General features: G+C 73.5%; 55 protein-coding genes (1 of these 55 running past the window's edge). 49 read left to right on the top strand and 6 right to left on the bottom strand.

Annotated features, from left to right (window positions below):
- The 15 genes from CHB94_RS19105 to nusB form a co-directional block, all read left to right on the top strand.
- Positions 1-987, top strand: a 987-nt coding sequence (locus tag CHB94_RS19105; protein ID WP_254920774.1) for an AAA family ATPase, incomplete at its 5' end; no start/stop codon positions are given.
- A gap of 222 nt (positions 988-1,209) precedes the next feature.
- Positions 1,210-1,647, top strand: a complete 438-nt coding sequence (locus CHB94_RS19110; RefSeq protein WP_089338154.1) for a DUF948 domain-containing protein — start codon at positions 1,210-1,212, stop codon at positions 1,645-1,647.
- The gene (locus CHB94_RS19115; protein WP_089338155.1) at positions 1,647-1,928 is read left to right on the top strand and encodes a hypothetical protein; all 282 of its coding nucleotides are present in this window, start codon (positions 1,647-1,649) and stop codon (positions 1,926-1,928) included. Before CHB94_RS19110 ends, CHB94_RS19115 begins: the two co-directional genes overlap by 1 nt.
- Positions 1,929-2,010: 82 nt before the next feature.
- A complete protein-coding gene (gene alaS, locus CHB94_RS19120; protein WP_089338156.1) occupies positions 2,011-4,689 on the top strand; it encodes an alanine--tRNA ligase in 2,679 nt (892 codons plus the stop codon).
- 5 nt (positions 4,690-4,694) lie between these two features.
- Positions 4,695-5,372, top strand: a complete 678-nt coding sequence (ruvX, locus tag CHB94_RS19125; protein WP_089338217.1) for a Holliday junction resolvase RuvX — start codon at positions 4,695-4,697, stop codon at positions 5,370-5,372.
- A complete protein-coding gene (mltG, locus tag CHB94_RS19130; protein WP_089338157.1) occupies positions 5,369-7,204 on the top strand; it encodes an endolytic transglycosylase MltG in 1,836 nt (611 codons plus the stop codon). The genes ruvX and mltG overlap by 4 nt, the downstream gene beginning before the upstream one ends.
- Positions 7,197-8,033 (top strand): shikimate dehydrogenase, encoded by an 837-nt coding sequence (locus tag CHB94_RS19135; protein WP_089338218.1) that lies wholly within the window; start codon positions 7,197-7,199, stop codon positions 8,031-8,033. The genes mltG and CHB94_RS19135 overlap by 8 nt, the downstream gene beginning before the upstream one ends.
- Before the next feature lie 4 nt (positions 8,034-8,037).
- Positions 8,038-8,703 (top strand): prepilin peptidase, encoded by a 666-nt coding sequence (locus CHB94_RS19140; RefSeq protein WP_089338158.1) that lies wholly within the window; start codon positions 8,038-8,040, stop codon positions 8,701-8,703.
- Between the two features lie 46 nt (positions 8,704-8,749).
- Entirely contained in the window at positions 8,750-9,928 is a 1,179-nt protein-coding gene (aroC, locus tag CHB94_RS19145) for a chorismate synthase (RefSeq protein ID WP_089338159.1), read from the top strand.
- A 74-nt stretch (positions 9,929-10,002) separates the two neighbouring features.
- Positions 10,003-10,539 carry a shikimate kinase gene (locus CHB94_RS19150; RefSeq protein ID WP_089338160.1) on the top strand — a complete coding sequence of 179 codons (537 nt, stop codon included), beginning with the start codon at positions 10,003-10,005 and terminating at the stop codon, positions 10,537-10,539.
- 44 nt (positions 10,540-10,583) lie between these two features.
- Positions 10,584-11,657, top strand: coding sequence for a 3-dehydroquinate synthase (gene aroB, locus CHB94_RS19155; protein WP_254920775.1), 1,074 nt, complete (start codon positions 10,584-10,586; stop codon positions 11,655-11,657).
- Entirely contained in the window at positions 11,654-12,088 is a 435-nt protein-coding gene (aroQ, locus tag CHB94_RS19160; protein WP_089338162.1) for a type II 3-dehydroquinate dehydratase, read from the top strand. The genes aroB and aroQ overlap by 4 nt, the downstream gene beginning before the upstream one ends.
- Positions 12,085-13,188, top strand: a complete 1,104-nt coding sequence (locus CHB94_RS19165; RefSeq protein ID WP_089338163.1) for a M24 family metallopeptidase — start codon at positions 12,085-12,087, stop codon at positions 13,186-13,188. Before aroQ ends, CHB94_RS19165 begins: the two co-directional genes overlap by 4 nt.
- Positions 13,188-13,748, top strand: coding sequence for an elongation factor P (efp, locus tag CHB94_RS19170; protein ID WP_089338164.1), 561 nt, complete (start codon positions 13,188-13,190; stop codon positions 13,746-13,748). Before CHB94_RS19165 ends, efp begins: the two co-directional genes overlap by 1 nt.
- 14 nt (positions 13,749-13,762) lie before the next feature.
- Entirely contained in the window at positions 13,763-14,167 is a 405-nt protein-coding gene (nusB, locus tag CHB94_RS19175) for a transcription antitermination factor NusB (protein ID WP_089338165.1), read from the top strand.
- A gap of 134 nt (positions 14,168-14,301) precedes the next feature.
- Here the strand turns inward: nusB and CHB94_RS19180 are convergent, their stop codons facing one another.
- Positions 14,302-14,496, bottom strand: coding sequence for a hypothetical protein (locus tag CHB94_RS19180; RefSeq protein WP_089338166.1), 195 nt, complete (start codon positions 14,494-14,496; stop codon positions 14,302-14,304).
- Between the two features lies 1 nt (position 14,497).
- On the opposite strand from CHB94_RS19180, the gene CHB94_RS19185 reads away from it, so the two are divergent.
- The 4 genes from CHB94_RS19185 (at position 14,498) to CHB94_RS19200 (ending at position 21,722) form a co-directional block, all read left to right on the top strand.
- Entirely contained in the window at positions 14,498-14,713 is a 216-nt protein-coding gene (locus tag CHB94_RS19185; protein ID WP_089338167.1) for a hypothetical protein, read from the top strand.
- Between the two features lie 434 nt (positions 14,714-15,147).
- Entirely contained in the window at positions 15,148-15,342 is a 195-nt protein-coding gene (locus tag CHB94_RS19190) for a hypothetical protein (RefSeq protein ID WP_089338168.1), read from the top strand.
- Between the two features lie 259 nt (positions 15,343-15,601).
- Positions 15,602-18,379: a hypothetical protein gene (locus CHB94_RS19195; protein ID WP_089338169.1), complete on the top strand. Its 2,778-nt coding sequence runs from the start codon at positions 15,602-15,604 to the stop codon at positions 18,377-18,379.
- 700 nt (positions 18,380-19,079) lie between these two features.
- Positions 19,080-21,722: a helix-turn-helix transcriptional regulator gene (locus tag CHB94_RS19200; protein ID WP_089338170.1), complete on the top strand. Its 2,643-nt coding sequence runs from the start codon at positions 19,080-19,082 to the stop codon at positions 21,720-21,722.
- 64 nt (positions 21,723-21,786) lie between these two features.
- Here CHB94_RS19200 and bldD read toward each other — a convergent pair whose 3' ends face one another.
- Entirely contained in the window at positions 21,787-22,341 is a 555-nt protein-coding gene (gene bldD, locus CHB94_RS19205; RefSeq protein ID WP_089338171.1) for a transcriptional regulator BldD, read from the bottom strand.
- Between the two features lie 251 nt (positions 22,342-22,592).
- On the opposite strand from bldD, the gene pyrR reads away from it, so the two are divergent.
- The 26 genes from pyrR (at position 22,593) to CHB94_RS19335 (ending at position 48,664) form a co-directional block, all read left to right on the top strand.
- Positions 22,593-23,258: a bifunctional pyr operon transcriptional regulator/uracil phosphoribosyltransferase PyrR gene (pyrR, locus tag CHB94_RS19210; RefSeq protein ID WP_089338172.1), complete on the top strand. Its 666-nt coding sequence runs from the start codon at positions 22,593-22,595 to the stop codon at positions 23,256-23,258.
- A complete protein-coding gene (locus tag CHB94_RS19215) occupies positions 23,255-24,175 on the top strand; it encodes an aspartate carbamoyltransferase catalytic subunit (RefSeq protein WP_089338173.1) in 921 nt (306 codons plus the stop codon). The genes pyrR and CHB94_RS19215 overlap by 4 nt, the downstream gene beginning before the upstream one ends.
- Before the next feature lie 70 nt (positions 24,176-24,245).
- Positions 24,246-25,535 (top strand): dihydroorotase, encoded by a 1,290-nt coding sequence (locus tag CHB94_RS19220; RefSeq protein ID WP_089338174.1) that lies wholly within the window; start codon positions 24,246-24,248, stop codon positions 25,533-25,535.
- 73 nt (positions 25,536-25,608) lie between these two features.
- Positions 25,609-26,796 carry a glutamine-hydrolyzing carbamoyl-phosphate synthase small subunit gene (gene carA, locus CHB94_RS19225; protein WP_089338175.1) on the top strand — a complete coding sequence of 396 codons (1,188 nt, stop codon included), beginning with the start codon at positions 25,609-25,611 and terminating at the stop codon, positions 26,794-26,796.
- A gap of 1 nt (position 26,797) precedes the next feature.
- Entirely contained in the window at positions 26,798-30,094 is a 3,297-nt protein-coding gene (gene carB, locus CHB94_RS19230) for a carbamoyl-phosphate synthase large subunit (RefSeq protein ID WP_089338176.1), read from the top strand.
- Complete coding sequence (locus tag CHB94_RS19235; protein ID WP_217899383.1) at positions 30,091-30,993, top strand: iron-sulfur cluster-binding protein; 903 nt, start codon at positions 30,091-30,093, stop codon at positions 30,991-30,993. The genes carB and CHB94_RS19235 overlap by 4 nt, the downstream gene beginning before the upstream one ends.
- 97 nt (positions 30,994-31,090) lie before the next feature.
- The gene (locus CHB94_RS19240) at positions 31,091-32,041 is read left to right on the top strand and encodes a dihydroorotate dehydrogenase (protein ID WP_089338177.1); all 951 of its coding nucleotides are present in this window, start codon (positions 31,091-31,093) and stop codon (positions 32,039-32,041) included.
- Positions 32,038-32,913: an orotidine-5'-phosphate decarboxylase gene (pyrF, locus tag CHB94_RS19245; RefSeq protein ID WP_089338178.1), complete on the top strand. Its 876-nt coding sequence runs from the start codon at positions 32,038-32,040 to the stop codon at positions 32,911-32,913. The genes CHB94_RS19240 and pyrF overlap by 4 nt, the downstream gene beginning before the upstream one ends.
- 333 nt (positions 32,914-33,246) lie before the next feature.
- Positions 33,247-33,573 (top strand): integration host factor, actinobacterial type, encoded by a 327-nt coding sequence (gene mihF, locus CHB94_RS19250; RefSeq protein WP_026855236.1) that lies wholly within the window; start codon positions 33,247-33,249, stop codon positions 33,571-33,573.
- Positions 33,574-33,618: 45 nt separating this feature from the next.
- Entirely contained in the window at positions 33,619-34,206 is a 588-nt protein-coding gene (gene gmk, locus CHB94_RS19255) for a guanylate kinase (RefSeq protein ID WP_089338179.1), read from the top strand.
- Between the two features lie 77 nt (positions 34,207-34,283).
- Complete coding sequence (gene rpoZ, locus CHB94_RS19260; protein ID WP_089305624.1) at positions 34,284-34,547, top strand: DNA-directed RNA polymerase subunit omega; 264 nt, start codon at positions 34,284-34,286, stop codon at positions 34,545-34,547.
- A gap of 138 nt (positions 34,548-34,685) precedes the next feature.
- On the top strand, positions 34,686-35,909 hold the full coding sequence (gene coaBC, locus CHB94_RS19265) for a bifunctional phosphopantothenoylcysteine decarboxylase/phosphopantothenate--cysteine ligase CoaBC (RefSeq protein ID WP_217899384.1): 1,224 nt from the start codon (positions 34,686-34,688) through the stop codon (positions 35,907-35,909).
- 108 nt (positions 35,910-36,017) lie between these two features.
- Positions 36,018-37,214, top strand: coding sequence for a methionine adenosyltransferase (gene metK / locus CHB94_RS19270; protein WP_089338181.1), 1,197 nt, complete (start codon positions 36,018-36,020; stop codon positions 37,212-37,214).
- A gap of 85 nt (positions 37,215-37,299) precedes the next feature.
- Entirely contained in the window at positions 37,300-39,279 is a 1,980-nt protein-coding gene (locus tag CHB94_RS19275) for a primosomal protein N' (RefSeq protein ID WP_176445650.1), read from the top strand.
- Between the two features lie 96 nt (positions 39,280-39,375).
- A complete protein-coding gene (locus tag CHB94_RS19280; RefSeq protein WP_089338182.1) occupies positions 39,376-39,594 on the top strand; it encodes a hypothetical protein in 219 nt (72 codons plus the stop codon).
- Positions 39,595-39,670: 76 nt separating this feature from the next.
- Positions 39,671-40,216, top strand: a complete 546-nt coding sequence (gene def, locus CHB94_RS19285) for a peptide deformylase (RefSeq protein WP_089338183.1) — start codon at positions 39,671-39,673, stop codon at positions 40,214-40,216.
- On the top strand, positions 40,153-41,142 hold the full coding sequence (locus CHB94_RS19290; protein WP_254920776.1) for a methionyl-tRNA formyltransferase: 990 nt from the start codon (positions 40,153-40,155) through the stop codon (positions 41,140-41,142). The genes def and CHB94_RS19290 overlap by 64 nt, the downstream gene beginning before the upstream one ends.
- A complete protein-coding gene (locus CHB94_RS19295; protein WP_089338184.1) occupies positions 41,139-42,527 on the top strand; it encodes an RsmB/NOP family class I SAM-dependent RNA methyltransferase in 1,389 nt (462 codons plus the stop codon). Before CHB94_RS19290 ends, CHB94_RS19295 begins: the two co-directional genes overlap by 4 nt.
- A 165-nt stretch (positions 42,528-42,692) precedes the next feature.
- Complete coding sequence (rpe, locus tag CHB94_RS19300) at positions 42,693-43,364, top strand: ribulose-phosphate 3-epimerase (protein WP_217899385.1); 672 nt, start codon at positions 42,693-42,695, stop codon at positions 43,362-43,364.
- The gene (ribD, locus tag CHB94_RS19305) at positions 43,361-44,422 is read left to right on the top strand and encodes a bifunctional diaminohydroxyphosphoribosylaminopyrimidine deaminase/5-amino-6-(5-phosphoribosylamino)uracil reductase RibD (protein WP_254920777.1); all 1,062 of its coding nucleotides are present in this window, start codon (positions 43,361-43,363) and stop codon (positions 44,420-44,422) included. The genes rpe and ribD overlap by 4 nt, the downstream gene beginning before the upstream one ends.
- Before the next feature lies 1 nt (position 44,423).
- Positions 44,424-45,110, top strand: a complete 687-nt coding sequence (locus tag CHB94_RS19310; RefSeq protein ID WP_089338185.1) for a riboflavin synthase — start codon at positions 44,424-44,426, stop codon at positions 45,108-45,110.
- Entirely contained in the window at positions 45,107-46,438 is a 1,332-nt protein-coding gene (locus tag CHB94_RS19315; protein ID WP_217899386.1) for a bifunctional 3,4-dihydroxy-2-butanone-4-phosphate synthase/GTP cyclohydrolase II, read from the top strand. The genes CHB94_RS19310 and CHB94_RS19315 overlap by 4 nt, the downstream gene beginning before the upstream one ends.
- Positions 46,435-46,965 (top strand): 6,7-dimethyl-8-ribityllumazine synthase, encoded by a 531-nt coding sequence (ribH, locus tag CHB94_RS19320; RefSeq protein WP_089338186.1) that lies wholly within the window; start codon positions 46,435-46,437, stop codon positions 46,963-46,965. The genes CHB94_RS19315 and ribH overlap by 4 nt, the downstream gene beginning before the upstream one ends.
- Entirely contained in the window at positions 46,965-47,228 is a 264-nt protein-coding gene (locus tag CHB94_RS19325) for a phosphoribosyl-ATP diphosphatase (protein ID WP_089338187.1), read from the top strand. The genes ribH and CHB94_RS19325 overlap by 1 nt, the downstream gene beginning before the upstream one ends.
- Positions 47,229-47,315: 87 nt before the next feature.
- A complete protein-coding gene (gene hisG / locus CHB94_RS19330; RefSeq protein WP_089338188.1) occupies positions 47,316-48,182 on the top strand; it encodes an ATP phosphoribosyltransferase in 867 nt (288 codons plus the stop codon).
- A gap of 11 nt (positions 48,183-48,193) precedes the next feature.
- On the top strand, positions 48,194-48,664 hold the full coding sequence (locus tag CHB94_RS19335; RefSeq protein WP_089338189.1) for an SSI family serine proteinase inhibitor: 471 nt from the start codon (positions 48,194-48,196) through the stop codon (positions 48,662-48,664).
- Between the two features lie 18 nt (positions 48,665-48,682).
- On the opposite strand, the gene CHB94_RS19340 is transcribed toward CHB94_RS19335, so the two are convergent.
- Positions 48,683-49,690, bottom strand: a complete 1,008-nt coding sequence (locus tag CHB94_RS19340; RefSeq protein WP_089338190.1) for an oxamate carbamoyltransferase subunit AllH family protein — start codon at positions 49,688-49,690, stop codon at positions 48,683-48,685.
- Positions 49,691-49,986: 296 nt separating this feature from the next.
- Here CHB94_RS19340 and CHB94_RS19345 point away from each other — a divergent pair, with 296 nt between their 5' ends.
- Positions 49,987-51,909: a PucR family transcriptional regulator gene (locus tag CHB94_RS19345; RefSeq protein WP_089338191.1), complete on the top strand. Its 1,923-nt coding sequence runs from the start codon at positions 49,987-49,989 to the stop codon at positions 51,907-51,909.
- A gap of 85 nt (positions 51,910-51,994) precedes the next feature.
- Positions 51,995-52,753, top strand: coding sequence for an SDR family NAD(P)-dependent oxidoreductase (locus tag CHB94_RS19350; protein ID WP_089338192.1), 759 nt, complete (start codon positions 51,995-51,997; stop codon positions 52,751-52,753).
- A gap of 90 nt (positions 52,754-52,843) precedes the next feature.
- Here the strand turns inward: CHB94_RS19350 and CHB94_RS19355 are convergent, their stop codons facing one another.
- On the bottom strand, positions 52,844-54,385 hold the full coding sequence (locus tag CHB94_RS19355; protein ID WP_089338193.1) for a helix-turn-helix domain-containing protein: 1,542 nt from the start codon (positions 54,383-54,385) through the stop codon (positions 52,844-52,846).
- Between the two features lie 211 nt (positions 54,386-54,596).
- On the opposite strand from CHB94_RS19355, the gene CHB94_RS19360 reads away from it, so the two are divergent.
- Entirely contained in the window at positions 54,597-55,343 is a 747-nt protein-coding gene (locus CHB94_RS19360; protein ID WP_089338194.1) for an SDR family oxidoreductase, read from the top strand.
- A gap of 104 nt (positions 55,344-55,447) precedes the next feature.
- Entirely contained in the window at positions 55,448-56,392 is a 945-nt protein-coding gene (locus CHB94_RS19365) for a DMT family transporter (protein ID WP_254920778.1), read from the top strand.
- Positions 56,393-56,523: 131 nt separating this feature from the next.
- Here CHB94_RS19365 and CHB94_RS19370 read toward each other — a convergent pair whose 3' ends face one another.
- The gene (locus CHB94_RS19370; RefSeq protein WP_089338195.1) at positions 56,524-57,309 is read right to left on the bottom strand and encodes a DUF998 domain-containing protein; all 786 of its coding nucleotides are present in this window, start codon (positions 57,307-57,309) and stop codon (positions 56,524-56,526) included.
- A protein-coding gene (locus CHB94_RS19375; protein ID WP_089338196.1) for a hypothetical protein crosses the window boundary here: on the bottom strand, positions 57,297-57,671 show its 3' portion. Its footprint extends 57 nt past the window's final position; only the last 375 of its 432 coding nucleotides appear in the window; its start codon lies off the right edge, out of view; the stop codon is at positions 57,297-57,299. Before CHB94_RS19375 ends, CHB94_RS19370 begins: the two co-directional genes overlap by 13 nt.

Genomic DNA, 57,671 nt, shown 5'->3' on the forward strand with positions numbered 1-57,671 from the left:
TTCTTCTCGGTGGTCAGCCCGCTGCTCTCGCGCAGCCTGGTCCTCGCGCTGCAGCCGCTCACCGACGACGACATCCGGGCGGTGCTGCGGCGGGCGCTCACCAGCGAGCGGGGTCTCGACGGCGCGGTCACCCTCACCGAGGAAGCCGAGCAGCACCTCGTCCGGGTGGCGGGGGGAGACGCGCGCAAGGCGCTGACGGCGCTGGAGTCCGGGGCCGGGGCGGCCAGGGCGGCGGGCGCCGACGTCCTGGACCTGGCGACGCTGGAGACCGCGGTCGCCCAGGCCGCGGTCCGCTACGACCGGCAGGGTGACCAGCACTACGACGTCGCCAGCGCCCTGATCAAGAGCATCCGTGGCAGCGACGTCGACGCTGCGCTGCACTACCTGGCGCGGATGGTGTCGGCGGGGGAGGACCCGCGCTTCATCGCCCGCCGGCTGGTCATCTCCGCCAGCGAGGACATCGGCATGGCCGACCCCTCCGCGCTGCTCACCGCGGTCGCCGCCGCCGACGCGGTCGCCTTCATCGGCATGCCCGAGGGGCACTTCCCCCTCGCCCAGGCCGTCGTCCACCTGGCCACGGCGCCGAAGTCCAACGCCGTCACGGTCGGCATCAGCGAGTCCATGGCCGATGTGCAGGCCGGGCTGGCCGGCCCGGTGCCACCCGGGCTGCGCGACGCCCACTACGCCGCGGCCAAGAAGCTCGGTCACGGCAAGACCTACGACTACCCGCACGCCCATCCCGACGGCGTCGTGCCGCAGCAGTACCCACCGGACGCGCTGGTCGGGAAGGACTACTACCGGCCGACCGCCCGGGGGGCGGAGGCGAGGTTGGTGGAGCGGCTGGCGAAGCTCCGGGCGATCGTCAGGCGACAGCCGCGGGAGCATCGCAGCGACGAACGAGGGACAGGTGGCCGCGCTGCAGGGTCCCGCCGCGAGCCTGCGAGTGGTGGGGGGCAGGGGGGTCCTTCCGCGGGGCACGGAGCCTGACCGGGGGGATCGTCAGGCGACGGCCGCGGGAGCATCGCAGTGAGGAACGAGCGAGGAGCGGATTGGGGCAGGGAGTCTGACGGAGAGGGTCGTGCGACGTCACCGCCGAGTCGCCTGCCGATACAGATCGGGGGAGGGACGGCTGCGCGACTAGTGTGGCCACGCCGGGCCGAACCCTCACGAACGAGCCGGGCGAACCAGAGACCCAGAACAGGAGCGCGCGTGTCCGCAGGAGAGATCGCCGGGCTGATCGCAGCCGGTGCCTTCGTACTACTGGTGGTGCTGGTGGCGGTGCCGCTGCTCAAGCTCGGGCGCACGCTGGACGAGACCACGCTGACCATCCGGCAGGTCCGTGAGCAGAGCGCCCCCATCCTGGGCCAGGCCAGCACCACGGTCGCCCACGTCAACAGCAACCTCGAGCGCGTGGACGACATCACCGGCAACGCCGCCAACGTCTCCAGCAACGTGGCCGCGCTGAGCAGCGTGGTCGCGGCCACCCTCGGCAGTCCGCTGATCAAGGTCGCCGCCTTCAGCTACGGCGTCCGCACCGCGGCCAAGAAGAAGCGTGAGGGTGCCGCCCTCGCTGACGCGGCACGCCGTGACAGGGAGGCGCGCAGGGCCTCTCGCGATGCTCGCCGCGCCGCCCGGCGGGCCGCCTGATGCGCCGGCTGTTCTGGCTGGCGATGGGCATCACCATCGGCGCCCTCGTGGTGCGCAGGCTCAGCCGCGCCGCCGAGAAGATGACCCCCACCGGCATCGCGGGTTCCATCGCCGAGGGCCTGCGCGACCTCGCCGACGCGATCGGTGACTTCGGCGCCGACATCCGGGCCGCGGCCGCCGAGCGCGAGGCCGAGCTGCGCGCGGGCACCGGCCTGGACGCGCCACTGCCGACCGGCGATCAGGTGCAGCTGCCCGGCCGGCACACCGGGCAGTCCGCCTGACCGGTGTAGCCCACCACCACCCCCGGCCGGGTCCAGGAGCGACCGGCTCCGACCCGGCCCCGCAGAACTGAGTAGACCTGAGATGCAGACCGCCGAGATCCGCCGCCGTTTCCTCGAGCACTTCGCCCAGCGCGGGCACACCGTCGTCCCCAGCGCCTCGCTGATCTCCCCGGACCCGTCGCTGCTTTTCACCGTCGCCGGCATGGTGCCGTTCATCCCGTACCTGACCGGCCGTGAGCCCGCGCCCTACCCGCGGGCGACCAGCGTCCAGAAGTGCGTTCGCACCCTCGACATCGAGGAGGTGGGCAAGACCACCCGGCACGGCACGTTCTTCCAGATGAACGGCAACTTCTCCTTCGGCGACTACTTCAAGGACGGGGCGATCCAGCACGCCTGGGAGCTGATCACCGGGCGCGTCGAGGACGGCGGCCTGGGCTTCGACCCGGAGCAGATCTGGGCCACGGTCTACCTGGACGACGACGAGGCCGCCGACGCCTGGCACCGGATCGCCGGGCTGCCCAAGGAGCGGATCCAGCGCCTGGGCAAGGCCGACAACTACTGGCACACCGGGGCACCCGGGCCGGCCGGCCCCTGCTCGGAGATCTACATCGACCGCGGCCCCGAGTTCGGCCCGGACGGCGGGCCGGCGGTGGACACGGCCGGTGACCGGTTCCTCGAGATCTGGAACCTCGTCTTCATGCAGTACGAGATCGACGAGGTCCGTGGCAAGGAGGAGTTCCGCATCCTCGGGGAACTGCCGAAGAAGAACATCGACACCGGCATGGGCCTGGAGCGGGTGGCCTACCTGCTCCAGGGCGTCGACAACATGTACGAGATCGACGAGGTCGCCCCGGTCCTGCGGCGCGCCGCCGAGCTCGCCGGGGTGACCTACGGCCGCGACCACGAGGTCGACGTCCGGCTCCGGGTCGTCGCCGACCACGTGCGCAGCGGACTGATGCTGATCGGCGACGGGATCACGCCGGGCAACGAGGGCCGCGGCTACATCCTGCGCCGGTTGCTGCGCCGCGCCGTCCGCTCGATGAAGCTGCTCGGCATCGACGAGGCCACCCTGCCCGAGCTGCTGCCGGTGTCCCGTGACGCGATGAGCGCCAGCTATCCCGAGCTCGCCACCGACTTCGCCCGGATCTCCGCGATCGCCTACGCGGAGGAGGAGGCGTTCCGGCGCACCCTCTCGGCCGGGACGACGCTGTTCGACACCGCGGTGAAGCAGGCCAGGGCAGCCGGGAAGCCGGCGCTCTCCGGCGACCAGGCGTTCTCGCTGCACGACACCTACGGGTTCCCCATCGACGTCACCCTCGAGATGGCCGCCGAGCAGGGCGTGACCGTCGACGAGGAGGGCTTTCGCGCGCTCATGAAGGAGCAGCGTGACCGCGCCCGTGCCGACGCCCGCGCCAAGCGGACCGGGTCGGTCGACGTCGCCGCCTACCGCCGGCTGCTCGCCGAGCACGGACCGACCGACTGGCAGGCCTACGACACCCTGCGCACCGACTCCCGGGTCCTTGCGCTGGTGTCCGAGAGCGAAGAGGACGCGGCCACCACCGGCCCGGGCGAGATCGTCCGTGTCGTCCTGGACCGGACGCCGTTCTACGCGGAGTCCGGTGGTCAGGTCGCCGACGCCGGCGTGCTGGCCTGGGACGGCGGCCGGGCCGAGGTCATCGACGTCCAGCGGCCGGTCAAGGGCCTGGTCGCCCACCAGGTGCGCGTGCTCGAGGGCGAGCTGCGCGAGGGGGCGGAGCTGACCGCCGAGGTCGACTACGAGTGGCGCCTCTCGGCCTGCCAGGCGCACTCGGGCACCCACGTCGTGCACGCCGCGCTGCGCCAGGTCCTCGGCCCCCAGGCCCTGCAGTCCGGTTCGTACAACCGCCCGGGCTACCTGCGGCTGGACTTCGCCTGGCAGGGCGCGCTCAGCCGGCAGCAGCGCACCGACATCGAGGACGTCGCCAACGCCGCTGTCCGGGCCGACCACAAGGTCACCGCGTCCTACATGACGCTGCCGGAGGCCCAGGCGGTCGGCGCCCTCGCGCTGTTCGGCGAGACGTACGGCGAGCAGGTGCGCGTGGTCGAGATCGGCGGCCCGTGGTCGCGCGAGCTGTGCGGTGGCACGCACGTACGCGGCAGCGCGCAGATCGGCACCCTCGCGTTGACCGGTGAGTCGTCCGTCGGCTCCGGCTCGCGGCGGGTGGAGGCTGCCGTCGGCCTGGAGGGTTTCCGCTACCTCGCCCGCGAGCGCGACCTCGTCCGCCAGCTGGCCGACCTGCTGAAGTCCCCGCAGGACGGCCTGGTCGAGCGGGTCAGCGGGATGCTGGCGCGGCTGCGGGACGTGGACAAGGAGCTGGCCGAGCTGCGGGCCCAGCAGTCGGTCGCGGCGGCCGGCCAGCTCGCCGCCGCCGCCAAGGACGTCGACGGCGTCGCGGTGGTCACCGGTTCGCCGTCCGGGCTGAACGGCGGCGACCTGCGCACGCTGGCGCTCGACGTCCGTGGACGACTCTCCGACCGGCCGGCCGTCGTCCTGCTGGCGTCGGAAGCCGGTGGCAAGGTGGCTCTCGTGGCCGCTCTCAACCCTGCGGCACTCGAGCGTGGGCTGTCGGCCAACGACGTGCTGCGGGCGGCTGCGGCGCCGGTCGGCGGCCGCGGCGGAGGCAAGACGGACATCGCCCAGGGGGGCGGCACCGATCCCGCGGGTATCCCCGCGGCACTGCAGGCCGGCGAGCAGGCGGTCGCGACCGCCACGGGAAGGTGACCAACGTGTCGGACAGCGAGTACAACCCCGAGGACACCGGTCCGGTCGGGGGACGGCGGCGCGAGCTGCCGGCCGTCCCCCCGACCCGGCCCCGCACTCCCGCGACGGGTGCGCAGCCCAGCTACCACCCGACGACGGAGATCGACCTCAGCAGGGGCTTCCCGCCGGTCTCCCACGAGACGACCGAGATCGACCTGAGCGGTGGCTGGCCGCAGCACCTCAAGGTCCCTCCGCGCATGCCGACGGCCACCCGCCGCAGCGGCCGGGTCATGGGGGTCGACGTGGGGACCGCGCGGGTCGGCCTGGCCCTGTCCGACCCCACGGGCACCCTCGCCAGCCCGCTGGAGACCCTCCGCCGGGCCAAGAGCATGTCCGACATCGACCGGCTCGCCGCCCTCGTCGTGGAACACGAGGTGACCGAGGTGGTGGTGGGGGAGCCGGTGCATCTGTCAGGAGCGTCGGGCGCCTCCGCCCAGGACGCGAGCAATTACGCTCAGGAACTGGCCGACCGCATTCCGGATGTGCCGGTGATCCTGATCGACGAAAGGCTTTCGACCGTGACCGCAGCCAGTCACCTCCGTGAGGGCGGCATCGACAGCCGCAAGCAGCGCCCGGTGATCGACCAGGCGGCCGCCGTGGTCATCCTGCAACAGTTCCTCGACAGTCGACGGCCACCCACATGAGCGACCTCGGCGGGCCGCGACACGGGCGGCACTCTGCGCACGAGGGCCCGGTCACGCCCCGCACCGAGGGCCTCGGCTTCGGTGCTCCCCGGTACGAGCCGGCCCGGTACGAGGTTCCGCCCTACGTGACCGGAGGCTTCCAGGCCCTCGGCGGCGAGGCCGGCACCCCGGCGGGACGGCGGAATCCGACCGTGCTGGACCGGTCCGACGACCCGACCGGTCCGCTCGTCGAGCCGGACCGGTGGTCCTACGGCCCCGCCGATGACCACCCCGACCACTCGCCGAGTGCCCGCTCCAGCGGCGGCGGCACCGGGAGCACGGGCGGGTGGAGCGACGAGGAGCTGCCGACCTCGCACCCGTCGGCACCGCTCCCGCCGCGCCCCGCCGGCGTGTGGGACCGGCTGCAGCCGCGCCGGGATCCCGACGACGACCAGACCGTCGCCCAGCCGCGGCTCCCGGCTCCGCCCGACACGGGCGGCCAGGCCGGGCCCGCGTCCGGCGCCGTGGGCGGACCCCCTCCGGCCGACGACGACGCCACCGGCCCGCACTCCCTCGACCCCGACGAGGGGCAGGACGACTGGGAGGACCGGACGGGCGGCCTGGAGGTCATCGGCGCCCACGTCCAGGAGGACGCGCCCCGACGGCGCGGCCGCCGCGGCGGCCGCGCCCAGGCGGAGCACCCGGAGCCGAGCCGGCACACCGCCGGCGCGGACGAGGACTCCCTCGTCCACGACGAGGACATCCCCGTCAAGCCGTACGACCCGCGCAACGGCCGGACCAGGCGGCGCCGTAACCCGATCGCGGTGGTGGCGAGCCTGCTGGTACTGGCCGGCCTCGTGGTGGGCATCGTCCTGGGCGGCCAGCGGCTCGTCGAGCTCGTCGACCCGACGGCTCAGGACTACACCGGTCAGGGCTCCGGCGAGGTCCAGGTCCGGGTCCAGGACGGCGACACGCTCAGCGACATCGCGCGCACCCTGGTCACGGCGGACGTCATCGCATCCGTCGGCCCCTTCGTCGACGCGGCCGAGGCCGACGCCGCAGCGGTGGGCATCCAGCCGGGCGTGTACGAGATGCGGCTGCAGATGAGCGGTCAGGCCGCCCTGGAGCACCTGCTGGACCCCGCGTCCCGGCTGCTGTCACGGGTGACGCTGCCCGAGGGGCTCACCGTCGAGCGGACCCTGGCCCGCATCGCGGAGGAGACCGGCCGGCCGATCGAGGACATCCGGGCGGCGGCGGCCGACCCGGCCGCGCTCGGTCTGCCCGCCTACACCAACGGTCAGCTGGAGGGCTTCCTCTTCCCGGCGACCTACGAGGTCGAGCCCGACGACACGTCGGTGGACATCCTCCGCGGGATGGTGCAGCAGTTCACCGAGGTCGCTGCCCGCCTCCAGCTCGAGCAGCGTGCGGCGGCGGCCGGGCGTTCTCCGATGGACGTCGTCACCGTCGCCTCGATGATCCAGTCCGAGACCCGGCTCGACGAGGAACGTCCGGACGTGGGCCAGGTCATCTACAACCGGCTCGACCAGGGCATCGCACTCGGCATCGACGCCACGCTCGCCTTCGGTCTCGGCAAGAGCGGCAACGACCTGACCGCGGCCGACCTGCGGACCGACGGGCCGTACAACACCCGCACCCGCACCGGACTGCCGCCCACCGCGATCAGTTCCCCGGGGGAGGCGAGCCTGGAGGCCGCTCTGGCGCCGAGCTCGGGTGACCTCCTGTACTACGTCCTGGAGACCGCCGAGGGGCGGCACTTCTTCACCAGCGACTACGCGGAGTTCCAGGCCGCGCGGCAGCGGTGTGCCGAAGCCGGCCTCGGCTGCGGTGGCTGACGGGGGGACCTCTCCGGGAGGGAGCCGGCGGGCCGCCGTGCTGGGGCGTCCGGTCGGTCACTCGCTCTCCCCGGTCCTGCACCGTGCCGCCTACGCGGCGCTCGGGCTCACCGACTGGACCTACGACGCCCTCGACATCGGCGCCGAGGACCTCCCGGTGCTCCTGGCCGGGCTCGGTGAGGAGTGGCGGGGCTTCTCGGTGACCATGCCGTGCAAGCAGGCGGCGGTGGACGCCGCGGACGTGGTGGAGCCCCTGCCGCGCCTGCTGCACGCCGCGAACACCCTGGTGCGCACCGACGCGGGGTGGCGGGCGGAGAACACCGACGTCACCGGCATCGGCATGGCCTTGCAGCTCGCGGGGGTCGAGCAGGTGGGGTCCGCCGCGATCCTGGGTGCCGGGGGGACGGCGGCCGCCGCGGCGGTGGCCGTGGCCTCACTCGGCGCCGAGCACGTCGACGTCGTCGTCCGGGAGCCGGCGCGGGCCGGCGACGTGGTCCGGGTCCTCGAGACCCTCGGGGTGTCGGTCGCGGTCGCTCGGCTCGACACCGCCGTCCTCGACGCGCCACTGATCGTCAGCACGGTGCCCGTGGGCGCGCAGCCGGCGGTCATGGCGCTGCCGTGGCGGAGAGGGCACACCCTGCTCGACGTGCTCTACGACCCCTGGCCGACCGCGCTCGCCGACCGCGTCGCCGCTCTCGGCGGCACGGTCGCCGGGGGGCTGGACGTGCTGTTCTGGCAGGCGACGGTGCAGGTGGAGCTGATGACCGGGATGCCGGCGCCGATCGAGGCCATGCGCGCCGCCCTCGACGCGGCGCTCGCCACCCGCTGAGCCCGTGCAGGTCGCCCACCCCGTCCTCGTCTGGTTCGCGCTGGTGGTCGGGGGCGCCCTGGGGCCCCGGCTGGCCGTCACCGCGGCCCGCCTCGCCACCCGGGACGAGGCGGCCACCCCCGGGCGGTCACGGGGGGTGGCGATCACGGTGCTCGTCGCGGCGCTGGTCACCGGCGCCGTGCTGCTCGGCGGGTTCCGGCCGGCGACGGTCGGCCTGGCCTGGGTGGCCGCGGCGGGTGTGGTCCTCGGCGCGGTCGATCTCGCCAGTCATCGGCTGCCCGACCGCGTCACCTACCCCGCATACGCAGTCTGCAGCGCAGCCCTCCTGGCGGACGCGGCAGTGCACGGCACCTGGACGGCGCTGGTGCGCGCGCTCGTCGCGGCGGCCGCCGCCTTCGCGGTCGCGGCCGGCACCGCGGCGATCACACCGGACGGGCTGGGCTTCGGCGACGTGAAGCTGCTCGGGCTGCTCGGCCTCGTCCTGGGCTGGTTCGGCTGGGGGGTGCTGCTCGCCGGGATCTTCCTGGGCCTGCTGACGGGGACGCTCACGTCGGTGGTCCTGGTGGCGCTCAGGCGGGCGGGCTGGCGGACGGCGTTGCCGTTCGGACCGCCGCTGCTGGTGGGAGCCGTGCTGGCCCTCGGTCTGGCCGGGCCCGGCGCCCTCGGCTGAGGACGTCCGGCGAGGACCGCGGCACCCGCCTGGCAGAATCGGGGGCATGTTGCGCTGGCTGACCGCAGGTGAATCGCACGGTCAGCAGCTCACCGCGATCCTCGAGGGCCTGCCCGCCGGCGTCGAGGTGCAGACCTCCGACATCGACCTGCAGCTCGCTCGCCGTCGCCTCGGTCACGGCCGGGGCGCGCGGATGTCCTTCGAGCAGGACGAGGTCACCCTCACCGGCGGGGTCCGGCACGGTCGCACCCAGGGCGGTCCGATCGCGATCCAGGTCGGCAACACCGAGTGGCCCAAGTGGTCGACGGTGATGTCGGCCGACCCGGTGGACCCGGAGGTGCTGGCGGGTCAGGCGCGCAACGCGCCGCTCACCCGACCCCGGCCCGGCCACGCCGACCTCGCCGGGATGCAGAAGTACGGGTTCGACGACGCCCGTCCGGTGCTGGAGCGGGCCAGCGCCCGGGAGACCGCCTCCCGGGTGGCCCTCGGGGCGGTCGCCCAGGCCTTTCTCCGCCAGGCGCTGGGCGTCGAGGTGGTCAGCCACGTCGTCGCCATCGGCCCGGTGGTGCTGCCCGATGGCGTCGTCCCGGGCCCGCAGGACAACGGGCGCATCGACGAGGACCCGGTCCGCTGCGTCGACCCCGCCACCAGCGCGCGCATGGTCGCCGAGATCGACGACGTGCGGAAGAACGGCGACACCCTCGGCGGGGTCATCGAGGTCGTCGTCCACGGGCTGCCGCCGGGCCTGGGCAGCCACGTGCACTGGGACCGGCGGCTGGACTCCCGGCTGGCCGGAGCCCTGATGGGCGTCCAGTCGGTCAAGGCCGTCGAGGTCGGCGACGGTCTGGAGACGGCCCGTCGACGGGGCTCCGTGGCGCACGACGAGATCGTGCTGGCCGACGGACGCGTCCAGCGGCTGACCGACCGCGCCGGCGGCATCGAGGGCGGCATGACCAACGGTGAGGTCCTCCGGGTGCGCGCGGCGATGAAGCCGATCTCGACCGTCCCGCGCGCCCTCGCCACGGTCGACACCACCACCCTGGAGCCCGCCGTCGCGATCAACCAGCGCAGCGACGCCTGCGCGGTGCCCCGGGGCAGCGTGGTGATGGAGGCGATGGTCGCGCTGGTGCTGGCCGACGCCGTCCTGGAGAAGTTCGGCGGCGACTCGGTGAGCGAGACCCGCCGCAACGCGCGGGCCTACCTCGACGCCCTCGCGATCCGGTGAGTGAGCGTGCGAGCTCAGCCGGGGACAGCCCACGGGCTGCGAACGCGGCCGACGGGCGGCGGCGAGGAGGACCGGTGAGTGCACCGCTGCTGGTGCTGGTCGGGCCCCCCGCGTCGGGCAAGACGACGGTCGGGACGGCGCTGGCCGAGGCACTCGGTGCGGCGTTCCGGGACACCGACCACGACATCGAGACCACCACGGGTTCCAGCGTCGCCGATCTGTTCGTCTCCGAGGGCGAGCCGCACTTCCGTGCCCTCGAGGAACAGGCCGTCGCCACGGCCGTGGCCGGCCACGAGGGAGTCCTCGCGCTCGGCGGGGGAGCGGTGACCAGCGCCGCGACGCGGGAGTTGCTGGTCGCCTACGGGCGCGGGGGTGGAACCGTCGTGTGGTTGGACGTCGACCTGCCCTCGGCGGCCAAGCGGGTCGGCCTCTCCCGTGACCGCCCCGTCCTCGGGGTCAACCCGCGCGCCATGCTGCGGCACATGCTCGAGACCCGTGCCCCCCTGTACGAGGAGGTGGCCACGCTGACGGTGCAGACCGGCGGCCGCACGCCCGAGGACGTCGTCGCCGAGGTCCTCTCCGCCCTCGCGGCCACCCGGACCGGCCGATGAGCGGCGGAGCACCCCGCGGGAGCGGACGAAGGCCATCGAGGCGGGTGACCGTTCACGGACCGACGCCCTACGAGGTGGTCATCGGGCCCGGCGCCCAGGCCGAGCTCGGCCTGGTCCTGGCCGGGACCGCGAAGGCCGTGGTCGTGCACGCCCCGCCACTGGCCGCCGCGGCGGGAGCCGCCGTGGAGACCCTGCAGTCGGCCGGGGTGGCTGCCGAGGCCGTCGTCGTCCCTGACGGGGAGGCCGCGAAGACCGCCGAGGTGGCCGCCGGGCTCTGGGAGGAGTTCGGCCGGCTGGGGCTGACCCGCTCCGACGCGGTGGTCGCCATCGGCGGGGGAGCCGTCACCGACCTGGCCGGCTTCGCGGCGGCCACCTGGGCCCGTGGCGTGCGCATCGTGCAGGTGCCCACCAGCCTGCTCGGCATGGTCGACGCCGCCGTCGGGGGCAAGACCGGCATCAACACCGCCGCCGGCAAGAACCTGGTCGGCGCCTTCCACCCGCCCGCAGCGGTGCTCGCCGACAGCGACGCCCTCGCCGGGTTGCCGCAGGCGGAGTTCCGGTCCGGCCTGGCCGAGGTCGTCAAGTGCGGGTTCATCGCGGACCCGGTGATCCTCGACCTGCTCGACGGCGACCCGAGCGGGCGCCGGGACACCGCGGAGCTCATCGAGCGTGCCGTGCAGGTGAAGGCCGACGCGGTCGGTGACGACCTGTACGACCTGGGCCGGCGCGAGTTCCTCAACTACGGGCACACCCTCGCGCACGCCATCGAGCGGGTGGAGGACTTCGGCTGGCGCCACGGGGAGGCCGTCGCCGTCGGGCTCGTGTTCGCCGCCGAGCTGGCCGGGCAGGCGAACCTGCTGACCCGGGCGGAGGTCGACCGGCACCGGACGCTGATCGAGGCCATGGGGTTGCCGACCAGGTACGCCGGCGACTGGGCCACCCTCCAGTCGGTGATGCGGGTGGACAAGAAGGCCCGCGGCGGGTCCCTCCGGTTCGTCGTCCTCGACGGGTTGGGCAACCCCACGATCCTGACCGACCCCGCCCAGGCGTGGCTCGACGCCGCATGGGCGGCCGTGTCCACCCACCCGACCACCCCACCGAGCGCAGGAGCGGCATGACCATCCAGGTGTTGAACGGAGCCAACCTCGGTCGGCTCGGCCTCCGCGAGCCGGAGAAGTACGGCACGACCACCTACGCCGAGCTCGTGGAGCTGGTGGAGACGACCGGGCGCGAGCTGGGCGTGGAGGTGCAGGTCCGCCAGACCGACGACGAGGCCGAGATGCTGCGCTGGGTGCACGCCGCCTCCGACGCCGGCGACCCGGTGCTGATCAACCCCGGCGGCTGGTCGCACACCTCGGTGGTCCTGCGAGACGCACTGGCCGCGCTGAACGCACCGCTGGTCGAGGTGCACATCACCAACATCCACGCGCGCGAGGAGTTCCGGCGCCACTCCTACGTCTCCGGGGTGGCCGACGGCGTGATCGCCGGCCTCGGGGTGAGCGGCTACATCCTGGCCCTGGGCTGGCTCGCACAGCAGGGCGTCAAGTGAGCTCCCACGCCGACCGGCGGGACCGGCTGCGGGCGGTCGCCGGCGAGCGGGGACTGGACGCCGTCCTGGTCACCAATCTGCTCAACGTCCGCTACCTGACCGGCTTCACCGGGTCCAACGGGGTGCTGCTGGTGCACACCTCCGGGGCGGATCTGTTCGGCACCGACGGTCGTTACACGACCCAGGCCGGGGCGCAGGTCCCCGACATCGAGGTGCTGGTCGACCGCGCGACCGTCGCGGGGATCGCCCGGGAGGCGGTGCGGCGCGGAGCCGGTCGGCTGGGCTACGAGTCCCACGACCTCACCGTCGACGGGCTGGCACAGCTGGAGAAGGTGGTCGTGGATGCCGCCGACGGCGGGTCGGCACCGGAGCTTGCCTCGGTCCGGCGGGCCGTCGAGGCCCAGCGGGCGATCAAGGACGACGACGAGATCGAGTCCCTGCGCCGGGCCTGCGCGGTGGCCGACCGGGCCCTCGCCGAGCTCGCCGCCGAGGGGACGCTGCGCCCCGGCCGGACGGAGCTGGAGGTGGGCCGGGAGCTCGACGCCCGCATGCTGAGCCTGGGTGCCGAGGCGCCGTCCTTCGAGACGATCGTCGCCACCGGAGTGAACTCCGCGATCCCGCACCACCGGCCCGACGCCACCGTGCTGCGCGACGGGGACTTCCTCAAGCTCGACTTCGGCGCGACGGTCGACGGTTACCACTCCGACATGACGCGCACCGTCGTCCTGGGGCATGCCGCGGACTGGCAGCGGGAGATCTACGAGCTGGTCGCGGCCGCGCAGGCGGTCGGCCGGGCAGCCCTCACGGTCGGTGCAGACGTCGTCGCGGTGGACGCGGCGTCGCGGGAGGTGATCGCCGCCGCGGGTCACGGCGAGCACTTCACCCACGGCCTGGGTCACGGCGTGGGCCTGGAGATCCACGAGGCGCCGGGCATCGGCCCGCTGGGCGCGGGTAGGCTGGCCGCCGGCATGGCCGTCACCGTGGAGCCGGGGGTCTACCTCCCCGGCCACGGCGGGGTCCGGATCGAGGACACCTTGGTCGTCACGGACGACGCGCCCGAACTGTTGACCCTCACGAGCAAGGAACTGCTGGTCCTCTGATGGCTACCACGAACGATCTCAAGAACGGCATGGTCCTCAACCTCGACGGCCAGCTCTGGACCGTCACCGAGTTCCAGCACGTCAAGCCCGGCAAGGGCGGTGCCTTCGTGCGGACGACGCTGAAGAACGTGCTCTCGGGCAAGGTCGTCGACAAGACCTTCAACGCCGGCACCAAGGTCGAGACCGCCAACGTCGACAAGCGGTCGATGACCTACCTGTACAAGGACGGCACCGACTTCGTCTTCATGGACGGCGACACCTACGACCAGATCCACGTGTCGGCCGCCACCGTGGGCGACGGCGCGAACTACCTCCTCGAGAACACCGAGGTCGTCGTCGCCGTGCACGACAGCACCCCGCTGTACGTCGAGCTCCCGGTCACGATGGAGCTCGTCGTCGAGCACACCGACCCCGGCCTGCAGGGCGACCGCTCCACGGGCGGCACCAAGCCCGCCACCCTGGAGACCGGCGCGCAGATCCAGGTCCCGCTGTTCATCACCACCGGCGAGAAGCTGAAGGTCGACACCCGTGACGGCCGGTACCTCGGCCGCGTCAACTGAGCACGGCACCTCCAATGGCTGCCCGCTCCAAGGCGCGCAAGCGCGCCGTCGACGTCCTCTACGAGGCCGACGTGCGGGGTGGTGACCGGCTGGCCGTCCTGCACGACCGGATCGAGACGGCGAACCCGCCGGTGCCCGAGCACACGATCCGGCTGGTGGAGGGCGTCGCCGGGCACGCCTCCCGCATCGACGAGCTGATCGAGGCGCATGCGGCCAACTGGTCGCTCGACCGGCTGCCCGACGTCGACCGGGCGATCCTGCGCATGGCGGTGTTCGAGCTGCTGTGGGCCGACGACGTCCCCGACGCCGTCGTCATCGACGAGGCGGTGGAGCTGGCCAAGGCGCTGTCCACCGACGACTCGCCGGCGTACGTCAACGGCGTCCTGGGTGCGATCCTCGCCGCGGAGATCCCGACCTGATCGACGCTCGCTCGTACTGAACGCTCAACGCCCGCCCCGGTCCTCCGGCGCGGGCGCTGTCCGCCCCCGCGAGCGAGCGATTCGGGTGGTGTCTTCCCGAAGGGACGTCGCGGAGCACCGCCGGGTCAGGCGAGCTACACCGTGAACGTCACGGTGTCGCTCGTGACGCGCGTGCAGGTCAGGGTCACCGAACCGACCGAGACGGTCTGACCCTGGATGCAGGACACGTACTGATCGTTCACGCGGAGTGTCGCCCGGCCGTTCTCGATGCGCTCGACGGAGAACGTCGTGTCCTGGACACTCACCACGGCGTCGCCCGACAGCGTCACCGTGCACACGTTCCCGGAGCACGACACGATGCTCACGCTGGAACTGGAGCATGGGTCCCCGGAGCACGACACGCTGCTCACGCTGGTCACGCTGGAGGAACCTGGCTCGCCGGGGTCCCCGGACGAGCTGCTCGCGGCCCAGGCACTACTGGAGTTCCAGAACGCCGTGAGCACGCCGAGCAGCAGAGCTGGGATGAGCACATACGCGGAGAGCTGACTACCGCGACTCATGACTTCCTCACCATCTTTGGGATCTTCCGTGCATACGGGCATCTGGAGGGGCGAAAAGGATGGTCACCCACGGCTAAGTGCGCATCCGTGGACTAGTACCACTCCTGTAGCCGCTCCGGGACCCCTAGCCGCGTGCGCTCACACATCTACGCGGTTCGAGCGGACGGGTACGTGGTGCGGGGGGCCCGGCATCGTGGGATCCGCGGCTCCGGATACGGGGTACCCACCCGGCGAATCAGTAGCGACCGGTGACGACCCCGGATGCCCGAGTCTCGGCCCTACCGCGAATCTGTTCCGCGTCGTCCTCGGTCAGCCGGGGTCGGCAGTCCCGGGCGGACGGGAGGTTCGGACGGGTCCACTCCAGCGGAGTGGTCCACCGCCTGCTGCGAAGTCCACACAGCCACGACCTGAGGAGATCTCATGTTCGAGAACCAGACCATCGACCTGCTCCCCGCCCGGACCACCATGAAGGTGTGGGGTGGCAAGAAGAAGAACGGCGGCAACAACAAGGCCGTCGCCGTGGCCACCAACATCTCGGTCATCAAGATCGAGGACAGCGAGGTCCGCGACGTCACCGTCACCCAGGACGCCCGGGCCACGGCCACCGCGGGATGATCCAACCTGACCCGACCGGGTCGGTAGCGGGAGGGGGCGCCTGCCCGGTGGCCCCTCCCGCTGCATCCCCCATGTCCCCTCGTCTCACGTCGTGGTTCAGCCGCTTCGCGGCGTGACCTCACTGTGGGAGCAAGGATCGCGGGAGGGTGGCCCGAGGGCCCCCTCCCGCGATCACGTGTATGCCGCTGGGCCGTAGCGGGCGCATCTACGTACAGGCCGAGCCAGTCGACGGGAACTCTGGGTCGACGGAGAGGGCACCGTGGGAGAGAACGCAGTCCTGGCGCCGCCGGCGGCCGCGGGCGAGGACCCGGTCAGCCGCGAGCGGACGGACGGTGACGGGACGACCCGTGCTGCCGAGGCTGCGGTCCACCGGCTGGCCGAGGGCGCCGAACTGCTCGGTGTCTTCCCGGACTCCGGCTACGAGGAACCGAAATACCTGCTGCGCCGGAGCGACGGGCAGGTCATGCAGCTGCCCCGGCTCCTGTACCGGGTGGCGGGCTCACTGGACGGCCGCACCGCCCGGGAGATCGCCACCGACCTCAGCGCCGAGTTCGGCATGGACCTCACCGCCGAGGACGTGTCCTACCTCGTCACCGACCGGCTCCGCCCCGTCGGGGTCATCGCTCCCGAGGCGCACGAGATCCCGGCCGCCGACGACGGGGGGGACGGGTCCGGTGACACGGCCGGGAGTGCCTCGCCCGCGCCGGTGAAGTCCGACCCCCTGCTGGCACTGCGCTATCGCGTCGATGTGGTTCCCGCTGGGGCGGCATGGCGGATCGCCGGGATGTTCGGGCCGCTGTTCGCCCGCCCGGTGTGGGTGGCGGCGCTGGCGGTGTTCATCGGCCTCGACGTCCTGATCATCAGCCAGGGCGGCCTCCTCGACCAGTTCACGGCCGGCCTGCTCCAGATGGTCCACCAGCCGGTGCTCATCCTCGTGGTCTTCGCCCTGGCCATGGTGAGCGGGGCGTTCCACGAATTCGGCCACGTCACCGCCTGCCGGTACGGAGGGGGCACCCCGGGCGGCATGGGGGTCGGCCTCTACCTGGTCTGGCCGGCGTTCTACAGCACCGTCACCGACTCCTACCGGCTCAGCCGTGTCGGCCGATTGCGCACCGACCTGGGCGGTCCCTACTTCGACGCCATCTTCATGGCCGGGATGAGCGGGCTCTACCTGGCCACCGGGGAGCCCTGGCTGCTGGTGGCGCTCATCGGCATGCACGTCGAGACCGCCTACCAGTTCATCCCGTCCGTCCGGTTCGACGGGTTCTTCATCCTGGCCGACCTGGTCGGGGTGCCCGACCTGTTCGGCTTCGTGGGCCCGGTTCTCACCAGCCTCGTGCCGGGGCGCCCCACCCACCCCAAGGTGCGTGAGCTGAGGCCCAAGGCACGGCGAGTGATCGTGCTGTGGGTGGCGGTCACGGTGCCGCTCCTGGTCCTCGGCCTCTCGGTCTTCCTCATCGCCGCGCCGATCGTTCTTCCGGTGCTCTGGCAGGCGATGCAGGACTACCTGCACAGCGTCGATGCCGCAATCCGGACCGGGGACGTCCTCACGACGACCCTGCACGTCCTGCAGTTGTTCTTCCTCGTCCTGCCCTGGCTCGGCGGGGTCCTCGGGATCTGGATCCTGCTCCAGGTGCTCCACCGGCTCGCCGCCCGCCGATGGCCTCGTCTGGCGGTCCCGGCGGCAACGTTGGCCCGGGTCCGCGGAGTGCTGGCGCTCGCCGGGGTCGGCTGCCTCGCCGCCGCTGTCGTCGTCCGGGTGGCGGTCGTCGCCGGATCGCTGCCGCCGTCCCCTGGTGAGAGCCGGCTCGTCGCCAGCGCGCTGGCCGGCGTGACGGGGGCATCCTCGGCGCCCTCCGTCGGCCCGGCGGAGTTCCTGGCCCGTGAGCAGCTCGTCGGCTATGCCGGCCTGACCGGCGCGTTCTCCCGTCACTCCTCGGTGGTGACGGGAGGCCGGGAACTCGCAGTCCTGGCCACAGCGGTCCTCGTCGGCTGTCTCGTGACGCTGGTGTTCACCCGCCGGTTGCGTCCTGGAGCCGTGGGCATGGTGCTGGCGGCGGTGCTGGTGATGGGGCCGGCGGTCTCCATCCTGGCCACGATCGGCCCCGGGTTGCTCGGCGCTGCCTGGGCGGCGGCCGGGCTGCTGGTGCTCGGCCTCGTCGCCGGCCGGACCGGGGCGGTGCTCGGGGGCCTGGCCATCACCGCGGGGGTGCTGACCGCTCCGGTCATCGCCGTGCTGCTGGTCGTCGGCTGGCTCGTCGTGTCGGGCATTCGTCAGCGGCCCATCGCCGGGCACGCTGGCTCCGGGCCGCGCCACGCCCGACCCGAAACGGCGGGTGACCGTATCGCGCGGTGGCTGATCTCCGCGGTGTTCCTGCTGGCCGCCGGCCTGATCGCCTACCTGGGGACCCGTCCCGGTTATCTGCCCGGCGACCCCACCGTCCGGACCGTGGTCCTGCTCCTCGGCGTCCTGCTCGTGGCCGCCGCGTCGTGGAACCGCGCCCTCCGGCCGCTGGCGGCCGTCGCAGGTTCCGCCGTGGTCCTGGCGGCTCTGCCCTGGCCGGCCGCTGGTGTCGCGCTCGCCGTGGCACTGTGCGCCGTGGCGCTGCTCGCGGCGCTGCTCAGCGAAGCCTCGCGGGTCCGCCCGGCGGCCCAGCGGTCACATCCCCTGGTCCGCGCGGCCGTCGCCGTGCCGGTGCTGCTGGTGGTCGTCGTCGGCGCCCTGTTCCTCCCCGCTGCGGCGCCCCGACCGCCCACCGAGGCGGTGGCCGCCTGGATCACCGGGCCGGAGGCGGGCGGTGGCACCGTCGCCGTGCCTGCTGCCCTGTGGGGTCAACTGATCCGCGACGGTGTGCCTCCCGATCGTCTGGTGCTCGAGGGATCTGCGTCGGCGGATGCCGCAGCATGGTGGCTGGGCACCGGCGACCGGGACACCGGCGCTTCGCCGACGGCCACCTTCGGCGCCGGCGGAACCGCAGTGACGGTCCACCCCTCGCCGAAAGCCGTCGAGCAGCAACAGGCCGAGGCGCAGCAATAGGCCGAGGTGCAGCATGGGTGATCGCCTCGTCGGCAACGGGCAGGTGCAGGGGTTGGCTGACGTTGTCGCGGCGATCCGCCAGGGCTCCGCGGGTCAGCGCCCCCTGGCGGTGCTCACGGGCCCGACGTATTCATTTGCACCGTGTCGCTCGGCGATCCGGGTGCCGCCGCTTCGCCAGGAGCTGCCGAGGGCATCGTCTCCGATGGCCCGCCACGGACGTGATCATCACCGCCGTCGACGGCCTGCCCTCCGCGTCGCCGACGCCGACGCCGAGTGCACTTTCGCGCGAGTAGCTGCAGGGTGAGCCGGCGGCTCCGCAACCCACGCAGATCAGCGACCCACGCAGATCACCGGTGACCCGTCTCTTTTCCCACCCGTGGGCTGACTCCGCTCGACTCCGCTGCGGTCACCACGACGGGCCCGTGACGGGAGAGCGACGATCCGTCGTGACCGGCCGAAGTGTTGGACAATTCAAGGTCTCAGTCGTCCGTAATTTCATCGGTGGGCCCCATGCGCCAACCGACACGCCATAGTCTCTCTGCACGGGTTCGCACCTTGGGCTCGCGGGGGAGGGGGACTGCTGTGTGCGCAGACAGGGTGCTGTCCGAGCACCGCTCGACACGGATGAAGCGATCGATCTGGCGGTGCCGTTCCCGACGCGTTGCGCCCGTCCACTCCGGCACGGAATCCACGTGACCTGATGGAAGCAGCGGACTGGCCGTTGGTCGGCCGCGAGGCGGCCCGCATGGCGATCGTCTCCGCCCTGGCCGAGGAGCCGGTGCACAGCGTCGTCATCGCCGGCCCGGCAGGTGTCGGCCGGACCCGGCTCGCCCGGGAGGCGGTGGAGGTGGCCACCCGCGAGGGGCGGCCGGTCCGGTGGGCGGCGGGCACGGCCCCGGCCGCTGTCGTCCCGCTGGGTGCCCTCGCCCATCTGATCCCGGCGGTCGACGTGGCATCTGATCCGCTCGCGCTCCTTCAGCGCGCCACGGCGGCCATCGTGGGGGACGGGTCGGTGCCGGCGCCCGTGCTCGCCGTCGACGATGTCCACTTGCTGGATCAGCTCTCGATCACCCTGCTGCACCAGCTGGCTGCCAGTGGCGCCGTGCCCATGATCTTGACGGTGCGCACCGGCAGAGGCGTCAAGGATCCGGTCGCGCCGCTGTGGAAGGACGGGCGAGCCACCCGTTTCGACCTGCAGCCGCTGGGCCGAGCCGACAACGACCAGCTCATCACTCAGGTACTGGCGGGCGATCTGGAGACCCGGACCGCCGAGCGGTTGTGGCAGCTGACCCGGGGGAACCCACTCTTCTTGCGTGAGATTCTGGAGGAGGGACGGAGATCGGGCCGGCTGCGTCAAGCTGGAGAGTTGTGGCGGTGGGAGGGGCCCATCAGCCCGTCCCAGCGGCTGGTGGACATCGTGCTGGGCCACATCGGCGACCTGGACACGGCCGAGTGGCGGGCTCTCGAGGTGCTCGCGATGGCCCAACCGCTCAGCGTTCACCACCTCGTCGCGTTCAGCAGTGCCGAAGCGGTCGCCTCGTTGGAGCGCCGCGGGGTCATCAGCGGCCACGTCGCAGGCGAACCCGGTGAGCTGTGCACAGCCCATCCCATGTACGCCGCAGTCGTTCGCTGCCGAACATCCGAGGCGGCGATCCAGCTCGTGCAGGAACAGCTCACCGACGTCGAGGACGATCCCAGAACCGATCCCGATCATCTGCTGCAGCGGTGCGTCGCCATGGTGCATCGCGAGGTGCCGGAGCGCGATCCAGGCCTGTTGACCGATGGAGCGTTGTGCGCCATGACCGTGCGCGACGTCGCGCTGGCCGAGCGGCTGGCACGGGCCGCGGTCGAGGCCGGGGGAGGCATTGCGGCCTACCTGCCGCTCGTGGAGGCGACCCGGTGGTCCGGTGCGCCGGAGCGCAGCGAGAGCCTGGCAGTGGAGGCTGCACGACTGGCTGCGACCGATGTGGACATCGCTCGCCTGGTCACGGCCAGGGTGCTGAACCAGTTCTGTGCGCTGGGCCGCCCGCAGGACGCGGTTGATGCGCTCCGCGAGGCCGGCGCGAGCGTCCGCTCCGCAGAGGGGCGCGCGCTGCTCGGCGCGACCCAGAGCATGCTGGCGGTCCTGAGCGGGGAGCGGCGCGCGGTACGCGTGGCCGCGGACGCGTTGTCGGCAACCCCGCCCGGCCACCCGGGTCGACCGCTCGCCGCGGCTGCGGCGGCCCTCAGCCTGGCTGTCGCGGGGCAGACGGAACGGGCCCTCGCGGCCGCGGAGCTCGGCCGGGCGGCGGTGGAGACGTCTCCGGTGAGCGAAGCGTTCTTCACCCGGGCCGTCCTCACCCTGGCCGAGGCCCTGGCCCTGTACCTGGCCGGGCGGCTGGGGGAGTTGGATCGTCGGACCGAGGCGTGGCTCCGGCAGAACCTGAAGGCGCCGGAATGGGCCGGGGACGCCATCGCCGCTACCCAACGTGGCTGGGCAGCGCTGGCGGGCGGGGGCCCGGGTCGCTCCGTGCGGTGGCTCGAGGAGGCGTTTTCGCGCCTGGAGTCGAACGACCCGGCAGGCCTTCGCTCGTTCTGCGGCTCACTGTTGGTGACCGCGTGCGCGCTGGCCGGCGACGTCGGCCGTGCCCGTGAGGTGTCGGCGGACCTGTCCCGGAGCCCCGGCAGATCCCTACCAGTCCTGGTACCGATCTCCGCACTGGCGCAGGCGTCCCTGGCCGAAGCGGAGGGCCGCATCGCGGATGCCGGCACGCTCCTCCTCGAGGCGGCGGCGCGGGCCGCCGAGAGAGGGCAGCCGGGCGTCCAGGCCCTGCTGTTGTACCGGGCTGTGCACATCGATCGGGCCGACGAGGTCGCGGACCAGCTCCGAGACCTGGCCGCGGGCCTGGACTCACCGCTGGTAGAGGCGTTCGCTGCGCATGCCCAGGCGGCCAAGGCAAGGGAGGGGCGACTCCTGGCGGAGTCGAGCCGGCGGCTGCAGGAGATCGGCACGACGTCGTTCGCCGCAGAGGCGGCCGCGGAGGCGGCCGCCGCGTACGAGCGCGCGGGTGTCCGGCGTCTAGCAGCAGAGTGGACGACGAAGGCCAGAGTCCTGACCCAGGAGTGTGGCCTGCCCGAACCGCAGGGATTGGGCAGTCTGCCCTCGACCGAGATGACCTCGCGGGAGACGGAGGTCGCCCGGTTGGCCAGCCACGGTCTGAGCAACCAGGAGATCGCAGGCCGTCTGTATCTGTCCGTGCGTACGGTCGAGACGCACCTGTCGCACGTCTACACCAAGCTCGGGATCACCGGCCGCGGCGGGCTCGCCGCCTCGTTCCCCGCCCGCCGCCCGGCATCGTCGTAGCACGGGTCGCCCTGCTCCGGGCGCCGATGCCTCCGGCGTAGAGCCGCGAGCCGGCTCACCTAGGTCAGCGAGGGGAGCGGCGGCGCTCCCAGTTCGGGTCGAGCTCCTCGTCGTCGTCATCCGGGCCGCCGAAACCGACGACGCTCTCCATGCCGGGGGAGAGGACGCCCCACTCGATGAGCCGCGAGGTCAGCTCGTCGGGGCTCATGTCGTAGATGATGGCCAGCGACTTGAGGTCCTCGGCGCGGATCGACAGCACCTTGCCGTTGTAGTCGTGGCGCTGCGCCTGGATGGTCGACGCGTAGCGGGCGAGCGGGCCGGCCTCGTCGGCGGGCAGGGAGCCCAGCGACTCGAGGTTCAGGACGATCTTGGTGCTGGAGGTGACCGCCGAGCTGGGCCGCGGGTCGGGCAGCAGTTCGGACACCGGGACGCCGTAGAAGATGGCGAGCTCGGACAGTCGCTGCACCGTGACGGCGCGGTCGCCGCGCTCGTAGGAGCCGACGACGACTGCCTTCCAGCGGCCGTGGGACTTGTCCTCCACTCCCTGGAGGGAGAGCCCCTGCTGGTTGCGGATGGCGCGGAGCCGGGCGCCGAGGGCCCGTGAGTAGTCGGTGCTCATCGCTGTCTGCTCACTGTCCGTCGTCTCGGGAAGGTCTTGTTCGTCACTCAGCGTACGGGTCAGCGGGAACGTGCAACAGCAGGAGGCTCCCGGTGAATCAGTGACATCGCTGGCACGCAGCGTGAGCAATTCCGGCCCTGAGCTGGGACGGAACAGGGGGGCGGCGGCAGGGTCCCTTCCGTGCAGTACCGTCGTCGGCGGTCCGACCACTCCTTTAACGACCCGTCCAGTGAGGCGGGGAAGGAGGCCTGATGGCCCGCTCCACCGAGCCTGCCCGAAGTCCGTCTTCCGGCAGCAACCCCGGCGTCCTGCTCTCCGCCGCCGACGTCGCCCGAGTGGTCGACCGGATGGCCCACCAGCTCATCGAGCGGTACGCCCGGGGCGGCGGGGTGGGTGACGACGGAGCGATTGACCCCGGGTCGGCCGACGGGGGCCTCTCCGACCTCGTGCTGGTCGGCATCCCCACCCGCGGCGCCCCGCTGGCCCGTCGCCTGGCCGCGCGCATCGAGGCCTTCACCGGTACCCACGTCGACGTCGGGACCGCCGACATCACGCTGTACCGGGACGATCTCCGGCGGCGCGGAGTCCGCGCCCTGGAGCCCACCATCCTGCCCGATGCCGGGATCGACGACCGGCTGGTCGTGCTCGTCGACGACGTCCTCTTCTCCGGGCGGTCGGTGCGGGCGGCGCTGGACGCGCTGCGCGACCTCGGCCGCCCGCGGAGCGTGCAGCTCGCGGTCCTCGTCGACAGGGGCCACCGGGAGCTCCCGATCCGCGCGGACTTCGTCGGGAAGAACGTGCCGACCTCGCGCAGTCAGCAGGTCCGGGTCCACCTCACCGAGACCGACGGCGCCGACGAGGTGCTCGTGACGGACGGGAGGCCGGAAGTCCGGGCCGCCGGGGAGGAGTCACAGTGAAGCGTCACCTGCTGGAGTCCGCCGACCTCGACCGCGCCGACGCGACGCTGGTGCTCGACACCGCCGCGCAGATCGACCAGGCGCTCGCCGGCCGCGAGGTCAAGAAGCTGCCGACACTGCGCGGGCGCACGGTGGTCAACCTCTTCTACGAGGACTCCACCCGCACCCGGATCTCCTTCGAGCTGGCCGCCAAGCGCCTCTCCGCGGACGTCATCAACTTCTCCGCCAAGGGCAGCAGCGTGTCCAAGGGAGAGAGCCTCAAGGACACCGCGCTGACCCTCGAGGCGATGGGCAGCGATGCGATCGTCGTCCGGCACGGCGCCTCGGGAGCGCCGCACCGACTGGCCAACTGGGTCCGCGGCAGCGTGGTCAACGCCGGCGACGGCACCCACGAGCACCCGACGCAGGCGCTGCTGGACGCGTACACCATCCGGCGGCGGCTCGGCCGGCTCGCGGGGGTGCGGGTCGCCATCGTCGGCGACGTCCTGCACAGCCGCGTCGCCCGCTCCAACGTGTGGCTGCTGCACACGCTCGGCGCCGAGGTCACCGTCGTGGCCCCGCCGACGCTGCTGCCGGTCGGTGTCGGCACCTGGCCGGTCGAGGTGAGCTACGACCTCGACGCCGTGCTGCCCAAGGCCGACGTCGTGATGATGCTGCGGGTCCAGGGGGAGCGGATGAACGCCTCCTACTTCCCCAGCGCCCGTGAGTACAGCCGTCGCTACGGCCTCGACGGCCGGCGGATGGCCGCCCTCGGCGACGAGGCGATCGTCATGCACCCCGGCCCGATGAACCGCGGCATGGAGATCGCCGCCGAGGTGGCCGACTCGGTGCGGTCCACGATCGTCGAGCAGGTCGGCAACGGGGTCTCCGTGCGCATGGCCGTCCTGTACCTGCTTCTGGGGGGGCGCAGTGAGTGAGCATCGCAGCGAGGAACGAGCGAGGAGCGGAGCGAACGGCGAGCGGAGCGAGAGTGGACGGGGAGCCCGTGTGACCAGCTACCTCATCAAGGGTGCGAAGCCTCTCGGCGGCGGCCCCGCAGACGTCCTGATCACGGACGGGCGGATCGCCGCGATCGGCGACTCGCTGTCCGCGACCGGCGCCGAGGTGATCGAGGCCGGCGGGTTGATCGCCCTCCCGGGCCTGGTCGACCTGCACACGCATCTGCGCGAGCCCGGCCGGGAGGACGCCGAGACCGTCGAGACCGGCAGCCGGGCCGCGGCGCTGGGCGGGTTCACCGCGGTGCACGCCATGGCCAACACCGACCCGGTCGCCGACACCGCCGGCGTCGTCGAGCAGGTGTGGCGGCTCGGCGGGCAGGCCGGGCTGGTCGACGTCGTGCCCGTGGGCGCGGTGACCGTGGGCCTCGCGGGGGAGCGGCTGGCCGAGCTGGGCGCGATGGCCGACTCCGCAGCCCGCGTGCGGGTGTTCTCCGACGACGGCCACTGCGTCAGCGACCCGGCGCTCATGCGGCGGGCGCTGGAGTACGTGAAGGCCTTCGACGGCGTCGTCGCGCAGCACGCCGAGGAGCCCCGGCTCACCGCCGGCGCCCAGATGCACGAGGGCGATCGCTCGGCACGCCTGGGGCTGACCGGCTGGCCGGCCGCCGCGGAGGAGGCGATCATCGCCCGCGACGTGCTGCTCGCCGGTCACGTCGGCGCCCGGCTGCACGTCTGCCACGTCTCCACCGCGGGTTCGGTGGAGCTGCTGCGCTGGGCCAAGTCCCGCGGCGTGCAGGTGACCGCCGAGGTGACTCCGCACCATCTGCTGCTGACCGACGCGTGCGCGGAGTCCTACGACCCGGTGTTCAAGGTCAACCCGCCGCTGCGGACCGACGAGGACGTGGCGGCGCTCCGGCGGGGCCTGGCGGACGGCACCATCGACGCCGTCGCCACCGACCACGCGCCGCACGCGGTGGAGGACAAGGAGAGCGAGTGGGCGCAGGCCCGGCCCGGGATGCTCGGGCTGGAGCAGGCGCTGGCGGTGGTCGTCGAGACGATGGTCGAGACCGGGCTGCTCGACTGGCAGGGAGTGGCCGACCGGATGTCGATGCGTCCGGCGGCCATCGGCCGCCTGGCCGGCCACGGCCGGCCGCTCGCCCCCGGGGAGCCGGCCAACCTGCTGCTGCTCGACCCCGCGGCCCGGGTCACCGTCGACCCGGCCGCCCTGGCCAGCCGCAGCCGCAACAGTCCCTACGCCGGCCGGGAGCTCCCGGGCCGGGTGGTCGCGACGTTCCTCCGGGGGACGCCGACCGTGCTCGACGGAAAGGCCGTTCGATGACAGCGAGGGAGCATCGCAGCGAGGAACGAGCGAGGAGCGGAGCGAACGCGGAATCGAACAGGGAGGCAGTCAAGTGAAGGAAGCGCTCCTCGTGCTCGAGGACGGGCGCACGTTCCGGGGTGAGGCGTACGGCGCGATCGGGACGACGGTCGGGGAGGCGGTCTTCTCCACCGGTATGACCGGGTACCAGGAGACGCTCACCGATCCCAGCTACCACCGGCAAGTCGTCGTCATGACCGCCCCGCACATCGGCAACACCGGCGTGAACGGCGAGGACGACGAGAGCCGGAAGATGTGGGTCGCCGGATTCGTCGTCCGCGACCCCGCCCGCCGCCCCGCGAACTGGCGGGCCACCGGCAGCCTGGACGACGAACTGGTCGCCCAGGGGATCGTCGGGATCAGCGGCATCGACACCCGGGCGCTCACCCGGCACCTGCGCGACCGCGGGGCCATGCGCGTGGGCATCAGCAGCGAGTTGGGTGGGCTGCGGGTCGAGGAAGCAGCGGAGGAACTGCTGGCTCGCGTGACGGCCGCCGACAGCATGACCGGTGCCGACCTGGCGCCGCAGGTGAGCACCGACGAGGCCTACGTCGTCCCGGCGGTGGGGGAGAAGCGGTACACCATCGCCGCGCTCGACCTCGGCATCAAGACCGCCACGCCCCGGCACCTGGCCGAGCTGGGTGTGGAGACCCATGTCCTGCCCTCCACGGCCACCGCCGACCAGCTGCTGGCCGCCGGTCCGGACGGAGTCTTCCTGTCCAACGGCCCGGGCGACCCCGCCGCTGCCGACTACGCCGTCGAGGCGGTCCGTGGGGTGCTCGACGCCCGGCGTCCGCTGTTCGGCATCTGCTTCGGCAACCAGATCCTCGGCCGCGCGCTGGGGCTGGGCACGTACAAGTTGCGCTTCGGCCACCGTGGGCTCAACCAGCCGGTGCTGGATCGGGTGAGCGGCACGGTCCGGGTGACCAGCCACAACCACGGGTTCGCCGTCGACGCGCCGCTCGACCGGCCCACCGACACGCCCTACGGGCAGGTCGAGGTGAGCCACGTCGGGCTCAACGACGACGTCGTCGAGGGTCTGCGCTGCCTGGACGTGCCGGCGTTCAGCGTCCAGTTCCACCCGGAGTCCGCGGCCGGCCCGCACGACGCGGCCCCGCTGTTCCAGCGGTTCGTCGACCTGATGGAGACCGCCCGGGAGCAGGGCGGCGACGCCGTCAGCGCACCGCCGGTGGTCGAGCACAGCACGGAGGAGAAGGCCTGACATGCCGAAGCGGGACGACATCCACCACGTGATGGTGATCGGCTCCGGCCCGATCCTCATCGGCCAGGCCGCCGAGTTCGACTACTCGGGCACCCAGGCCTGCCGCGTGCTCAAGGCCGAGGGCCTCCGGGTCAGCCTGGTCAACAGCAACCCGGCGACGATCATGACCGACCCCGGCATCGCCGACGCCACCTACGTCGAGCCCCTGACCCCCGAGTTCGTCGAGAAGGTGATCGCCAAGGAGCGCCCCGACGCGCTGCTGGCCACCCTCGGCGGGCAGACCGCGCTCAACATCGCGATCGGCCTCTACGAGAACGGTGTCCTCGACAAGTACGGCGTCGCGCTGATCGGCGCCGACGTCGAGGCGATCAACCGCGGCGAGGACCGGCAGATGTTCAAGGACATCGTCCGCTCCATCGGGGCCGACGCCCCCCGCTCGACGGTCTGCGCGAGCGTCGAGGAGGCCCTCGCCACCGCCGAGGAGGTCGGCTACCCGGTCGTCATCCGGCCGAGCTTCACCATGGGCGGCCTCGGCTCGGGGATCGCCACCGACGAGGCGATGCTGCGTCGGATGGCCGGCCACGGCCTGGCCGACTCCCCGGTGCACAGCGTGCTCATCGAGGAGTCGGTGCTCGGCTGGAAGGAGTACGAGCTGGAGCTCATGCGCGACCGCAGCGACAACGTGGTCGTCATCTGCTCGATCGAGAACATCGACGCGATGGGCGTGCACACCGGCGACTCGGTGACCGTCGCACCGGCGATGACCCTGACCGACCGCGAATACCAGCAGATGCGTGACGTCGGCATCGCGGTGCTGCGCGAGGTCGGCGTGGACACCGGCGGCTGCAACATCCAGTTCGCCGTCCACCCGGAGACCGGCCGCCTGGTCGTCATCGAGATGAACCCCCGGGTGTCGCGGTCCAGCGCACTGGCGTCCAAGGCCACCGGCTTCCCGATCGCGAAGATCGCCGCCAAGCTGGCCATCGGCTACACCCTCGACGAGATCACCAACGACATCACCGGCGTCACCCCGGCGTCCTTCGAGCCGTCGCTGGACTACGTCGTCGTGAAGATCCCGCGCTTCGCCTTCGAGAAGTTCCCCGGCGCCGATGCCCGGCTGACCACGACGATGAAGAGCGTCGGCGAGATCATGGCCATGGGCCGGAACTTCGCCGAGGCGCTGGGCAAGGCGATGCGGTCCACCGAGACGAAGGTCGCGGGCTTCTGGACCGGGGGAGAGGACGCCCGCTCGGCCGACGAGCTGCTGCTCGCGCTGCGCACCCCGGTCGACGGCCGGCTGTACCTCGCCGAGGCGGCCCTGGCCGCCGGGGCCACCGTCGAGCAGGTCGCCGAGGCCAGCGGCTTCGACCCGTGGTTCGTCGACCAGATCGCGCTGGTGCGCGAGGTCGGCGTCGCCGTCCGTGAGGCGCCGGCGCTGACGCCGGAGCTGCTGCGGCGGGCGAAGCGGTACGGCCTGTCCGACCGGCAGATCGCCGCGCTGCGCCCGGAGCTCGCGGGCGAGGACGGCGTCCGGCGGCTGCGCTGGCGCATGGGCATCCGGCCGGTCTACAAGACCGTCGACACCTGCGCCGGCGAGTTCGAGGCGCGGACCCCGTACCACTACTCCTCCTACGACGAGGAGAACGAGGTGGAGCCTCGGGAGAAGCCGGCCGTGCTGATCCTGGGGTCCGGCCCCAACCGCATCGGGCAGGGCATCGAGTTCGACTACTCCTGCGTGCACGCGGTCATGGCGCTGCAGGACGCCGGCTACGAGGCGGTGATGGTCAACTGCAACCCGGAGACCGTCTCCACCGACTACGACACCGCCGACCGGCTGTACTTCGAGCCGCTCACCTTCGAGGACGTCCTCGAGGTGGTCGAGGCCGAGCGCGCGGCCGGCCCGGTGGCCGGGGTCATCTGCACCCTCGGCGGCCAGACCCCGCTGGGCCTGGCGCAGCGGCTCAAGGACGCCGGCGTGCCGGTGCTGGGCACCTCGCCCGAGGCGATCGACGATGCCGAGCACCGGGGGGCGTTCTCGCGGGTGCTGGCCGACACCGGGCTGCTCGCGCCCAAGCACGGAATGGCCACGACCTACGCCGAGGCCCGGGCGATCGCCGCGTCCATCGGCTATCCGGTGCTGGTCCGCCCCTCGTACGTCCTCGGTGGCCGTGGCATGGAGATCGTCTACGACGACGCCACGCTCGAGGCCTACATCGCCAAGGCGACCGACGTGAGCGCCGCCCACCCGGTGCTGGTGGACCGGTTCCTGGAGGACGCCGTCGAGATCGACGTCGACGCCCTCTACGACGGCACCGACCTCTACCTGGGCGGCGTCATGGAGCACATCGAGGAGGCCGGCATCCACTCCGGCGACTCGGCGTGCGCCCTGCCGCCCATCACGCTGGGATCGGCGGACCTGCTGAAGATCCGGGAGGCCACCGAGAAGCTGGCCGCCCGCATCGGCGTGCGCGGGCTGATGAACGTCCAGTACGCGATCAAGGACGACATCCTCTACGTGATCGAGGCCAACCCCCGCGCCAGCCGGACCGTGCCGTTCGTGTCGAAGGCGACCGCCGTCCAGCTGGCCAAGGCGGCCGCCCGCATCGCGGTGGGCGAGACCATCGCCTCCCTCCGCGCCGCCGGCGTCCTGCCCGCGACCGGCGACGGCACCGACCTCCCCGAGATCGCCCCCATAGCGGTGAAGGAGGCGGTGCTGCCCTTCCACCGCTTCCGCACCGTCGAGGGGCACGGCGTGGACACCGTGCTGTCGCCGGAGATGAAGTCCACCGGCGAGGTCATGGGGCTCGACGCCGAGTTCGGCACGGCGTTCGCCAAGTCGCAGGCGGCCGCCTACGGCTCCCTGCCGACCGGCGGGACGGTCTTCGTCTCGCTGGCCAACCGGGACAAGCGCTCGGCGGTCTTCCCGATCAAGCGGCTGGCCGACCTCGGTTTCCGGGTGCTGGCCACCGCCGGCACCGCGCAGGTGCTGCGGCGCAACGGGGTCGCCGCCGAGGTCGTGGGCAAGTTCAGCGAGGGACCGGGCAACGTGGTGGAACGGATCCTCGCCGGTGACGTCGACATCGTGGTCAACACCCCGTTCGGCTCTCCGGGCAACAGCGGACCCCGGCTGGACGGCTACGAGATCCGCACCGCCGCGGTCGCCGTCGGGATCCCGTGCATCACCACGGTGCAGGGCATGGCGGCCGCGGTGCAGGGCATCGAGGCGCTGCGGGGCGGCGACATCGGCGTCCGCAGCCTGCAGGAGGTCCACGCGGCACTGGCCGGGGCGCGTCCGTGAGCGGCCGGAGTGGCCACGACGGCCGTCTCCTGACCGTGCCGGCGCGGCGGGCGGTGCACGCGCCGGTGCAGACCGTCGCCGAGGTGGTGGGTCGCCGGCCGGTCGATGCCTATGTCGAACTGCGGCTGGCCGCTCCCGGGATCGCCGCGCGCGCCGAGGCCGGTCAGTTCGTCGCGTTCGCCGTGGGCGGGGAGACCTCCGGCCTGCTGCTGCGTCGCTCGATCGCGATCAGCACCGTCGACGACGGCGTCGTGACCGTCGTGGTCGCGGCCGCCGGCCCGGGCTCCACGTGGCTCACCGAGCGGCGGACGGGGGACGTGCTCGACGTGGTGGGACCGCTGGGCCGGCCCTTTCCCGACCCACCCGCCGGCGCCCGGGCGTTGCTGGTCGGTGGCGGGTACGGCGCGGCAGCTCTCGTGGGTCTCGCGGCCCGCCTGATCGGCCGTGGCCACCGGGTCGACGTCGTCGCGGGCGCGGCAGGGGCCGACCGGCTGTGCTCGGTCCAGGAGCTCACCGGTCTCGCCGACCGGATCGCGGTCACCACCGACGACGGCAGCTCCGGTCGGCGTGGCCAGGTCACCCTGGCGGTCGACGAACTGCTCCCGGACGCCGGCGTCGTCTACGCCTGCGGGCCGATGCCGATGCTGCGGGCGGTCGCCGGGGCGGCCACCGCGCGCGAGATCCCCTCCTACGTCGCCGTCGAGGAGTCGATGGCCTGTGGCATCGGCGTGTGCATGACCTGCGTGCTGCCGATCGTCGGGGACGACGGGCGCACCCGGTTCTCCCGGTCGTGCACCGAGGGGCCGGTGTTCGGTGGTGACCGCGTGCGCTTCGACGACGTCGGGACACTGCCCTGGGACGTCGTCGGTGCCGACGCGATGGGAGTGGTGCAGCCGTGAGCTCCGTCCGCCGGACTTTCGGTACAGAAGGTCCCGACCGGGTTCTGGACTTCCTGTACCGAGAGTCCGCGGGGGCCCGGGAGGGTGTGGTGGCGCCATGACGGTCGTGGAGGCCGTGGTCGACATGTCGACGTCGCTGGGGGCCGTGCCGATCCCGAGTCCGGTGCTCACCGCGTCGGGCTGCTCGGCGTTCGGCCGGGAGCTGGAGCCGTTCGTCGACCTCACCGCCATCGGTGCGGTGGTGACCAAGTCCGTGCAGCTGCGGCCCCGCTCGGGCCGACCGACGCCGCGGATGGCCGAGACCCCGAGCGGGATGCTCAACTCGATCGGTCTGCAGGGCCCCGGGATCGACGGGCTGCTCGCCGAGGAGCTGCCCTGGCTGGCCGATCGGGGCGCCCGGGCGTTCGTCTCCATCGCCGGGACCCGGGTGGAGGACTTCGCCGAGCTCGCGCAGCGGCTGCGCGGTGTCCCCGGTGTTCTGGGGCTCGAGGTCAACATCAGCTGCCCGAACGTGGAGAGCCGCGGCGAGGTCTTCGCCTGCGACCCGGTGGCGGCCTCCGACGTGATCGCGGCCGTTCGGGACGTGGCCGACCCGGCCCACCCGGTCTACGCCAAACTGAGCCCGGACGTCACCGACATCGTCGGCGTCGCCCGCGCGGTCACGGACGCCGGCGCCGACGGCCTCTCCATGATCAACACGTTGCTGGGGCTGGTCATCGACCCCGACACCATGCGTCCGGTCCTGGGCGGCGTCACCGGTGGGCTGTCGGGCCCGGCGATCCGCCCGGTGGCGCTGCGCTGCGTCTGGCAGGTGCACCAGGCCCTGCCGGAGGTGCCGATCCTGGGCATGGGCGGGATCCGCAGCGGCCTGGACGCCCTCCAGTTCGTCCTCGCCGGAGCGTCGGCGGTCTCGGTGGGGACGGCGGTGTTCAACGACCCGTCGGCGGTCGCGCGCGTGCACACCGAACTGGCCGACGCGCTGGCCGCCCGGGATTTCGCCTCCCTCGCCGACGCCGTCGGCTACGCGCACCGGGACACCCGGGCATGAGCCCCTTCGGTCAGCGGCTGGCCGACGCGGTCGCCGCGCGCGGCCCGTTGTGCGTCGGCATCGATCCGCACGGACCCCTGCTGCAGGCGTGGGGGCTTCCGGACAGCCCCGAGGGACTGGCCCGGTTCACCGACGCCGTCGTCGACGCCCTGGCGGACACCGTGGCGGTGCTGAAGCCGCAGCTCGCCTTCTACGAGCGGCACGGCTCCCGCGGGCTGGCCGTGCTCGAGGACGCCGTCGCCCGGGCCCGGGCGGCCGGCGCGGTGGTCCTGCTCGACGCCAAGCGCGGGGACATCGGCTCCACGATGGACGCCTACGCCGACTACCTGCGCCCCGGGCACCCGCTCGCCGTCGACGCGATGACGGTGAGCCCCTTCCTCGGACCGGGCTCGCTCCAGCCTGCGGTCGACACCGCTCGGCTGCACGGGGGCGGGCTGTTCGTCCTCGCCCGTACCTCCAACCCCGACGCCGGGACGCTGCAGCACGCGGTCGCGGGGGAGCGGTCGGTGGCGCAGGTCGTCGTGGACACCGTGCGCGGCTGGAACACCCCCGGCTGGGTGGTGGGTGACCCGCTGCCCGACGTCGCCGCGGGGCGCGACCTGGCGAGCCGCTTCGGGCCGGCGACCGGGTCCTTGGGGGTGGTCGTCGGTGCCACGCTCCAGGAGCTGGACGTCGACCTGGACGGCCTCGGCGGGCCGATCCTCGCGCCCGGCCTCGGCGCGCAGGGCGGCTCCGCGGCCGACCTGCGCCGGCTCTTCGGAGCCGATCGGGCCGTCGTCCCCACGGTCTCCCGCGACGTCCTGTCCGCCGGCCCCGACCCGGCGCGGCTCCGGGCCGCCGCCGACCGGTGGACGGCGGAGCTGGTGGGCTGACCCGGACCGTGCCGGCCGACGGCGTGTCGCGGACCGGCGTGTCACCGTCCGATGTCGTCCGCTGTCCCCGGGAGCGCCCTACCTAGATCCGAAACTGGTCCGGTCCATTCCTCGCGTGACCTGCGGTCATCACTCAACGTCACCGCGTAGGCGACGGCGGCGCACGCAGCGACGACACGCGTGCCCCGCATTTCCGCGCGAGCGGCGCGCCACCAGCGGATTTGCCGGGAACTAGGTTGGACGGTGAGGCTCAGAGACGAGCCGCTGTCCACTACGACTCCCTGACTGGTGCCCGGTCGAACAACGGCCGGCGAACGACACGATTGGGTCGCCATGCCCCTGCCTGACCTGTCCCCGGAACAACGCGCTGCAGCCCTCGAGAAGGCCGCCGCCGCCCGCAAGGCGCGGGCCGAGCTGCGAGAGCGGCTCAAGAGCAAGGGCGCCACGGTCGGCGACGTCCTGAAGCAGGGCGAGACCGATGAGGTGATCGGCAAGATGCGCGTCTCCGCCGTCCTGGAGTCCCTGCCCGGCGTGGGCAAGGCGCGTGCTGCGAAGATCATGGAGCGACTGGAGATCTCGCCGACCCGCCGCGTGCGCGGTCTGGGAGCCAACCAGCGGAAGGCGCTCGAGGCCGAGTTCAAGGACGAGAAGGTCGTCTGACGGTTCGGCGGAGACGCACGGACGAACCCTGGACGAGGACGACGAGTGGTTTCAGGCAATGCGGCGCGGCTGACCGTGCTGTCCGGCCCCTCCGGGGTCGGGAAGGGGACGGTCGTGGCCGAGGTCCGGCGTCGGCACCCCGACGTCTGGTTGTCGGTGTCGGTGACCACCCGTCGTCCTCGTCCGGGTGAGGTCGACGGTGTGCAGTACCACTTCGTCGACGACGACGAGTTCGACCGGCTGATCGAGAACGACGGCCTGCTGGAGTGGGCCGAGTACGCGGGAAACCGGTACGGCACCCCGGTGGCCCCGCTCCGGGAGCGGCTGGCCACCGGTGCTCCGGCACTGCTGGAGATCGAGTTGCAGGGCGCCCGCCAGGTGCGGGCCCGGGATCCCGAGGCGCAGCTGGTCTTCCTGGCGCCCCCGTCCTGGGCGGCGCTGGAGAGCCGGCTGGCCGGCCGGGGCTCGGAACCGCCCGCCGTCCAGGAGCGCCGGCTGGCCCTGGCGCAGGCGGAACTGGACGCCTCCGGCGAGTTCGACGCGATCGTGGTCAACGACGACGTGGAACGCGCCGCGGACGAGTTGGTAAGCTTGCTGACTGCGCCCTCGCCCGGCCTCGTGCCAGGGGAGTAGTGCCCACGAGGAAGAGCACCGCCGGCGGTCCCCGCCGGCCGCTTCCTCCCGCTATCGAATGAGGAGCACGCCCGCCCGTGTCCGGAGTCGCACCTGCCCCCGAGGGCATCACCAACCCGCCGATCGACGAGCTGCTCGAGCGCACCAGCAGCAAGTACGGCCTGGTCATCTTCGCCGCCAAGCGTGCGCGCCAGATCAACGCCTACTACAGCCAGCTCTCCGAGGGCCTGCTGGAGTACGTCGGCCCGCTGGTCGACACGGCCCCGCAGGAGAAGCCGCTGTCGATCGCGCTCCGCGAGATCAACGAGGGTCTGCTGACCCACACCGCCGGCGACAACTGAAAGCGGACCCCCTTCTCCCCGGAAGGGGGCCGACGGCGGGTCCCTGCAGAAGCCCCGTTCCAGTACGTCACCTGGATTGATGAGAAGGCACCCGGCAGCGACTGCCGGGTGCCTTCTCGTATTGGGAGGATGGACGGCGTGAGTTCGATCGTGCTCGGCGTCAGCGGGGGAGTGGCCGCCTACAAGGCCGCCCTGCTCCTGCGTGCCTTCACCGAGGCCGGGCACGACGTGCGCGTGGTGCCCACACCGGGTGCCCTGCACTTCGTGGGCGCCGCGACGTTCGAGGCGCTGTCGGGCAACCCGGTCACCACCGACGTCTGGTCCGACGTCCCCGAGGTCGCGCACGTGCGCATCGGCCAGCACGCCGACCTCGTGGTCGTGGCCCCCGCCACCGCGGACCTGCTGGCCCGGGCCGCCATGGGCCGCGCCGACGACCTGCTCACCGCCACCCTTCTGACGGCGTCCTGCCCGGTCGTCTTCGCGCCTGCGATGCACACGGAGATGTGGTTGCACCCGGCCACGCAGGAGAACGTGGCGACCCTGCGCCGCCGGGGCGCGATCGTGCTGCCGCCCGCCGTCGGGCGGCTCACCGGTCCGGACTCGGGGCCGGGACGGCTTCCCGAGCCGGCCGACATCGCGGCGCTGGCCGCGGTCGTCCTCGAGCACGGCGCCCCGGCGCTCGGTCAGGACCTCGACGGCAGGCGGGTGGTCATCAGCGCCGGCGGCACCCGTGAGCCACTGGATCCGGTGCGGTACCTGGGCAACCGGTCGTCCGGCAAGCAGGGCTGGGCGCTGGCCCGCGTCGCCGCCGCCCGCGGCGCCGACGTCGTCCTGGTCGCGGCCAACGTCGACCTCCCGGCTCCCTTCGGCGTCCGCACCGTTCCGGTGGGGACGGCGGAGGAGCTCCGTACCGCCATGCGCGCCGAGGCCAAGGACGCCGACGTGGTGGTCATGGCCGCCGCGGTCGCCGACTTCCGGCCCGCCACGGTCGCGCCGGACAAGCTGAAGAAGGGGTCGGCCGCCGAGCCGGACTCCGTGCCTCTCGTGCGCAACCCCGACGTCCTCGCCGAACTGGTCACCGAGCGCGCGGCGGGGCAACTGGTCGTGGGGTTCGCCGCGGAGACCGGGGACGCCGACGGCGACGTGCTCACCCATGCCCGGGCCAAGCTGGCCCGAAAGGGCTGCGATCTGCTCGTGGTCAACGATGTGTCCGCCGGGCAGGTGTTCGGCCGGGCGCACAACGCCGCCGTGGTCCTCGCCGCCGACGGTTCCGCGACGGAGATCCCGCACGGCAGCAAGGACGCGGTGGCCGCCGGGATCTGGGCGACCGTGGTCCCGCGCCTGTCCGGGTTCCCGCACTGAGCGGGCGCAGTCGGGTGGGCGCACGTCCGGGGCCCGACAGCCGGTAGCGTCTGGCACCGGGCCGTGCTGGAGCGGTCCGTCTCGTCCCCCCAGGTTAGGGAGTGCCGCGTGCCACGCCGTCTCTTCACCTCCGAGTCGGTCACCGAGGGCCACCCGGACAAGATCGCCGACCAGATCAGCGATTCGATCCTCGACGCCATGCTGGCCCAGGACTCGCGCAGCCGTGTCGCGGTCGAGACGATGATCACCACGGGGCAGGTGCACATCGCCGGCGAGGTCACCACCGCCGGGTACGTCGACATCGCCTCGATCGTCCGAGACACGGTGCTGCGGATCGGGTACGACTCGTCGCGCAAGGGCTTCGACGGCGCCTCCTGCGGGGTCAGCGTCTCCATCGGGGCGCAGTCGCCCGACATCGCCCAGGGCGTGGACACCGCCTACGAGGCGCGCACGTCCGGCTCGGCCGAGGACGAGATCGAGCGCCAGGGCGCCGGCGACCAGGGGCTGATGTTCGGGTACGCCACCGAGGAGACCCCCGAGCTCATGCCGCTGCCGATCGCGCTGGCCCACCGGCTGGCCCGCCGGCTGTCGGCAGTGCGCAAGGACGGGTCGGTGCCCTACCTCCGGCCGGACGGCAAGACCCAGGTGACGGTCGTCTACGAGGACGACCAGCCCGTCGCCGTCGACACGGTCGTGGTGTCCTCGCAGCACGCCGAGGACATCTCCATCGAGCAGCTGCTCACTCCCGACATCCAGGAGCTCGTCGTCGAGCCGGAGCTGGCCGCCCTGGGTCTGCCCACCGACGGCTACCGGCTGCTGGTGAACCCGACCGGCAAGTTCGTCATCGGCGGGCCCATGGGCGACGCCGGACTCACCGGCCGCAAGATCATCGTCGACACCTACGGCGGCATGGCCCGCCACGGCGGCGGCGCGTTCTCGGGCAAGGACCCGTCGAAGGTCGACCGGTCCGGCGCCTACGCCATGCGCTGGGTGGCCAAGAACGTGGTCGCGGCGGGCCTGGCGCGCCGCTGCGAGGTGCAGGTGGCCTACGCCATCGGCGCCGCCCACCCGGTGGGGTTGTTCGTGGAGACGTTCGGCACCGGCACGGTGGCCGACGAGGTCCTCGAGAAGGCGATCGGTGCGGCCTTCGATCTGCGCCCCGGTGCGATCGTCCGCGACCTGGACCTCCTCCGCCCGATCTACGCGCCGACGGCCGCCTACGGGCACTTCGGCCGGAGCGACGTCGAACTCCCGTGGGAGCGCCTGGACCGGGTCGACGCGCTGCGCTCCGCCGTGGGCGTCTGAGAAAGGACCCCCTTGCCCCCCGCCGCTCGCGCGCTCGCGGCGGGGCCCTGCAAGGAGGCCGTTCCCACACGTCACCGAGCTCGCGATGAGCCTCCAGCCGGGGCGACGGGTGGCCCGGGTCGTCGTCGACGTGCCCCTCGCGCATCTGGACCGCCCGTTCGACTACGCGGTGCCGGACAAGTTCGCCGACATCGTGCAGGCGGGCTGCCGGGTGCGGGTGCGATTCCGCGGCCGGCTGGTGGACGGCGTCGTCTGGGAGCTGGGCGACAGCACGGACTTCGTCGGCTCGCTCCAGCCCCTGTCGCACGTGCCCTCCGGGGAGCCGGTGCTGACCCCGCAGGTCGCGCGACTGGTCCGGACGGTCGCCGATCGCTACGCGGGCACGGCCGGCGACGTCCTGCGGCTCGCCCTGCCGCCCCGCCGGGCCGCCGCCGAGAAGCGGCCGTCGCCGACCCCCGCGGAGCTGCCGGAGGGCCCGGATCCGGCCGGCTTCGCGCGGTACCAGGCCGGGCCCGCCCTGCTGGACGCCCTGGCCGAGGGCCGGCCGGCACGGGCGGTGTGGACGGCGCTGCCCGGCGAGGACTGGCCGGCCCGGCTGGTCGAACTGTGCCGGGCCGCCCTGTCGGGACGGCGGGGAGCGCTGGTCGTCGTCCCTGACGGCAAGGACCTCGACCGGCTCGCGGCGGCGGCCGGACGGCTGCTGCCCGAGCACTCGTGGACGGTGCTGCGCGCCGACGACTCGCCCGAGAAGCGCTACCGGCAGTTCCTCGCTGCCTCCCGGGGCGCGGCCCAGGTCGTGCTGGGCACCCGGGCGGCGATGTTCGGGCCGGTGCGCGACCTGGGCCTGGTGGTCGTGTGGGACGACGGCGACGACCTGCACTCCGACGAGCACGCCCCCTATCCGCACGCCCGCGACGTCCTGATCCAGCGCGCCTGGCTGGACAACTGCGCCGCGGTGGTCGCCGGGACGTCGCGGACCGCGGAGGCCGCCCTGCTGGTCGAGTCGGGTTGGGCCCAGGAACTCGGAGCCGAGCGCGCCGTCCTCCGGGCGGCCGCGCCCCGGGTGCAGGCGCTGGGGGACGACTTCGAGCTCGCCCGCGACCCGGCGGCCCGCTCGGCCCGACTGCCCTCGCTCGCCCACGAGGCCGCCCGCCGGGCCCTGGCCGCCGGCGCCCCCGTGCTGGTGCAGGTACCGCGCCGGGGATACGTCCCGTCGCTGGCCTGTGCGCGGTGCCGGGCGCCGGCGAGGTGCGCGCACTGTGCCGGTCCCCTCGGCATCTCGCCGCGGCCCGGTCCCGGAGGCGCCCGGATCCCGGCCTGCCGGTGGTGCGCGCGGCCGGCGGCCACCTTCGACTGCCCGCACTGCCACGGCACGAAGCTGCGCGCTTCCGTGGTGGGGGAGTCGCGCACGGCCGAGGAGCTCGCCCGGGCCTTCCCCGGCGCGGCGGTACGCACCTCGGGGAGCACCTCGGGAGTGCTCGCCACGGTGCCGGGCGGGCCGGTGCTCGTCGTCGCGACACCGGGTGCCGAGCCCGTGGTCGAGGGCGGCTACGGCACGGCGCTCCTGCTCGACTCGTGGGCGCTGCTGGGCAGGGCCGATCTGCGAGCGGCGGAGGAGACGCTCCGCCGCTGGATGAACGCGGCCACCCTCGTGCGTCCCGCCTCGGCGGGGGGTCAGGTCGTCGTCGCGGCCGACGCCGCGCACCCCGTCGTCCAGGCCCTGGTGCGGTGGGACCCCGCGTGGCTCGCCGCCCGGGAGCTCGCCGACCGTCGCGAGCTGGGTTTCCCGCCGGCGACCCGTATCGCATCCGTGGCCGGATCGCCGGAGGCGCTGGCGGACTTCCTGGAGGCGCTGCGGTTGCCCGCGGACGCCGATGTGCTGGGGCCGGTGCCGGAGCCGGCGCGACGGGGCCAGGAGAGCGAGCGCGAGCGCTACCTGGTGCGCGTGCCCCGCAGCGAGGGGGCTGCTCTGGCCCACGCGCTGACCGAGGTGCAGGGAGTCCGCAGCGCCAAGAAGGCGCCCGAGCACGTCCGGGTGCAGCTCGATCCGCTCGACCTCGTCTGAGCGGGGTGTCGCGCGCGCGGCCCCGGGGTAGCCGGTCGGAGCCCTCGGGAGTTCAGAGCAGCAGCTCCCGTCCGGCCCGCTATCGGAGGAGCTTCCGTGGATGCCACCAATCCCCAGCCGCACAGTGGCGAGGGCCCCCGGCCCCAGGACCTCAAGCGGGGCGGCCGCAAGATCCTCCTCGCGTTCCTCGCCTTCCTGGTGGTGGTCGCCGTCATCGTGGCGCTGACCAACATCGGCGGCGACGACGACCCCAGCGGCGGCGGCGAGCAGGGCATGGGTGCGACGGGAACCGTGGAGCTGGTCGGCCCCTCCTGATGGACTCCCGGCACGGGTCCGGTCGCGAGCGTGCGGGCGCCGGGGGGCCGAGAGGTCCTTCTTCTACGATCGTCGGGTGAGCGTCACCCCCATCCGGCTCTTCGGCGACCCGGTCCTCAGGACGCCGGCCGCGCCGGTCGTCGACTTCGACGAGGAGCTGAGGCGGCTGGTCGGTGACCTGACCGAGACGATGTTCGCGGCCGGCGGCGCGGGCCTCGCCGCCCCGCAGCTCGGCGTGGGCCTGCGGGTCTTCACCTGGTACGTCGACGGCGAGGTCGGGCACCTGGTCAATCCGGACGTGACGCCGGTCGGCGACGAGACGGAGGAGGGCCCGGAGGGCTGCCTCTCCATCCCGGGCTACCGCTGGGACTGCCGTCGCCATCTGCACGTCGTGGCCACCGGCTGGAACATGCACGGCGACCCGGTGCGGGTCGAGGGTTCCGAGCTGCTCGCCCGTGCCATCCAGCACGAGACCGACCACCTCGACGGCGTCCTCTTCGTCGACCGGCTCGACGCCGAGGCACGGGCGGCCGCGCTGGCGGAACTGGAGGAGGCGGAGTGGGCCGGCATGGCGGCGTACCTGCCCGCGCCGGCCCCCGTCGTGAAGGTGAGCCCCCACTGAGGCTCCTGTTCGCCGGCACACCGGCGCCCGCCGTTCCTTCGCTGGAGGCGCTGCTCGCGTCCGACCACGAGGTCGTCGCCGTCCTCACCCGCCCCGACGCGCGATCCGGCCGGGGCCGGAAGGTCGCCCGGTCACCGGTGGCCGAGCGTGCCGACGGCGCGGGACTGCCCGTGCTGCAGCCGCGGTCGCCCCGGGAGCCGGAGTTCCTCGACCAGCTCGCCGCGCTCTCCGTCGACTGCGTGCCGGTCGTGGCCTACGGCGCGCTCGTGCCGCAGGCGGCCCTCGACGTGCCGGTGCACGGGTGGGTGAATCTGCACTTCTCCCTGCTGCCCGCCTGGCGTGGGGCGGCCCCCGTGCAGCACGCCATCATGGCCGGCGACGACGTCACCGGTGCGTCCACCTTCCGCTTGGAGGCGGGCCTGGACACCGGCCCCGTCTTCGGCACGATCACCGAGCCCATCGGCCCCCGCGACACCGCCGGCGACCTGCTGGGCCGCCTGTCGGTCAGCGGCGCCGGTCTCCTCCTCGCCACGCTCGACGGGATCGCCGCCGGCGGGCTGGTCGCCGTACCCCAGCCGGCCGACGGGATCAGCCTCGCGCCCCGCATCGAGCCCGCCGATGCCCGGGTGAACTGGGATCTGCCGGCCCACGTGGTGGACCGGCGCATCCGTGGGGTGACGCCGGCGCCCGGTGCCTGGACCACCTGGCGCGGCGACCGTCTCCGGCTCGGCCCGGTCGAGCCGGTCGCCGACGGCCCCGGCCTCGCCGCCGGAGAGCTGACGGTCGGCTCGGGAGGCGTGCTGGTCGGCACCGGTCACGGCCTCGTCCGGCTCGGGGAGGTGCAGCCCGCCGGCAAGCGCATGCTCCCCGCGCTGGACTGGACCCGCGGCGCCCGGCCCGCGCCCGGCGAACGGGTGGGCGCATGACCCGGCCTCCCCGCCGGCCCGGCCGGACACCGGGGCGGCGGCACCCGGCCACCCGACGCCGGGAGCTCGACGGCGCCCGCCTGACCGCCTACGACGTCCTCGACGGCGTCTCGTCGCGGGCCGCGTACGCCAACCTGCTCCTTCCGCAGTTGCTGCGCGAGCGGCAATTGGACGTGCGCGACGCGGCCTTCGCCACCCAGCTGGCCTACGGCACCCTGCGGGCCCAGGGCACCCTCGACGCGATCCTGGCCGGGCTGGTGTCGCGCCCCCTCGGCGAGCTCGACCCCCGGGTGCTCGACCTGCTCCGGCTCGGCGCCTACCAGCTGATCGATCTGCGGGTCCCGTCGCACGCCGCGGTCGACACCACCGTCGACCTCACCCGGGCGATCGTCGGCACGGGGGCCTCGGGCCTGGTCAACGCGGTGCTCCGCAAGGTCGCCGCCGGTGGCGACCGGGACCAGTGGCTGAGCACGCTGGGTGTCGCCGGCGAGGAGCGGCTCGCCCTGGCGACCAACCATCCGCGCTGGATCGTGGACGCCTGGCGCGATGCGCTCGGCGGGGAGGGCGAGCTCGAACCGGCGCTGCTGGCCGACGACGCAGCGCCGGAGGTCCACCTGGTGGCCCGCCGGATGGGCCGCGACGCCCTGGTGGAGGAGTCGGGTGGCGAGGCCGGGCCGTGGTCGCCGTTCGCGGTGCGGCTGCACGGCGGGGACCCCGGCCGGCTGGCCTCGGTGCGGTCGGGTGTCGCAGCGGTGCAGGACGAGGGCAGCCAGGTGGCCGGGCTCCTGCTCACCCGGGCCCCGCTGGAGGGCCGGGACGAGGCCTGGCTGGACATGTGTGCCGGTCCGGGCGGCAAGGCCGGGCTGCTTGCCGCCGTCCGCCCCGAAGGTGTGCGGCTGACCGCGGCAGACCGGGCGCCGCACCGTGCCGAGCTGGTGCGGAAGGCCTTGGCCGGCGAGGCCGACGTCGAGGTGCTGGCCGCCGACGGGACCGCGCCGCCGTGGGAGTCCGGATCGTTCGACCGGGTGCTGCTCGACGCCCCGTGCACGGGGCTCGGTGCGCTGCGGCGCCGGCCCGAGGTGCGCTGGCGACGGACCGAGGACGACGTGCCCCCGCTGGCCGACCTGCAGGCGGAGCTGCTCGCCAGTGCGCTGGCCTCGGTCCGAGTCGGCGGCGTGGTCGCCTACGTGACGTGCTCGCCGCACACGGCGGAGACGGCGGACGTGGTGGACGCCGCGGCGGCGCGGGACGGCGTCGAGGTGCTGCCGGTCGCGCCGCTGTTCCCGGAGATCCCGGGCATCGAGCGTGACGACTACGGGCAGCTCTGGCCGCACCGGCACGGCACGGACGCCATGTTCATGGCGCTCCTGCGGCGTACCCGCTAGACCGAGGCCCGGGGGAGCCCGGTCGCGGCCTCGACCGGCACGTCGCTCATGGAGGGCTCGCTCGGAGCCGGGGCCGCGGCAGCCTGGGCCCGGAACCGGCACCGGCCCGCGCCGGGACCCTCCGTCCGGAAGAGCGGGATCGCCGCCCACCTAGACTCGGCGGACGTGTCCCGGGAACCGATGATCGCGCCTAGCCTCCTGTCGGCGGACTTCGCCCGCCTGGCCGAGGAGACGCAGCGGGTCGCCGACGCCGACTGGCTGCACGTCGACGTCATGGACGCGCACTTCGTCCCCAACCTCACCCTCGGGCTGCCCGTCGTCGAGGCGATCCAAGCGGTCAGCCCCGTTCCCCTCGATTGCCATCTGATGATCGAGGACCCGGAGCGCTGGGCCCCCGGGTACGCCCAGGTCGGTGCGCACAACGTCACGGTGCACGCGGAGGCCTGCACCGACCCCCGCGCCGTCGCCCGGGACATCCGCGCCGCCGGTGCGCTGGCCGGCCTCGCGATCAAGCCGGGCACCCCGCTCGACCAGTACCTCGACGTGCTGCCCGACTACGACACGCTCCTGGTCATGAGCGTGGAGCCGGGCTTCGGCGGCCAGTCGTTCATCCCCGACGTCCTGGCCAAGGTGCGGACCGCCCGTGAGCTGGTCGACACCGGGCACCTGAAGCTCCTCGTGGAGATCGACGGCGGCATCAACGCCGACACCATCGAGCAGGCCGCCGAGGCCGGTGTCGACGTGTTCGTCGCCGGGTCCGCGGTCTACGGTGCCGACGATCCCGCGAAGGCGATCGCCGCGCTCCGGGCGCAGGCCGCCGCGGCGACGTCCGGGTGACCACCCCTCTCGCCGAGCCGCGCGCCATGGCCCGCGCCCGGGAGCTCGGGCTGTCGGTCCTGGGCACGACCAGCCCGAACCCCGCGGTGGGCGCGGTGATCCTCGACTCCGCCGGCACCCCGGTGGGGGAGGGGGCGACGGCTCCTCCCGGCGGGCCGCACGCCGAGGTGACCGCCCTCGCGCAGGCCGGGGAGCGGGCGCGGGGCGGGACCGCCGTCGTCACCCTGGAGCCGTGCGCGCACACCGGGCGCACCGGCCCCTGCGCGGACGCGCTGATCGCCGCCGGCGTGGTCCGCGTGGTGATCGCCGTTCCCGAGCCCACCGAGCTGGCCGGTGGGGGAGCGGACCGCCTCCGGGCCGCGGGCATCGCCGTCGAACTCGGCGTCGAACGGGCCGAGGCGGAGGACGGCGCACTGGCCCCCTGGCTCACCGGCGTCCGGGAGCACCGGCCGTTCGTCGTCTGGAAGGTGGCCGCCACCCTGGACGGGCGGGTCGCCGCCGCCGACGGCAGCAGCCGCTGGATCACGGGGGAGCAGGCCCGGGCGGCGGTGCACCGGCTGCGCGCCACGTGCGACGCCGTCGTCGTCGGCTCGGGCACCGCCGTGACCGACGACCCCCAGCTCACCGTCCGGGACGCCGACGGGCGGACGACCGGCCGGCAGCCGCTCCGGGTCGTCGTCGACCGCCGCGGGCGGCTCGCGCCGACCGCCCGGGTGCTCGACGACGCCGCGCCGACGCACGTCAGCCGCGCCGGCACCCCGGCCGAGCTGATGGCCGAGCTGTTCGACCGCGACGTCCGCCGGGTGCTGCTGGAGGGCGGCCCGACCCTCGCCGCGGCCTTCCTGCGCGCCGGTCTGGTGGACGAGGCCGTCGTGCACCTCGCGCCCACCCTGCTGGGCGCCGGACCCTCCCTGGTGGGGGACCTGGGAATCAGCACGATGGCCGGTGCGCTGTCCTTCCGGATCGTCGATCTCCTCCCGATGGGCGGGGACGTGCAGATCCGGCTGCGGCCCACCCGGCACACTGGGGGGCACCAGCACACGGACGGAGGGAGTTGAGGTGTTCACCGGCATCGTGGAAGAGGTGGGCACCCTCGTCGTCCGTGAGGACCAGGACGACGCTGCGCGCCTGGAGATCCGCGCGCGCCGAGTGCTCGAGGGCGTCGCGCTGGGGGACTCCATCGCGGTCGACGGTGTCTGCCTTACCGTCACCGAGATCGGTGACGGCGTCTGGAGCACCGATGTCATGGCCGAGACCCTCCGGCGCAGCAGCCTCGGTAAGGCGGAGGCCGGGAACCCGGTCAACCTGGAGCGCGCGGTGACGGCGCACACCCGGCTCGGAGGCCACCTGGTGCAGGGGCACGTCGACGGCGTCGGGACCGTGCTGTCCCGCATGCCGAGTACCCACTGGGAGGTCGTCCGCATCGGGCTGCCCCCCGAGCTGACGCGCTACGTCGTCGAGAAGGGCTCGATCGCCGTCGACGGCGTCTCGCTCACCGTGAGCGCCGTCAGCGCTGTCGACGTCCCCGGCCCCTGGTTCGAGGTCAGCCTCATCCCCACCACCCTCCGCGAGACCACGCTCGGCGGGCGTGCCCCGGGAGAGCCCGTCAACCTGGAGGTCGACGTGATCGCCAAGTACGTCGAGCGCCTGCTCGGGGGTTCGTCGGTGAGCGAGCCCGCGAGCTCCCGCGGAGACAGAGCACGCATCGGCACGAAGCCGACGAGCGCTAGCGAGGAGGACTCGTGACGAACCCCCTGGCGCGCCTGGACACCATCGAGACCGCCATCGCCGCCATCAAGGACGGCCGGCCGGTCGTCGTGATCGACGACGAGGACCGCGAGAACGAAGGCGACCTGATCTTCGCCTCCGAGCTGGCCACCCCCGAGCTCGTGGCGTTCATGGTGCGGTACACGTCCGGCTACATCTGCGTGGCCGTCACCGAGGCCGACGCCGACCGCCTCGACCTGCCGCCGATGTTCCGGGTCAACCAGGACCGCCTCGGCACCGCCTACACCGTCACCGTCGACGCCCGCGAGGGTGTGACGACCGGTATCTCCGCCGCCGACCGGGCCACGACGATCCGGACGCTGGCGGCCGCTGAGACCACGTCGGCCGACCTCGCGCGTCCCGGCCACATCGTGCCGCTGCGGGCCAAGGACGGCGGCGTCCTGCGCCGGCCGGGCCACACCGAGGCCGCGGTCGACCTCGCGGTGCTCGCGGGGCTGCGGCCGTCCGGGACGCTGTGCGAGGTCGTCAGCGAGAAGGACCCGACCGGCATGGCCCGCGGCGAGGAACTGCGCGTCTTCGCCGACGAGCACGACCTGGTCATGATCTCCATCGCCGACCTGATCGCCTACCGCAAGCGGTTCGACAAGCTGGTCGAGCGGGTCGCCGAGGCCACCGTCCCGCTCGCGCCCGGCGTCTTCACCGCTGTGGGGTACCGCAGCTCCTACGACGAGCGCGAGCACGTGGCCTTCGTCTACGGCGACATCGGCGACGGCGAGGACGTCCTCGTGCGCGTGCACTCCGAATGCCTCACCGGCGACGTCTTCGGGTCGCTGCGCTGCGACTGCGGGCCCCAGCTGCAGGCCGCGCTGGCCGCCGTGGCGCAGGAGGGGCGCGGGATCGTGCTCTACATCCGCGGGCACGAGGGCCGGGGTATCGGCCTGCTGCACAAGCTGCAGGCCTACCAGCTCCAGGACCTGGGCGTGGACACCGTCGACGCCAACCTCGACCTCGGACTGCCCGCCGACGCCCGTGACTACGGCACCGGCGCCCAGATCCTCGTCGACCTCGGGGTGCACACCATGCGACTGCTGACGAACAACCCGGCCAAGCGCGCCGGGCTGGAGGGTTACGGCCTGCGCGTCCTGGGCCGGGTGCCGCTGCCCAGCCACGTGACCGCGGAGAACCTCAGCTACCTGCGCACGAAGCGGGACCGGATGGGCCACCTCCTCGACATCATCGAGCCGCCGGCCAGCTTGGAGGAATCGATGGGGCCCGCGGACACCCCGGCGCACGCCGACCCGATCCCGGGGAACGTTCCCCTGCGCGTCGACGAGCAGCCGACATGAGTGGCTCCGGAGCGCCCGTCGTGGAACCGGTCGGCGCGGCCGGCCTGACGCTGGGCATCGTCGCCACCACCTGGCACGCCGAGATCACCGACCAGCTGCTGGCCCGCGCCGTCGAGGCGGCGAAGGCCAGCGGCATCGCCGACCCCACGGTGGTCCGCGCACCCGGCGCCGTCGAGCTGCCCGTGGTCGCCCAGGCACTCGCCGAGCGGCACGACGCCGTCGTCGCCCTGGGCGTGGTCATCCGCGGGGGGACGCCGCACTTCGAGTACGTCTGCGACGCCGTCACCGCGGGTCTCACCCGGGTGGCGCTCGACGCCGGGAAGCCCGTGGGCAACGGTGTCCTCACCTGTGATACCGAGGAGCAGGCACGCGACCGCGCCGGGCTGCCCGACTCGGCCGAGGACAAGGGCTGGGAGGCGGCGGTCGCCGCCCTCGCCACGGCCCTCACGCTGCGCGGTCTGCGCGTCCCACAGCGGGCGACCGGTTTCTCCGCCTCGCCGACCGGCGCCCTGCGGGACGGCCGCTGATGAAGACGTTCGACGAGCTGTTCGCCGAGCTGTCGGCGAAGGTGGCCGCCGCCGACCCGTCGTCCGGCACCGTGCAGGCCGTGCGCGACGGCGTGCACGCCGCCGGCAAGAAGGTCGTCGAGGAGGCGGCGGAGTCCTGGATGGCCGCCGAGCACGAGACCGACGAGCGGACCGCGGAGGAGGTCAGCCAGCTCCTCTACCGGGTGCAGGTCCTCATGCTCGCGCGCGGTCTGACGCTCGACGACGTCTACGCCCACCTGTGATCTCGATCCACTGATCGCCCACCCACGCCCTGTCCTCTCCCACCTCCCACCGTCCCCTCCCACCCCCACCGACAAGGAGTCGCTCCGGTGCTGCGCATCGCCGTGCCCAACAAGGGCGTCCTGAGCGAGCCCGCGGCCGAGATGCTCGCCGAGAGCGGATATCGCCAGCGGCGGAGCACCAAGGACCTGGCGGTCTATGACCCGGACAACGACACCGAGTTCTTCTACCTCCGGCCCCGTGACATCGCCGTCTACGTCGCGGCGGGCACGCTGGACGTCGGCATCACCGGCCGCGACATGTTGCTGGAGACCGCTCCCGGGAACGGCGACGACCACGCCGCGGTCGAGGTGATGACGCTGGGCTTCGGACGGTCGTCCTTCCGGTTCGCGACGCCGCTCGAGTCGGGCGTGGAGAAGGTCGAGCAGCTGGCCGGGAAGCGGATCGCCACCGCCTATCCCGTCCTGTTGCAGCGCTACCTCGACGAGGCGGGCATCTCGGCCGCGGTGGTGAAGCTCGACGGAGCGGTGGAGACCGCCTGCCGGCTGGGCGTGGCCGACGCGGTCTGCGACGTGGTCGAGACCGGGACGACGCTGCGCGCGGCGGGCCTGCACATCATCGGCGAGCCGGTGCTCACCAGCGAGGCCATCCTGGTCCGCCGCGCGGGCGCCGAGGAGATCCCGGCCGTCGCCCAGCTGCGCCGCCGGCTGCGCGGTGTCCTCGTCGCGCGGCAGTACGTGATGCTCGACTACGACTGCCCGAACGAGATCCTGCCGCAGGCCACCGCCATCACGCCGGGGATCGAGGGGCCCACGGTCAGCCCACTGCAGACCCCCGGCTGGTCGGCGGTCCGGGCGATGGTGGCCCAGACCGACACCAACCGGGTGATGGACGAGCTGTGGGAGCTCGGCGCACGCGCCATCCTGGTCACGAGCATCCACGCCTCACGCATCTAACGGAGCTGACCATGCGCCGGCTGCTCGCCCTTCCGCTGCTCGCGTCGCTGGCAGTGCTTGCCGCCTGCGCGTCGCCGTCGGACGACGACGGCGCGGGGTCGTCCGGCGGGCCCGGCGATCCGGCCGTGGGGCAGGGTGTCTCGCGGGCCGGCGACGACCTGCAGGTGGTGGTCGACCGCGGCGACGGCTCCGCCCCCGAGCAGTGGACGCTGACCTGCGCGGGCAACGCATCGGGCACCCACCCGGAGGCGGAGGCCGCGTGCGCGCACCTGGCCGGCCTGGCGGACCCGTTCGCGCCCCTGCCGGACGACGTCGTCTGCACCCAGCAGTACGGCGGCCCCGAGACCGCGCACGTGACCGGCAGATGGAACGGCGAACCCGTCGACCTCCGGCTCGCCCGCACCGACGGCTGCCTCATCACGCAGTGGGACAGCCTCGTCCCGTTCGTGCCGCCGCCGATCGGGGTGGACCCGATCGGCTGACGGCCGTCCCGCCCGGCCTCAGCGGGGGCGGGTGGTCCGGTCGACCAGGTCGATCGCGGTGCACAGACCGAGCGCCATCGCCCGGCCACTGGTCGCACCCGTCGCCAGCAACCCCGCCATGGCCGGAGCCAGCGGCCGCTCACCGACCAGCGCATGGAGGACGGCCGCGTACTCGCCGCTGACCCGGCCGCACGCGGCGTGCCGGAGCAGCGCCCGGGACAACTCGGTCGTGCGGCCGGCCGCCAGGGCGTAGACGCCCGCCGCGAACCGCTCGGCCGACGGGTGGCCGAGCAGGACCAGGCCGGCGACGGTGCCGGCCATGACGTCGTCGCCGGCCGGGGTCAGACCGGGGCCGAGGCCGACCAGCCGGGTCGCGGTGCGGAGGGCTGCGTCGAGGTCGGCACGGCGCACCGCTCCGCGCAACGCGGCGAGCGGTCCACCGGGCCCGACGGGCAGGCCGGGCAGGGTGAAGGCGCTGTGGGGCACCCCCTCGCCGTAGAGGGCGTTGCGCAGCTGGCGCACCCCTTCGGGCAGCAGCGCCGGCCGCAGGCTCGGCAGCTTCGGCCGCGGGTTCCACCAGGCGGCGGCGCTGACGGCCAGGTCGCCGACGACGATCCGACCACCACCGACCTCCGCCGGTGCGCCGGCCGGGACCCCGACGAGCGGACGGCCGTTGCTCGGGCGGAACAGCACACAGCCCAACGGCAACCGGGCGGCGTCATTGGTCAACACGCCGACGACGTCGCCTCCGCGGTCGTTGGGGATGTGGATGTACACGGCGGCGGGCACGCTCATGAGCACCCGCGCCGGGCGCACCGGCCCGCGCAGGAGCTCCGCGACACCGGTGCTCGCCGCGGCCGGCACCGCAGTGGCCGCGCGGGCGGGTCGGGCGGTCCGTGCGGCCGCCCGCGCCGAGGCGCGAGGAAGAGGGATCGTGGGAACTCCGGCGCGCGCAGCTCGGCCGCGCTGCGGCGCACCCGTTTCGTGGCGGCTGCCCGCGGCACTGGTCTCGTCGAACACGCGCATGTCGACCCTTCGGCGGAGGGGCGACGGGAGGCGCCCTGATACCCCCCGCCAGGTCCCGTTCCACGCCCGCCGTGCACGGAGGGTGGGTGATCGCCGAGGTGCGGCGACGGCCTACGATCCAGCAAACGGGGTGGCCCGGGTCTCGAACCTATGCGGCGCGTCGCACGCCCTCGTATGGCGGAACTCGCCAAGAATGGACCTGGCTGTCCGGGGACTCCTGACAGGCTCCAGCGGTGTGGCAACCTGGACCGCGACAATGAGGGGGATGCGTCGTGACCCACGGTGAGGCTTCACTGATGACTCCCACGCACCGTGACGGCTCCGTTCCGTTCCGGCGCAACTGGGCCGTCGCCGAGTCGCGGGCCGAGACGCCGCGCGACGACCGCAGCAGTTGGCAGGAGCGGATGGGCCTGACGGTCGAGGAGGCGCTCCGCCTTCCTGGGCTCGGCGGTACTCAGGTGGCTGCGGGATCGGCAGGCCTGGGCCGCGTGGTGCGGCACATGGTCGTCGACGACCCGGCCGATCCGCTGGCGGTGGCAGGGCCGGACGTGCTCGTGGTCCTCGGTGCGCGCCTACCGCCCGCCGACCGGGTGAACTGCCGCGCCCTCGTGGAGCGGCTGGAATCCATGGGCACCGCGGCGCTGGCCTTCCGTCGGACCGAGGGGCCCGCACCGATCCCCGGCGAGGTGCTCGCCGAGGCCGACCGCCGGGGCCTGCCGGTGCTGGCCCTGCCCGCCGGGGTCCGCCTCGACGAGATGGTGTCCGAGGTTCTGGGAGCCGTGGTCACCAAGCAGAGCCAGGCGCTGGCGCTTTCCTCCCGGATGGACGACGAGTTCATGGAGGTGGCCCTCACCGGCGGTGGGCTGGCCGAGGTGACGCAGCGGCTGGCCGTGATGCTGGAGGGGACCGCCGTTCTCGGGCTGGGCCCGGACCGGGAGATCGTCACCAGTGCCGGACCCCGGGACGACGTCGTCGAGATCGGCGACTGGCTGTGGCTGCTGGACGCCGCGGCCGACGACGCTCTGGCCGAGCTCGCGCCGTCCCGCCGACTGTCCGGCGTCCGGGCCGACCAGACGGTGGTCACGCCGGCCGACGTGCTGGCGGACGCCGATCTGTCCCCGGCCGACGGCATCCTGCTCGTCCCCGGTCATCACGAGCTGCCCGGCGGCGTCGGCGAGTACGCCGTCGCGCCGATCATGGCCGGGGAGCAGCGGCACGGCTGGCTCGTCGCGGTGCACCGGAGCGGCGCGATGATGCTGGGCGCCGGTGGTGTCCTCGAGCGTGCCGCGGTCATCGCGGCGCTCTCGGTGATCCGCCTCCAGGCCGTGCACTCCGTGGAGCTGCGATTCCAGGGGGACCTGGTGCGCCGGCTCGTCGGAGGGTCCGTGGGCCACACCGAGCGGACGCTGGCCTACACCCGGTCCTTCGGATGGCGGCTCGACGGCCCCGTCGCCGTGCTGGTCACCGCCACCGAGACCGTCGCCGACGCCGCGGCGGACCCGACCAAGGCCCTCGACGTCCTGGACCGTCTCGCCGACGGTTGGCGGGCCGCTCTCGAGCCGGAGGTCGCCGGAGCCGCCGTGGCCGGGCTCGCCACCGAGATCGTGACGCTGCTGCCGCTGGACGGCCGGACGCCGGAGGAGCTGTCGGCCCTGGTCTCCGCAGTGACCTCACGGGTCAACGGCCGGTTGCGCCGGGTCGGGCGGCTGCTCGGCACCGGTATCGGCCGGCCGGCGGACTCGCTCTCGGCCCTGGCCGAGGCGCACCGGCAGGCCCAGCGGGCGCTCGGCGTCGGCCAGGAGATCCACGGCGGCTCGGCCGTCACGCACTTCGATCAGCTGGGAGTCTTCCGGCTCCTGTCGCTGATCCCCGACAGCACCGAGCTGCGGACCTACGTCGACGAGGTGCTCGGCCCGCTGGCCGATGCCGCGGACCCCGACTCCGCCGACCTCCGCGACACCCTGCGGGTGCTGCTGGAGACCAACCTCAACGTCGCGGAGTCCGCACGCCGGTTGCACTTCCACTACAACACCATGCGCTACCGGATCGGGAAGCTGGAGCGGCTGCTCGGCCCCTTCACCACCGATCCCACGCTCCGGCTCAACCTGCTGCTGGCGCTGCACGCGGCGCGGATGCGCGGGCTGGACCAGCCGCACCGGCCGCCGGTGGAGGCCGGCCTGAACCTGCCGCTGGACGACGGTCTGGACGCGCTGGTCTGAGACCCGGCCGCGCCAGGACTGCGGACGCCCCGGCTGGGGCAGGCTGGGGTGGTGCCGCACGGGGCGGCGTCCTGAGGAGGTTCCCGTGACCGAAGCCGTCCGTCCCCTGTCCGGCAAGGTCGCGCTGGTCACCGGCGCGTCGTCGGGCATCGGCGAGGCCACCGCCGTCGCCCTCGCCGAAGCCGGTGCCGCGGTGGCGATCGGGGCACGACGCAAGGATCGGCTCGACGCACTGGCCGGCCGGCTGCGCGAGGACGGCGCCGCGGTGCTGCAGCTGGACCTCGACGTCACCGACGAGCAGGCGTGCGCGGACGCCGTCCGCCGGACTCGGGAGGAGCTCGGCGGGCTCGACGTCCTGGTGAACAACGCCGGGGTGATGCTGCTCGGCACGATCGTGGGCGCCGACCCCGAGGACTGGCGCCGGATGCTCTCCACCAACGTCCTGGGCGTCATGTACATGACCCACGCCGCGATCGAGGGCATGGTCGAGCAGGGGTCGGGCGACATCGTGAACATGTCCAGCGTCGCCGGGCGGACCGTGCGGAAGGGCGCGGGGGTCTACAACGCCAGCAAGTGGGCGGTGAACGCCTTCAGCGAGTCGCTGCGGCAGGAAGTGACCGGCCGGGGCGTGCGGATCTCCCTGGTCGAGCCGGGCGCGGTGGCGACCGAGCTGCGCGACCACATCACCCAGCCGGCGGCGAAGGCGTCGGCTGAGCAGATGTACACGAGCATGCGCTCGCTGGAGTCCGAGGACATCGCGCGCGCCGTGGTCTACGTGGTCAGCCAGCCGCCGCACGTCGCCGTCAACGAGATCCTGGTGCGCCCCACCGACCAGGAGCGGTAGAGAAAGGACCCCCTCCTCCCCACCCCTCGCACGCTCGGGGCGGTACCCGGGAGGGGGCCTTGGCCAGGAGGTCCTCGGTCCAGGAGGTCCTCAGTCGTGGAAGACCTCGAGGTCGGCACCCATCTCCACCAGGCGCTCGTAGAGGTGTTCGTAGCCGCGGGCGATGATGTCGACGTTGCGCAGGACCGACGTCCCCTTCGCCGCGAGCATCGCCAGGAGGATGCAGACGGCGGGGCGCAGCGCCGGCGGGCAGACGACCTCGGCGCTGGACCAGCGGGTCGGCCCGTTGACCAGCACGCGGTGCGGGTCCATCAGGCGGACGTCGGCACCGAGCCGGGTGAGGTCGGACAGGTGGATGGCACGGTTGTCGTAGACCCAGTCGTGGATCAGCGTCGAGCCGGCCGCCTGCGCCGCGATCACCGCGAAGAACGGCAGGTTGTCGATGTTGAGGCCCGGGAACGGCATCGGGTGGATCTTGTCGATGGGGGCGTGCAGCTCCGACGGGTGGATCGTGATGTCGGCCAGCCGGGTGTGCCCGTTGTCGGCGAGGTACTCCGGCGAGAGCTCGTAGCGCAGGCCCATCTCGGCGAGCACGGCCAGCTCGATCTCCAGGAAGTCGATCGGCGCACGCTCGACGGTGAGCTCGGAGCCGGTGACGATGCCGGCGGTGAGCAGGCTCATCGCCTCCACCGGGTCCTCGCTGATCGTGTAGTCCACGTCGGCGTCGAGGACCGACCGGCCGTGGACGACGAGCGTCGTCGTCCCGAGGCCGTCGATGCCGACGCCGAGCAGCTGCAGGTAGAGGCACAGGTCCTGGACCATGTAGTTGGAGCTGGCGTTGCGGATGACGGTCGTGCCGTCGGTCCGGGCGGCGGCGAGCAGGGCGTTCTCGGTCACGGTGTCGCCCCGCTCGGTCAGCACGATGGCCCGGCCGGGGGCGCCGGTGTGCCGCACGGTGGCGTGGTACTCACCGGCCCGGGCCTCCACCTCCAGGCCGAAGGGGCGCAGCGCGATCATGTGCGGCTGGACGGTGCGGGTTCCGAGGTCGCAGCCGCCGGCGTAGGGCAGCTCGAAGGTCTGCGCGCGGTGCAGCAGCGGGCCCAGGAACATGATGATGCTGCGGGTGCGGCGCGCGGCGTCGGCGTCGATGGCGGCGAGGTCCAGCTCGTCGGGGACGACGAGGGTGAGGTCGCGCCCGGCCGGGTCCCAGGTGGCCGAGACGCCGATCGACCGGAGCACGTCGAGGATGCGCTCCACCTCCACGATGCGGGCCACGTTGCGCAGCGTCGTCCGCCCGCGGTTGAGCAGCGCGGCGCAGAGGAGGGCGACGGCGGCGTTCTTCGACGACTTCACCACGACGCTGCCACGGAGTGGATGCCCGCCGTTGACCCGCAGATGGGTGGGCCCGGTCGGTCCGAGACTGATCAGCTCGCTCTCCAGCGCGGCGGAGAGCCGGTCCAGCAGCTCGAGGGTGAGGTTCTGGTTGCCCTGCTCGATGCGGGCGATCGCGCTCTGGCTCGTGCCGAGCCGCGTGGCCAGCTGCTGCTGGGTGAGCCCGCGGTGCCTGCGGGCGTCGCGGACCAGGGCCCCGATGCGGTGCGTGCTGGACTGGGGAACGTCGGTGAGCGTCACGGGGGCAGATTATCTCGCATATGAGATAGAGCCCGGTTCCGACGCGCAGAGCGCGAGCACCCGGTGCAGCCGGCGCTCGCGCGGCGACGTCAGGTCAGGGTCGTCGCGAGGGTTCCCCGCCAGTCGAACAGCACCGCCCGGAAGCCCACGACCGACATCCTGCCGTCGGCAGGGGGTGCGCGCGTGGGGGCATGCCCGCCAGACTGCGGCGATGGACGTACTCGTCACCGGTGGGACCGGACGGCTCGGGCAACGGCTGACGGCGCCTCTGCAGGCGGCGGGGCACACGGTCAGGCAGATGTCGCGGCGCGGTACGGGACCGGGCGGGGTCCGGGGTGACCTGGCGACCGGCTTCGACCTGACGTCGGCTCTGGGCGGCGCCGAGGCCGTGGTGCACGCGGCCAGCGATCCGCGCGGCGACCCGTGGCAGGTCGACGTCGCCGGCACCCGCCGGCTGGTGGAGGCGGTCGACCGCAGCCGGATGCGGCACCTGGTCTACGTGTCGATCGTCGGGGTGGACCGGATCCCGTACGGCTACTACCGCGCGAAGTTCGCCGCCGAGCAGGTGCTGCTCGCCTCCGGTCTCCCGGTGACGCTGGTGCGGGTGACCCAGTTCCACGACTTCGTCGACACCCTGCTCGACACCGCCCGCCGCGGGCCGGTGCTCCCGGTGCCGATGGGCTGGCAGGTGCAGCCGGTCGACGTCGGCGAGGTCGCGGCGCACCTCGCCGAGGTGGTCGGCCGCCCGCCGGCGGGCGGGGTGGTGGAGTACGGGGGTCCGGAGGCACTCTCCGCCGCCGACCTGGCCCGCGCGTGGGCGGGGGTCCGTGCCCCCGGTGCCCACGTCGTGGTCACGCCCGTGCCGGGGAAGCTGGGCGCGGCGTTCCGCGACGGCGCGGCTCTGCCCACCGGCGGCGAGCGGGGACGACGGACCTACGGCGAGCATCTCCGCGGCTGAGCCGACCGCGCGTCTCCTGCCAGAACCCGCAGCGCGACGGACGGGGCCGGTGCGAGGTCCGATATCCGCCGGAGACCGTCGGGCCCGCCGCCTACTGTCCGGGCGTGAGCATCCAGGCCCTCGTCCCCGTCCGGTCGGCCGCGCCACCCGGTGGCCGGACGATCGCCGCTGTCGTCGTCACGGTGCTCGCCTGGGCGTCAGCCTTCGTGGCCATTCGCGGGGTGGGGGAGGACCTGTCTCCGGGGGCGCTGGCACTGGGTCGCCTCCTGGTCGGCACGGCGGTGCTCGCCCTGCTGATGGTCGGCCGCGGCTGGGTGCGTCCGCGCGGGCGGGAGTGGGGGCTGCTGGTCGTGTGCGGGGTGGGTTGGTTCGGCGTCTACAACGTGGCGCTCAACGCCGCCGAACAGCACTTGGATGCCGGCACCACGGCGATGCTGGTCAACATCGGCCCGATCCTGATCGCCGTCTTCGCCGGGCTCCTGCTCGGTGAGGGCTTCCCCCGGTGGCTGGTCGCCGGCATCACCGTCGCGTTCGCCGGCGTCGTGCTCATCGGGCTGGCCACCCGGAGTGCGCAGACCGACGTGGCCGGCGTCGTCCTGTGCGTGGTGGCGGCGGTCACCTACGCGGGCGGAGTGGTGGCCCAGAAGCCGTTGCTGCGCCGGCTTCCCGGGCCGCAGGTCACCCTCATGGCCTGCGCCCTGGGCGCGGTCTGCTGCCTGCCCTGGGCCGGCGTGCTGATCGACGAGCTGGCGTCGGCGCCGGCCGGCTCGGTCCTCGGCATGGTCTACCTCGGAGCGGTGCCGACGGCGCTGGCGTTCAGCACCTGGGCCTACGCCCTGAGCCGGATGGACGCCGGACGGCTCGGCGTGACCACCTACCTCGTCCCGCCTCTGGTGATCCTGCTCGGCTGGCTGCTGCTGGACGAGGTGCCGCCGGCGCTGGCGCTGGCCGGTGGCGCGGTCTGCCTGGCCGGCGTCGCCCTCTCCCGCCGGCGCGACCGGGTGCGCCGGCCGGTCGCGGTCGCGCAGGAGGCCGGCCCGACGGCCTGAACCCTGGCGTGCTGCGCGGGCCCCCTCGATCCACGACACCCAGCCGTGGCGATTCACCGCCGCACCCGACCGGCGGCCCGTCGGCGACGTGCTGCGCTTCGAGCCCCCGGCCGGCTGAGCCGCTCCGGCGATCAGTCGCGCGGTCGCGCGGGGCCGGACCGGGGGGCGCCGGCGTCGATCTCGTCGGATCCGTGGGCGGCCGGCCGCGTGCTCCCCGTGCCGGCCGCCAGGGCCTCGTCCCGGACGCGGGCGCGGGCTTCCCGCTCCGCACGCGCCCGCTCCCGCTCCTCCCGCCGGGACGGACGCTCCGTGTCCACGGGGATCCGGCCCAGCCGCCACAGCGCGGCTCCGGCCAGGGCCAGCCCGAGCGGCAGGGGATAGGCCGCGGCTCGCTCCGTGCCGCCCTCGCCCAGGTAGGCGGTGACTCCGGTCAGGAAGAAGACCGTCGCCGAGGTGGCGATCAGGCCGAGCAGGGCCAGCGTCGTCGCGACGGCCTCCGACCGCGGGCGCACCGCGTACGCCAGAGCGATGAGCCCGAGCCCGCCGCCGACGAGGTAGAGCACGGCGCCGACCGCATGCGCGGTGGGGCTGCTGTCGGTCGGGAAGACGCCCACCAGCAGCACGCCGAGCGCGGCCGCGCCGAGAAGGACCGGCGCGACCTGGGCGGCACCCCGGAGGAGGACCGGGCGGAGCAGCAGGGCTCCACCGAGGATCAGGGCCGCCTGGACGACGAAGGAGGCGTTCATCAGCTGGTGGGCGGCCGACTCGGCGGCACCCAGTGCGCTGATGACGTCGTCGGCCCGGGAGTAGCTCCCCGCGTACCGCGCCTGGGCGAGGGTCTCCATGACGAAGAACTGGAGGGTCAGCAGCCAGGCGATCGCACCCCAGCGGAGCCGGTTCGGGTTCACGTCGCCCATCGTCCCAGGCCGTCGTCGCGGACCCGGTCGAGCACGGCCGCGAACTCTTCCGCGGACAGCCACGACGGGTTGCTTCCCGCGGGCATCCGCAGCACCTCGGCCGCCGCCATCCGCGGGTCGGCCATGAGCTCGGAGCGGGGAACCGGTTCGGTCAGCAGCGTCAGCCGCACCGGGACGACGGGTCCCTCGGGACGGTTCTCCACGTGCCCGGTCACCTCGCCCAGGGCGTGGACCCCGGGGCGGTCACGGCCGCTGAGCCAGAGCAGGCAGGGCTGGCCGGCCGCCATCAGGTCCAACCGGTAGGAGGGGCGCACGCACCGGTCGAGGACTCGTGACGCGGCAGCCGGCCAGCCGGGGGACAA

The organism is Blastococcus mobilis (assembly GCF_900188025.1).
Lineage (GTDB): Bacteria > Actinomycetota > Actinomycetes > Mycobacteriales > Geodermatophilaceae > Blastococcus_B > Blastococcus_B mobilis.

Coding starts and splice junctions, on each gene's coding strand:
- nusB (WP_089338165.1), top strand. CDS start 13,763: ATGGCTGCCCGCTCCAAGGCGCGCAAGCGCGCCGTCGACGTCCTCTAC.
- CHB94_RS19115 (WP_089338155.1), top strand. CDS start 1,647: ATGCGCCGGCTGTTCTGGCTGGCGATGGGCATCACCATCGGCGCCCTC.
- CHB94_RS19295 (WP_089338184.1), top strand. CDS start 41,139: ATGACCCGGCCTCCCCGCCGGCCCGGCCGGACACCGGGGCGGCGGCAC.
- aroQ (WP_089338162.1), top strand. CDS start 11,654: ATGACCATCCAGGTGTTGAACGGAGCCAACCTCGGTCGGCTCGGCCTC.
- CHB94_RS19335 (WP_089338189.1), top strand. CDS start 48,194: ATGCGCCGGCTGCTCGCCCTTCCGCTGCTCGCGTCGCTGGCAGTGCTT.
- CHB94_RS19345 (WP_089338191.1), top strand. CDS start 49,987: ATGACTCCCACGCACCGTGACGGCTCCGTTCCGTTCCGGCGCAACTGG.
- aroC (WP_089338159.1), top strand. CDS start 8,750: ATGTTGCGCTGGCTGACCGCAGGTGAATCGCACGGTCAGCAGCTCACC.
- CHB94_RS19360 (WP_089338194.1), top strand. CDS start 54,597: ATGGACGTACTCGTCACCGGTGGGACCGGACGGCTCGGGCAACGGCTG.
- CHB94_RS19325 (WP_089338187.1), top strand. CDS start 46,965: ATGAAGACGTTCGACGAGCTGTTCGCCGAGCTGTCGGCGAAGGTGGCC.
- CHB94_RS19340 (WP_089338190.1), bottom strand. CDS start 49,690: ATGCGCGTGTTCGACGAGACCAGTGCCGCGGGCAGCCGCCACGAAACG.
- CHB94_RS19200 (WP_089338170.1), top strand. CDS start 19,080: ATGGAAGCAGCGGACTGGCCGTTGGTCGGCCGCGAGGCGGCCCGCATG.
- CHB94_RS19240 (WP_089338177.1), top strand. CDS start 31,091: ATGACGGTCGTGGAGGCCGTGGTCGACATGTCGACGTCGCTGGGGGCC.
- carB (WP_089338176.1), top strand. CDS start 26,798: ATGCCGAAGCGGGACGACATCCACCACGTGATGGTGATCGGCTCCGGC.
- pyrR (WP_089338172.1), top strand. CDS start 22,593: ATGGCCCGCTCCACCGAGCCTGCCCGAAGTCCGTCTTCCGGCAGCAAC.
- CHB94_RS19190 (WP_089338168.1), top strand. CDS start 15,148: ATGTTCGAGAACCAGACCATCGACCTGCTCCCCGCCCGGACCACCATG.
- mihF (WP_026855236.1), top strand. CDS start 33,247: ATGCCCCTGCCTGACCTGTCCCCGGAACAACGCGCTGCAGCCCTCGAG.
- mltG (WP_089338157.1), top strand. CDS start 5,369: ATGAGCGACCTCGGCGGGCCGCGACACGGGCGGCACTCTGCGCACGAG.
- CHB94_RS19275 (WP_176445650.1), top strand. CDS start 37,300: ATGAGCCTCCAGCCGGGGCGACGGGTGGCCCGGGTCGTCGTCGACGTG.
- alaS (WP_089338156.1), top strand. CDS start 2,011: ATGCAGACCGCCGAGATCCGCCGCCGTTTCCTCGAGCACTTCGCCCAG.
- bldD (WP_089338171.1), bottom strand. CDS start 22,341: ATGAGCACCGACTACTCACGGGCCCTCGGCGCCCGGCTCCGCGCCATC.
- CHB94_RS19370 (WP_089338195.1), bottom strand. CDS start 57,309: ATGGGCGACGTGAACCCGAACCGGCTCCGCTGGGGTGCGATCGCCTGG.
- ribH (WP_089338186.1), top strand. CDS start 46,435: ATGAGTGGCTCCGGAGCGCCCGTCGTGGAACCGGTCGGCGCGGCCGGC.
- efp (WP_089338164.1), top strand. CDS start 13,188: ATGGCTACCACGAACGATCTCAAGAACGGCATGGTCCTCAACCTCGAC.
- pyrF (WP_089338178.1), top strand. CDS start 32,038: ATGAGCCCCTTCGGTCAGCGGCTGGCCGACGCGGTCGCCGCGCGCGGC.